58 protein-coding genes, 1 tRNA gene and 1 pseudogene (2 of these 60 only partly in view) are annotated in these 54,697 nt (G+C 71.8%); 32 read left to right on the top strand and 28 right to left on the bottom strand.

Annotated elements, in window-relative coordinates; translation table 11 throughout:
• A protein-coding gene (locus IO30_RS0122030) for a M1 family metallopeptidase (protein ID WP_031145310.1) crosses the window boundary here: on the bottom strand, positions 1–78 show its start. Its footprint begins 1,338 nt before the window's first position; only the first 78 of its 1,416 coding nucleotides appear in the window; the start codon lies at positions 76–78; its stop codon lies off the left edge, out of view.
• Between the two features lie 32 nt (positions 79–110).
• Positions 111–674: a GlcG/HbpS family heme-binding protein gene (locus tag IO30_RS0122025; RefSeq protein WP_031145308.1), complete on the bottom strand. Its 564-nt coding sequence runs from the start codon at positions 672–674 to the stop codon at positions 111–113.
• A 608-nt stretch (positions 675–1,282) separates the two neighbouring features.
• On the opposite strand from IO30_RS0122025, the gene IO30_RS0122020 reads away from it, so the two are divergent.
• From IO30_RS0122020 to IO30_RS0122010, 3 genes are all read left to right on the top strand, one after another.
• Positions 1,283–2,512 carry a sensor histidine kinase gene (locus tag IO30_RS0122020; RefSeq protein ID WP_051859936.1) on the top strand — a complete coding sequence of 410 codons (1,230 nt, stop codon included), beginning with the start codon at positions 1,283–1,285 and terminating at the stop codon, positions 2,510–2,512.
• On the top strand, positions 2,509–3,129 hold the full coding sequence (locus IO30_RS0122015) for a response regulator (protein WP_031145304.1): 621 nt from the start codon (positions 2,509–2,511) through the stop codon (positions 3,127–3,129). Before IO30_RS0122020 ends, IO30_RS0122015 begins: the two co-directional genes overlap by 4 nt.
• Positions 3,130–3,276: 147 nt before the next feature.
• On the top strand, positions 3,277–3,780 hold the full coding sequence (locus IO30_RS0122010) for a hypothetical protein (protein ID WP_031145302.1): 504 nt from the start codon (positions 3,277–3,279) through the stop codon (positions 3,778–3,780).
• Positions 3,781–3,786: 6 nt separating this feature from the next.
• Here IO30_RS0122010 and IO30_RS0122005 read toward each other — a convergent pair whose 3' ends face one another.
• The 5 genes from IO30_RS0122005 to IO30_RS0121985 form a co-directional block, all read right to left on the bottom strand.
• The gene (locus IO30_RS0122005; RefSeq protein WP_078904789.1) at positions 3,787–4,815 is read right to left on the bottom strand and encodes a glycoside hydrolase family 26 protein; all 1,029 of its coding nucleotides are present in this window, start codon (positions 4,813–4,815) and stop codon (positions 3,787–3,789) included.
• Positions 4,816–5,027: 212 nt separating this feature from the next.
• Complete coding sequence (locus tag IO30_RS0122000; protein ID WP_199921144.1) at positions 5,028–5,708, bottom strand: pentapeptide repeat-containing protein; 681 nt, start codon at positions 5,706–5,708, stop codon at positions 5,028–5,030.
• Positions 5,709–5,787: 79 nt separating this feature from the next.
• Positions 5,788–6,267, bottom strand: a complete 480-nt coding sequence (locus IO30_RS0121995) for a GNAT family N-acetyltransferase (protein WP_031145296.1) — start codon at positions 6,265–6,267, stop codon at positions 5,788–5,790.
• 77 nt (positions 6,268–6,344) lie between these two features.
• Positions 6,345–7,235, bottom strand: coding sequence for an aminoglycoside phosphotransferase family protein (locus IO30_RS0121990; RefSeq protein WP_031145294.1), 891 nt, complete (start codon positions 7,233–7,235; stop codon positions 6,345–6,347).
• Positions 7,236–7,267: 32 nt separating this feature from the next.
• Positions 7,268–7,984 carry a DsbA family protein gene (locus tag IO30_RS0121985; protein ID WP_051902498.1) on the bottom strand — a complete coding sequence of 239 codons (717 nt, stop codon included), beginning with the start codon at positions 7,982–7,984 and terminating at the stop codon, positions 7,268–7,270.
• 156 nt (positions 7,985–8,140) lie between these two features.
• On the opposite strand from IO30_RS0121985, the gene IO30_RS0121980 reads away from it, so the two are divergent.
• From IO30_RS0121980 to IO30_RS0121970, 3 genes are all read left to right on the top strand, one after another.
• Positions 8,141–9,526 carry an NAD(P)/FAD-dependent oxidoreductase gene (locus IO30_RS0121980; protein WP_031145290.1) on the top strand — a complete coding sequence of 462 codons (1,386 nt, stop codon included), beginning with the start codon at positions 8,141–8,143 and terminating at the stop codon, positions 9,524–9,526.
• A gap of 532 nt (positions 9,527–10,058) precedes the next feature.
• A complete protein-coding gene (locus tag IO30_RS45530; RefSeq protein ID WP_157853355.1) occupies positions 10,059–11,036 on the top strand; it encodes a hypothetical protein in 978 nt (325 codons plus the stop codon).
• A gap of 210 nt (positions 11,037–11,246) precedes the next feature.
• Positions 11,247–12,023, top strand: a complete 777-nt coding sequence (locus tag IO30_RS0121970) for an NUDIX domain-containing protein (RefSeq protein ID WP_078904793.1) — start codon at positions 11,247–11,249, stop codon at positions 12,021–12,023.
• Here the strand turns inward: IO30_RS0121970 and IO30_RS40750 are convergent.
• Positions 12,007–13,138, bottom strand: a pseudogene (locus IO30_RS40750) (helix-turn-helix domain-containing protein). The gene IO30_RS0121970 and the pseudogene IO30_RS40750 overlap by 17 nt on opposite strands.
• An 892-nt stretch (positions 13,139–14,030) precedes the next feature.
• Here IO30_RS40750 and IO30_RS46050 point away from each other — a divergent pair.
• From IO30_RS46050 to IO30_RS0121895, 14 genes are all read left to right on the top strand, one after another.
• Positions 14,031–14,207, top strand: coding sequence for a hypothetical protein (locus tag IO30_RS46050; RefSeq protein ID WP_167347278.1), 177 nt, complete (start codon positions 14,031–14,033; stop codon positions 14,205–14,207).
• 96 nt (positions 14,208–14,303) lie between these two features.
• The gene (locus IO30_RS0121955) at positions 14,304–14,573 is read left to right on the top strand and encodes a DUF6284 family protein (protein WP_031145286.1); all 270 of its coding nucleotides are present in this window, start codon (positions 14,304–14,306) and stop codon (positions 14,571–14,573) included.
• Complete coding sequence (locus tag IO30_RS0121950; protein ID WP_031145284.1) at positions 14,570–14,896, top strand: DUF6303 family protein; 327 nt, start codon at positions 14,570–14,572, stop codon at positions 14,894–14,896. Before IO30_RS0121955 ends, IO30_RS0121950 begins: the two co-directional genes overlap by 4 nt.
• A complete protein-coding gene (locus IO30_RS0121945) occupies positions 14,893–15,903 on the top strand; it encodes a hypothetical protein (protein ID WP_031145282.1) in 1,011 nt (336 codons plus the stop codon). The genes IO30_RS0121950 and IO30_RS0121945 overlap by 4 nt, the downstream gene beginning before the upstream one ends.
• Positions 15,900–16,124, top strand: a complete 225-nt coding sequence (locus IO30_RS0121940; protein ID WP_031145280.1) for a hypothetical protein — start codon at positions 15,900–15,902, stop codon at positions 16,122–16,124. Before IO30_RS0121945 ends, IO30_RS0121940 begins: the two co-directional genes overlap by 4 nt.
• On the top strand, positions 16,124–16,462 hold the full coding sequence (locus tag IO30_RS0121935; protein ID WP_031145278.1) for an RRQRL motif-containing zinc-binding protein: 339 nt from the start codon (positions 16,124–16,126) through the stop codon (positions 16,460–16,462). Before IO30_RS0121940 ends, IO30_RS0121935 begins: the two co-directional genes overlap by 1 nt.
• A gap of 79 nt (positions 16,463–16,541) precedes the next feature.
• Positions 16,542–18,191, top strand: coding sequence for a hypothetical protein (locus IO30_RS42660; protein ID WP_031145277.1), 1,650 nt, complete (start codon positions 16,542–16,544; stop codon positions 18,189–18,191).
• The gene (locus tag IO30_RS0121925; RefSeq protein WP_031145275.1) at positions 18,191–20,308 is read left to right on the top strand and encodes a hypothetical protein; all 2,118 of its coding nucleotides are present in this window, start codon (positions 18,191–18,193) and stop codon (positions 20,306–20,308) included. The genes IO30_RS42660 and IO30_RS0121925 overlap by 1 nt, the downstream gene beginning before the upstream one ends.
• A gap of 186 nt (positions 20,309–20,494) precedes the next feature.
• Positions 20,495–20,977: a hypothetical protein gene (locus IO30_RS0121920; protein WP_037894803.1), complete on the top strand. Its 483-nt coding sequence runs from the start codon at positions 20,495–20,497 to the stop codon at positions 20,975–20,977.
• An 81-nt stretch (positions 20,978–21,058) separates the two neighbouring features.
• Positions 21,059–21,979: a bifunctional DNA primase/polymerase gene (locus IO30_RS0121915; RefSeq protein WP_031145270.1), complete on the top strand. Its 921-nt coding sequence runs from the start codon at positions 21,059–21,061 to the stop codon at positions 21,977–21,979.
• 203 nt (positions 21,980–22,182) lie between these two features.
• Positions 22,183–22,332 carry a hypothetical protein gene (locus IO30_RS46045; RefSeq protein ID WP_167347276.1) on the top strand — a complete coding sequence of 50 codons (150 nt, stop codon included), beginning with the start codon at positions 22,183–22,185 and terminating at the stop codon, positions 22,330–22,332.
• A complete protein-coding gene (locus IO30_RS0121905; protein WP_031145266.1) occupies positions 22,332–23,585 on the top strand; it encodes a DUF3631 domain-containing protein in 1,254 nt (417 codons plus the stop codon). Before IO30_RS46045 ends, IO30_RS0121905 begins: the two co-directional genes overlap by 1 nt.
• Positions 23,586–23,761: 176 nt before the next feature.
• The gene (locus tag IO30_RS0121900; RefSeq protein ID WP_031145264.1) at positions 23,762–23,962 is read left to right on the top strand and encodes a helix-turn-helix domain-containing protein; all 201 of its coding nucleotides are present in this window, start codon (positions 23,762–23,764) and stop codon (positions 23,960–23,962) included.
• A 71-nt stretch (positions 23,963–24,033) separates the two neighbouring features.
• Positions 24,034–25,443 (top strand): tyrosine-type recombinase/integrase, encoded by a 1,410-nt coding sequence (locus tag IO30_RS0121895; protein WP_031145263.1) that lies wholly within the window; start codon positions 24,034–24,036, stop codon positions 25,441–25,443.
• Between the two features lie 48 nt (positions 25,444–25,491).
• On the opposite strand, the gene IO30_RS0121890 is transcribed toward IO30_RS0121895, so the two are convergent.
• A tRNA-Thr gene (locus tag IO30_RS0121890) sits at positions 25,492–25,566 on the bottom strand.
• Between the two features lie 42 nt (positions 25,567–25,608).
• On the bottom strand, positions 25,609–26,295 hold the full coding sequence (locus IO30_RS0121885) for a hypothetical protein (RefSeq protein ID WP_051902496.1): 687 nt from the start codon (positions 26,293–26,295) through the stop codon (positions 25,609–25,611).
• Positions 26,296–26,469: 174 nt separating this feature from the next.
• Here IO30_RS0121885 and IO30_RS0121880 point away from each other — a divergent pair, with 174 nt between their 5' ends.
• The 3 genes from IO30_RS0121880 (at position 26,470) to IO30_RS0121870 (ending at position 29,068) form a co-directional block, all read left to right on the top strand.
• Positions 26,470–27,564 carry an ABC transporter ATP-binding protein gene (locus tag IO30_RS0121880; protein ID WP_031145259.1) on the top strand — a complete coding sequence of 365 codons (1,095 nt, stop codon included), beginning with the start codon at positions 26,470–26,472 and terminating at the stop codon, positions 27,562–27,564.
• Positions 27,565–27,858: 294 nt separating this feature from the next.
• Complete coding sequence (locus tag IO30_RS0121875; RefSeq protein ID WP_031145257.1) at positions 27,859–28,272, top strand: hypothetical protein; 414 nt, start codon at positions 27,859–27,861, stop codon at positions 28,270–28,272.
• A 28-nt stretch (positions 28,273–28,300) separates the two neighbouring features.
• The gene (locus IO30_RS0121870) at positions 28,301–29,068 is read left to right on the top strand and encodes a nucleotidyltransferase family protein (protein WP_051859929.1); all 768 of its coding nucleotides are present in this window, start codon (positions 28,301–28,303) and stop codon (positions 29,066–29,068) included.
• Positions 29,069–29,204: 136 nt separating this feature from the next.
• On the opposite strand, the gene IO30_RS0121865 is transcribed toward IO30_RS0121870, so the two are convergent.
• The 6 genes from IO30_RS0121865 to IO30_RS0121840 form a co-directional block, all read right to left on the bottom strand.
• Positions 29,205–30,743, bottom strand: coding sequence for a DoxX family protein (locus IO30_RS0121865; protein WP_031145252.1), 1,539 nt, complete (start codon positions 30,741–30,743; stop codon positions 29,205–29,207).
• Between the two features lie 138 nt (positions 30,744–30,881).
• Positions 30,882–31,853 carry a 23S rRNA (guanosine(2251)-2'-O)-methyltransferase RlmB gene (rlmB, locus tag IO30_RS0121860; protein ID WP_031145250.1) on the bottom strand — a complete coding sequence of 324 codons (972 nt, stop codon included), beginning with the start codon at positions 31,851–31,853 and terminating at the stop codon, positions 30,882–30,884.
• 95 nt (positions 31,854–31,948) lie between these two features.
• Positions 31,949–33,346, bottom strand: coding sequence for a cysteine--tRNA ligase (cysS, locus tag IO30_RS0121855; RefSeq protein WP_031145248.1), 1,398 nt, complete (start codon positions 33,344–33,346; stop codon positions 31,949–31,951).
• A 95-nt stretch (positions 33,347–33,441) separates the two neighbouring features.
• Complete coding sequence (ispF, locus tag IO30_RS0121850; protein ID WP_051902494.1) at positions 33,442–33,975, bottom strand: 2-C-methyl-D-erythritol 2,4-cyclodiphosphate synthase; 534 nt, start codon at positions 33,973–33,975, stop codon at positions 33,442–33,444.
• Positions 33,965–34,729: a 2-C-methyl-D-erythritol 4-phosphate cytidylyltransferase gene (ispD, locus tag IO30_RS0121845; RefSeq protein WP_031145244.1), complete on the bottom strand. Its 765-nt coding sequence runs from the start codon at positions 34,727–34,729 to the stop codon at positions 33,965–33,967. Before ispD ends, ispF begins: the two co-directional genes overlap by 11 nt.
• Before the next feature lie 373 nt (positions 34,730–35,102).
• Positions 35,103–35,585 carry a CarD family transcriptional regulator gene (locus IO30_RS0121840; RefSeq protein WP_003953493.1) on the bottom strand — a complete coding sequence of 161 codons (483 nt, stop codon included), beginning with the start codon at positions 35,583–35,585 and terminating at the stop codon, positions 35,103–35,105.
• Positions 35,586–36,266: 681 nt separating this feature from the next.
• Here IO30_RS0121840 and IO30_RS0121835 point away from each other — a divergent pair.
• Positions 36,267–36,956: a copper chaperone PCu(A)C domain-containing protein gene (locus IO30_RS0121835; RefSeq protein ID WP_031145242.1), complete on the top strand. Its 690-nt coding sequence runs from the start codon at positions 36,267–36,269 to the stop codon at positions 36,954–36,956.
• A gap of 109 nt (positions 36,957–37,065) precedes the next feature.
• Here the strand turns inward: IO30_RS0121835 and phoP are convergent, their stop codons facing one another.
• Both phoP and phoR read right to left on the bottom strand, forming a co-directional pair.
• A complete protein-coding gene (gene phoP / locus IO30_RS0121830; RefSeq protein ID WP_465270294.1) occupies positions 37,066–37,737 on the bottom strand; it encodes a two-component system response regulator PhoP in 672 nt (223 codons plus the stop codon).
• Positions 37,738–37,742: 5 nt separating this feature from the next.
• Positions 37,743–38,990, bottom strand: coding sequence for a two-component system sensor histidine kinase PhoR (phoR, locus tag IO30_RS0121825; protein ID WP_031145240.1), 1,248 nt, complete (start codon positions 38,988–38,990; stop codon positions 37,743–37,745).
• Positions 38,991–39,206: 216 nt separating this feature from the next.
• On the opposite strand from phoR, the gene phoU reads away from it, so the two are divergent.
• Positions 39,207–39,884, top strand: coding sequence for a phosphate signaling complex protein PhoU (gene phoU, locus IO30_RS0121820; protein ID WP_031145238.1), 678 nt, complete (start codon positions 39,207–39,209; stop codon positions 39,882–39,884).
• Positions 39,885–40,009: 125 nt separating this feature from the next.
• The gene (locus tag IO30_RS46040; protein WP_167347277.1) at positions 40,010–40,159 is read left to right on the top strand and encodes a hypothetical protein; all 150 of its coding nucleotides are present in this window, start codon (positions 40,010–40,012) and stop codon (positions 40,157–40,159) included.
• 135 nt (positions 40,160–40,294) lie between these two features.
• Here the strand turns inward: IO30_RS46040 and IO30_RS0121810 are convergent, their stop codons facing one another.
• The 3 genes from IO30_RS0121810 to IO30_RS0121800 all read right to left on the bottom strand — a co-directional run bounded on the left by IO30_RS0121810 (position 40,295) and on the right by IO30_RS0121800 (position 42,607).
• Complete coding sequence (locus IO30_RS0121810) at positions 40,295–41,095, bottom strand: MBL fold metallo-hydrolase (RefSeq protein ID WP_031145236.1); 801 nt, start codon at positions 41,093–41,095, stop codon at positions 40,295–40,297.
• Between the two features lie 108 nt (positions 41,096–41,203).
• Positions 41,204–41,752 (bottom strand): hypothetical protein, encoded by a 549-nt coding sequence (locus IO30_RS42110; RefSeq protein ID WP_157853354.1) that lies wholly within the window; start codon positions 41,750–41,752, stop codon positions 41,204–41,206.
• A gap of 93 nt (positions 41,753–41,845) precedes the next feature.
• Positions 41,846–42,607, bottom strand: a complete 762-nt coding sequence (locus IO30_RS0121800) for a phosphoglyceromutase (RefSeq protein WP_031145234.1) — start codon at positions 42,605–42,607, stop codon at positions 41,846–41,848.
• Between the two features lie 164 nt (positions 42,608–42,771).
• Between IO30_RS0121800 and IO30_RS0121795 the strand changes: the two genes are divergently transcribed.
• Positions 42,772–44,172: an MDR family MFS transporter gene (locus IO30_RS0121795; RefSeq protein ID WP_051902490.1), complete on the top strand. Its 1,401-nt coding sequence runs from the start codon at positions 42,772–42,774 to the stop codon at positions 44,170–44,172.
• A gap of 14 nt (positions 44,173–44,186) precedes the next feature.
• Here IO30_RS0121795 and IO30_RS0121790 read toward each other — a convergent pair whose 3' ends face one another.
• Entirely contained in the window at positions 44,187–44,705 is a 519-nt protein-coding gene (locus IO30_RS0121790) for a type III secretion system chaperone family protein (protein WP_031145230.1), read from the bottom strand.
• Positions 44,698–46,080, bottom strand: coding sequence for a D-inositol-3-phosphate glycosyltransferase (mshA, locus tag IO30_RS0121785; RefSeq protein ID WP_031145228.1), 1,383 nt, complete (start codon positions 46,078–46,080; stop codon positions 44,698–44,700). The genes IO30_RS0121790 and mshA overlap by 8 nt, the downstream gene beginning before the upstream one ends.
• Before the next feature lie 162 nt (positions 46,081–46,242).
• Here mshA and IO30_RS0121780 point away from each other — a divergent pair, with 162 nt between their 5' ends.
• The 3 genes from IO30_RS0121780 to IO30_RS0121770 all read left to right on the top strand — a co-directional run bounded on the left by IO30_RS0121780 (position 46,243) and on the right by IO30_RS0121770 (position 50,047).
• Positions 46,243–47,073, top strand: a complete 831-nt coding sequence (locus IO30_RS0121780) for a class I SAM-dependent methyltransferase (RefSeq protein WP_199921143.1) — start codon at positions 46,243–46,245, stop codon at positions 47,071–47,073.
• A 230-nt stretch (positions 47,074–47,303) separates the two neighbouring features.
• Positions 47,304–48,371 (top strand): C40 family peptidase, encoded by a 1,068-nt coding sequence (locus IO30_RS0121775; protein WP_031145224.1) that lies wholly within the window; start codon positions 47,304–47,306, stop codon positions 48,369–48,371.
• Between the two features lie 338 nt (positions 48,372–48,709).
• Positions 48,710–50,047 (top strand): PP2C family protein-serine/threonine phosphatase, encoded by a 1,338-nt coding sequence (locus tag IO30_RS0121770; RefSeq protein ID WP_031145223.1) that lies wholly within the window; start codon positions 48,710–48,712, stop codon positions 50,045–50,047.
• 67 nt (positions 50,048–50,114) lie between these two features.
• On the opposite strand, the gene IO30_RS0121765 is transcribed toward IO30_RS0121770, so the two are convergent.
• The 5 genes from IO30_RS0121765 to IO30_RS0121745 all read right to left on the bottom strand — a co-directional run bounded on the left by IO30_RS0121765 (position 50,115) and on the right by IO30_RS0121745 (position 53,389).
• On the bottom strand, positions 50,115–50,456 hold the full coding sequence (locus IO30_RS0121765) for a DUF2516 family protein (RefSeq protein WP_031145222.1): 342 nt from the start codon (positions 50,454–50,456) through the stop codon (positions 50,115–50,117).
• A 129-nt stretch (positions 50,457–50,585) separates the two neighbouring features.
• The gene (locus IO30_RS0121760) at positions 50,586–51,143 is read right to left on the bottom strand and encodes a hypothetical protein (protein ID WP_031145221.1); all 558 of its coding nucleotides are present in this window, start codon (positions 51,141–51,143) and stop codon (positions 50,586–50,588) included.
• 23 nt (positions 51,144–51,166) lie between these two features.
• Positions 51,167–51,559 carry a helix-turn-helix domain-containing protein gene (locus IO30_RS0121755; RefSeq protein ID WP_031145220.1) on the bottom strand — a complete coding sequence of 131 codons (393 nt, stop codon included), beginning with the start codon at positions 51,557–51,559 and terminating at the stop codon, positions 51,167–51,169.
• Between the two features lie 46 nt (positions 51,560–51,605).
• Complete coding sequence (locus tag IO30_RS0121750; protein WP_031145219.1) at positions 51,606–52,376, bottom strand: hypothetical protein; 771 nt, start codon at positions 52,374–52,376, stop codon at positions 51,606–51,608.
• A 110-nt stretch (positions 52,377–52,486) separates the two neighbouring features.
• A complete protein-coding gene (locus tag IO30_RS0121745; RefSeq protein WP_031145218.1) occupies positions 52,487–53,389 on the bottom strand; it encodes an SMI1/KNR4 family protein in 903 nt (300 codons plus the stop codon).
• A gap of 78 nt (positions 53,390–53,467) precedes the next feature.
• Here IO30_RS0121745 and IO30_RS0121740 point away from each other — a divergent pair, with 78 nt between their 5' ends.
• Together IO30_RS0121740 and IO30_RS0121735 are read left to right on the top strand one after the other, a co-directional pair.
• Positions 53,468–54,451: a GlxA family transcriptional regulator gene (locus IO30_RS0121740; protein WP_031145217.1), complete on the top strand. Its 984-nt coding sequence runs from the start codon at positions 53,468–53,470 to the stop codon at positions 54,449–54,451.
• A 111-nt stretch (positions 54,452–54,562) separates the two neighbouring features.
• On the top strand, positions 54,563–54,697 hold the 5' portion of the coding sequence (locus IO30_RS0121735) for an isochorismatase family protein (RefSeq protein ID WP_031145216.1). 471 nt of this gene lie beyond the right edge of the window; 135 of the gene's 606 nt are visible here — the first part of the coding sequence; it begins with the start codon at positions 54,563–54,565; its stop codon lies beyond the right edge, outside the window.

Below are 54,697 nucleotides of genomic sequence, written 5' to 3'. Positions count from 1 at the left end.
GCCCGTACACGCCGCGGTGAGGGCGAGCAGGGCGGCGGCGGCAGTGACGGCGGAGCGGGATCGGGCGCGTGGTTCCACACGCCCGATCCTAAGCGGGCCGCACCCGGGTGTTACTTGCCGAGCGCGTCGACACCGGCCTTGGCGAACTTCTCGTCCAGGTCGCCGCTCGGGGCGCCCGCCACGCCGATGCCGGCGACCGGGGCACCCTCGACCTGCACCGGGGTGCCGCCGCCGAGGAAGAGCGTGCCGGGGATGTCCTTCAGGTTCGGGGTCTGGGCGAGGCGGCCCACGAGCACCGAAGTCGGGGCGTTCCAGGACACGGCCGTGAAGGCCTTGCGCTCCGCCGACTCGTAGGACTGCGGGCCCGCGCCGTCGCCGCGCAGGGTGACGATGGTGTTGCCGTTGCGGTCCACGACCGCGACCGTCACCTTCTGGTTCTCCTTCTCGGCGGCCTTCAGCGCAGCCTGGGCGGCGCGGGTGGCGGCGTCGACGGTGAGGTGGGTGGTCGTGGTGAAGTTCGTGTCCTTCGCCTCGTCCTTCTTCGCGGTGACGGCGGCCGGGGCGGCGTCGGCCGCGGGGGCGGCGCTGGCGCTGGCGCTGACCGCGCCGAAGGTCCCGGCGCCCAGGGCGACGGCGAGGGCGGTACCGGTGAGGACGCGGGTACGGGTGTTCATCTCTGCTCCTGAGAACGGCGAAACGGCGACGGCCTCGGACCGGGCGGCCCGGCTCGTCCACTGCTCCAAGCCTGGGCCCGAACCCCCCGCCACCCCGTCCCCGTACCGGCTCGCCCCGCCCACCGCACCGGCTGACCCGGATGTCATCCGATCGGCCGATGCGGTGTCCCTGCGGGGCTCGGCAGTGTGATCCCCGGCCCTGGCGTGGCCTGCGCGCGTGGCCGAGCCGGGGCTGGGGTTTCCGCCACGGCTCCGCCAAGGAGACCAGGCTGTGCTTCCAGGGCCCGGGCGTGTGGGGTGGGGGCGCGCAGGAGGGTCCCCGCAGGACGAGCGCGCAACCGGGGCAAGCTTTCGCAGCTGGGGCTCAGTGCGCGAGCCGAGGAGACACTCCGGAGGGACCCCGCCCCACACCCCCGAACCCCGCCAAGCACCGCAACAGCCAGCACATCCAACGCCCAGCCCGGGCAAAATCCAGCCCCGCCCGGGGGTCCCCCCGGACGGAGTCTGGGGGAGATTGAGGCGCGGGGTCCGGGGCGGAGCCCCGTGCAGCGGCGCGGCAGACGCACCAGGACACCGCCAAGCCCCGCAGGGACACGGCAAGCGCAAGGATGGACCTACCCGACCCAAGGAGCCAGGAGCACCCCGTGAGGCACCGCCCGCCGGCCGACCCCGACACCCGCACCCTGGCCACCGTCATGCACGCCGCGTTCTTCCTGCTCCTCGGCGCCTCGGTGGCCCGCTTCCTGCTCCGGCACCCCGGCGAACCCCGCACCCCCTGGGTCATCGCCCTCAGCATCGCCCTGGCCCTGCTCTACGTCCTCGGCCCCGCCGTCGGCGCCTCGGCCCAGACCTCCGCGCGAGCGGAACGGCAGCCGGCCGGCCGCCTCGTCTGGCTCGGCCTGGTCGTCGCCACCTGGGTGGTCCTCGTCGTCCTCGCGCCGAGCTTCGCCTGGTGCGCCGTACCACTGTTCTTCACCGCCCTGCGCACGCTCCCCCCGCGCGCCGCGATCGTCCTCGTCGCCCTGCTGACCGTGTTCGTCGTGATCGCCCAGCTCCAGCTCGCCACCGCCTTCGACCCCAACCTCCTGCTGGCCCCGCCCGCCGTCGCGGCCCTCGCCACCGCCGTCTTCGTGCACATGGAGCGCCAGGCACAGGCCCAGCGCGCGCTGATCGACGACCTGATCCGCACCCGCAGGGAACTGGCCGCCACCGAACGCCGTGAAGGCACCCTCGCCGAACGGCAGCGGCTGTCCATGGAGATCCACGACACCCTCGCGCAGAACCTGTCCAGCCAGCAGATGCTGCTCCAGGCCGCCGACCGCACCTGGGACTCCGACCCCGGCACCGCCCGCGCCCACGTCCGCACCGCCACCGGCATCGCCGCCCGCGGCCTCGCCGAGGCGCGCAGGCTCGTCCACGACCTGGCCCCGGCCGAACTCGCCGGCGGAGCCGGTCTCGCCGAGGCCCTGCGCGCCCTGGACGCGGGCCCGGACATCACGGTCCGCTTCCACCTCGAAGGCACCCCGGCCCCGCTCCCCGACCGGGTGCAGTCGGCCCTGCTGCGCATAGCCCAGGGCGCACTGGCGAACGTACGCGAGCACTCCGGCGCCCGGACGGCCGCGCTCACCCTGAGCTTCCTCGGCGACCAGGTGGTCCTGGACGTCGCCGACGACGGCCACGGCTTCGCCGAACCCCGCGCCGCCGCCGCGCAGCGCGGCCACGGCCTCCCGGCGATGCGCGCCCGCGTCCGCCAGCTGGGCGGCACCCTGACGATCGAATCCACGCCGGGCGAGGGCACCGTCCTCTCCGCGGCCATCCCCCTGGAGCAGGCCCCATGACGACGATCCTCCTGTGCGACGACCACGTGGTGGTCCGGGCGGGCCTGCTGGCCCTGCTCGGCAGCGAGCCCGACATCGAGGTCCTCGGCGAGGCCGGCAGCGGCGAGGAGGCCGTCGCGCTGGCGGCCAAGCTGCGCCCCGACGTGGTCCTGATGGACCTTCAGCTGGGCGAGGGCATCGACGGCGTCGAGGCCACCCGCCGCATCACGGCCCTGGCGGACCCGCCGCACGTCCTGGTCCTCACCACGTACGACACGGACGCGGACATCACCCGGGCGATCGGCGCGGGCGCGACGGGTTACCTCCTGAAGGCGGAGCGCCCGGAGGAGCTGTTCGCCGCCATCCACTCGGCGGCCCAGGGCCGCACGACCCTGTCCGCGCCGGTGGCCAGCCGCGTCATGGCCCACATGCGCGGCACCCGCCCCACCCTCACCGACCGCGAGCTGGACATCCTCGGCCAGCTGGCCCGCGGCCTCGGCAACCGGGACATCGCCCGCGCCCTGTTCATCAGCGAGGCCACGGTCAAGACCCACCTGGGCCGCATCTACGACAAGCTCGGGGTCGACACCCGCGCGGGCGCGGTCTCGGTGGCCAAGGAACAACGCCTCCTGCCGTGAGACGACGGTCACTGCCCTGAAGCCACGGGCCCGCCCCGGAGCCGCGGACCCCGCCGGGAGGCGGGGGGCCCCGCCCCGAAGCCGTCGGCCGGGCCGCCCGCAGGGCACCCGCGCCGGACCCCGCCCGGCCGTGACACCATCGGGTACGTGCTCGACATCGGCTACTCCCTCTCCCGGCGCTTCCCCGACCCCCCGCAGACCGACTACCGCTCCGCGGACGTCCACACCCTGCGGCACGACCTGTTCTGCGGGGACGTGTACCTCGCCGACACCAACGCGGACCGGGAAGTGTCCACAGCCTGGGGATGGGTGCCCGTACTGGACTTCGCCTGGGCGCTGTGCGACATCGTCGAGCAGCTCGACCAGGACCCCCGCGGCAGCCGCTCCTCCAACCGCCAGTACGCCGAGCTCGACTTCACCGAGTCCACGGACCGGATGCTCTTCGAACGCCGCTTCGGCTGGGTCGACGTCGAGGCCGACTGGATGCCGGCCGAGGAGGACCCGCTGACCTTCAGCCACCGCCTGCTGCGCCGCGAGGCCCGCGACTTCCTGCACGACCTCATCGCGGACCTGATCGACATGCATGACGGCCTGGCGGACAACCCGGCCATCTGGACCCTGCAGGCCCGTTTCCCCCGCGTCCCGGCGTAGACCGCCTCAGGCCCGCGGTTCGCCGCCCGGACCGGCGGACAGCAGCTCCCGGAAGGCCTGCGCGGAGCGCGGGTTCTGTCCGCACTGCCACACGCCGTGCGGGCAGTAGTCGGTGATGCTGTGGTAGAGCGGCTCGTGCTCGGCGAACCAGGCCAGCATGCGCCGCACGTACTCGGGATTGTCGCCGTGCCGGAACAGCCCCCATTCGGGGTAGGAGATCCGCTTGCCGTGCGCCTTCGCGAAGTCGACCTGCTGCTGGAGTCCGTAGGGCTGGGTGACCTGCTCGTCGAAGGTGGCGCCGGGCTCCTGGTCGTAGGAGTCCATCCCGACGATGTCGACCACGTCGTCGCCGGGATAGCAGCGGGTCCAGGCGATCGCGTCGCCCCCGCGGTTGGGGGCGTAGTCGAAACGGAACCGCTGCCCCTCCACCGCACGCATGGCGGCCACGATGCGCCGCCAGTACCTCTTCCAGTTCTCGGGGTCGGGGCGACAGCGGTGGGTGTAGTTGAAGCCGTTCATCTCCCAGCCGAGCACGATCACCGTGTCCGGCACCCCGAGGTCGACCAGACGCCTGGCCAGCTGCCGGAAGTGGTGGTCGTTCGCCCCCCGTGCGCCGGAGCGGATCAGCTCTGCGACCCGGCTGTCGGGGACACCTGCCTCGTTGCGCTCCTGCATGGGCACGTTCAGCACGAACAGCCGGTCGGCCCTCTCGTTGCGCCACCGTGCCCAGGTGCGCAGGGAAGCGGGCGCCCCCTCGATGTTCGACCAGGTGTCGCCGGGCAGATAGGTGTGCCCGGCGCGCAGCTCGGTACCGCCGAGCCAGCGCGAGAGCTCCTGCATCCGCTCGACGCCGGGCGAGCCGTAGTGGAGGTAGGCGCCCACGGCGGCCTCACCGGACTCGCCGGCCTCGGTCCCTGCGCTGCCCCCGGACCCTTCCCGCGGCGCCGGTGTGCCGAGGACGCCCCCCAGGAGGAGCAGGCCGACGGCGACCGTACTGGCGCAGGCGCCCGCCAGGCGGCGGCCCCGATCGGACATGACACCTCCACAGGCTCGTGCACCGATGTATCTGCCTGCGACGTTAGGCACCTCGCCCGAGGACTGCCCGTCCAGGCAGCCGAATGCTCAGCCATTCGCCGCAGCCGCCGGCCTCCGCCCGGCCCCGTTCCCCCGGCCCCGTCGGCATGCGAGGCACGGGTCCGGGCAGCGCCCGGCGGGGTCCGGGGCAGCCCCCGGCATCGGCGCTGAGGCTACGGAACCACCCGCACCCCCAGCTGCGCGGCCAGCGCCGGAGCCAGCTCGAACAGCTGGCCCGGGCTGATCACCGCCCCGGCCAGTGCCTCCACCCCTCGCGTGATCTCCAGCACCGAGACCCCCCGCAGATCCACGTCCGCCATCCGGACCCCGCTGAAGTCCACCCCGCGCAGCCCGCAGTCCCGGAACTCCACCCGCTCCAGCACCGCCCCCGCGAAGTCCGGCTCCACCAGCACGCACCCCTCGAAGACCACGTCCTTGAGCCGCGCCTTCCGCAGGTTCAGGTAGTCGATCTTGCCCCCGCGCACCACCACCCGCTCCAGCACGGCCCCGTGCAGCTGTACGCCGCCCAGCCGGGCGTCCAGGACCTCCACGTCCCGCAGCGAGGCCCCGGACAGGTCCGTCCCCACCCCGCGGACCCCCTCCAGCACCGAGTCCATGATCCGCGCCTTCGCCAGCCCCGCCTCGTCCAGCGCGCAGCGCCGCACCGCGCAGTCCATGAACCGGGCCCCGACGCCCTCCTGCCCGGCCCAGTCCAGGTCCGCGAACTCCAGCCCGTCGTAGTCCCCGTCGGGCTCCAGCTCGCCGCCCTCCCACGCCGTGAGCTCCGGAAGCCGTACCTCCGGCCGCCGCGCCGCCTTCACCGTCTGCTGCTGTCCTTTTCGTACCGTCGCCATCGCCCCATCCTGGCGCACACCACCGACAGCGCCACGGACGAACGGCGCCCGTCGCCCGGCACCGGGCGGGCCGCCCCGGCTACTCGGCCCCGCCGCCCAGCCTGCGCAGCGCGTCGTCCGTCAGGCGGTTCACCGTCCACTCGTCCATCGGCACCGCGCCGACCGACCGGTAGAAGTCGACGGCCGGGGTGTTCCAGTCGAGGACCGACCACTCCAGCCGGTCGTACCCGCGCTCCACGCAGGTCCGCGCCAGCTCCGCCAGCAGGGCCTTCCCGTACCCGCCGCCGCGCACGCCCGGGCGTACGTACAGGTCCTCCAGGTAGATGCCGTGCACCCCGCGCCACGTCGAGAAGTTCAGGAACCAGATCGAGAAGCCGACGACCTCGCCGTCCGCCGTCTCCGCGACGTGCGAGAACGCCGCGGGCCGCGCCCCGAACAGCGCCTCGCGCAGCTGCTCCTCGGTGGTGCGGACCTCGTGCAACGACTTCTCGTACTCAGCGAGTTCGCGGATCATGGCGAGCAGGGCGGGGACGTCGGTGACGCGTGCGCTACGGATCATGCCCGCAGCCTAGGCGCTCCCGTCCGGGCCCCTGCCGGGCCGGCCGGCCACCCACGGCAGCGGCCCGCGGCGGCCGCTCACCGCCCGAGCAACAGCTCCGCCACCAGGAGCTGTTCCTCCTGCATCTCGTCCTCCCCGTCCTCCACGTCCCACAGGCAGTTCTGCAGCACCCGCGCCAGCGTCCACGCCCGCGCCCGCCCGCGGTCCAGCCCCGCGACCTCCGTCAGCAGGTCGAACCGCCACCGCACCTCGTCCGCACGGAAGTTGTTGTTGATCGCTGGCAGCAGGTCGAAGCCGGGGTCCCCGGACAGCGGCTTCGGGTCGATCGCCAGCCACGGTTCCCGGCCGCCCGCGAGGACGTTGTCGTAGTGCAGGTCCCAGTGCAGCAGCCGGTCCCCCGGCTCCACCGCCACCTCCGCCACCGCCGCCGCGCAGTCCCGCAGCAGCCGCCGCGCCCGTACGTCGGCCAGCTGCTCCAGCGCCTGCGGGACCTCGTCCAGCATCCCGGCGGCCACGTCCCCGAGCCCGCGCAGCCCGGCCGGGGCCGGTACCGCCGTCAGCCGGGCCAGCAGTTCCGCGAGCACCTGCACCGCCGCCCGGGAGTCCCGCTCCGCCAGCGCCGACAGGTGACGCCGCTCGTCGAGGCGCTCCAGCAGCAGCGTGCCCGTGTCCTGGTCGTGCTCCAGCAGCCGTACGGAGCCGTCCCCGGCCCAGGCGCGCAGCGCGACCGGCTCCCCCGCGCTCTCCTCGTCCAGGAGCTGGAGCTTCAGCGCGGCCGCGGCGCCGTCGGCCCGCTGCACCGGCAGCACCAGGGCCGTCACCCCGTGCATCCCGGGCCCGGTGGTCCGTAGCTCCCACCGCTCCAGGAACTCCTGCGCCCGCCCCGGCAACGCCGCGATGAACTCCCGTCCCGCGTCGCCGTTGTACCTGATCTGCGCCTGGACCAGCCCGTCCGGAATGTCGACCATGCCCCGAGCCTAGGGGGTGCCCCGTCCCCGGCTCAGCCGATCTCCACGCCCTTCAGGGTCTGCGCGAAGGCCCCTGCGTCGAACATCGACCGGTCCTTCGCCCCCACCGGCTTCCCGTCCACCAGCACCACCGGCGTGCCCTGCGCCCCGGTCGCCTCGAAGCCCTTCTCCGCCTCGGCGGCCCACCCCCGGTAGGTCATGTCCGCGACGGCCGCGTCGAAGCGCGCCCCGCGCAGCCCCGGCACCGCGTCCGCGATCCTCAGCAGCAGCTCGTCGGTGAACCTGCCCTCGGGCTGGCTGGCGAAGACCGCCGCGTTGTACTCGGCGAACTTCCCCTCGTCCACCGCCGCCCGCAGCGCGTTGACCGCCTTGACGGAGCCACTGGCCCCGCCCTTGTCCAGGAAGGACGCCAGCAGGTACTCGACCTTCACCTCGCCGCGCGCCGCCAGCTTCAGCAGCGTCTCTCCCCCGGCCGCCTCGAACTTCGCGCAGTAGCCGCACCGGGGGTCCACCAGCACCTGCGCGGTGCGCGGCGCGGCCGGGTCGCCCACGACCACCTTCGCCCCGTCCACCCGGGCGGGCAGCGCCGCCAGCACGTCCGCGACCGGGCTGGTGCGCACCGCGGCGGAGGCGGCCGCATCCTGCCCGCCCGCGCTCCCGCAGCCGGCGGCGGCCCCGCCCAGCAGCGCCGCGGCCAGGGCCGCCGCGACGACGCGCCCCGCACGCCCTGATCCCCATATACCCGCCACAAAAACAGCCCTCTCACCCGAAAAGCAGACAAAACTCTCGCCAGCCTACGGCCTTCACCACCCCAGCGGCATCGGCCATACGGCCGCCCCGAGCGCCCCGATCCACGACATCCCGTCCCTGGACACCCCTCCCGCGGGCCGTGTACCAACTCCCCCATGACGATCAACGGCGGCATCTCCTTCTGGTACGCGACCGACCGCACCGCCCCCGCCACCCCACCCCGCGCCCCCCTGACCGGCGACGCCACGGCGGACGTGGTCATCGTCGGCGGCGGCTACACCGGCCTGTGGACGGCGTACTACCTCAAGTCGTCCGCCCCCTCCCTGCGCGTCACCGTCCTGGAGCAGAAGTTCTGCGGCTACGGGGCCTCCGGCCGCAACGGCGGCTGGCTCTACAACGGCATCGCCGGCCGCGACCGCTACGCCGCCCTCCACGGCCGCGAGGCCGCACAGCGCCTCCAGCGCGCCATGAACGACACCGTCACCGAGGTCGTCGACATCGCCGCCAAGGAGGGCATCGACGCCGACATCCACCGCGGCGGCGTCCTGGAGATCGCCCGCAACCCCGCCCAGCTCACCCGTCTCAAGGCCTTCCACGCCGCCGAGACCGCCTTCGGCGAGACCGACCGCGAGCTCTACGACGCCACCGCCGCCCGGGCCCGCATCGGCGTGGCCGACGCCGTCGGCGCGAGCTGGAGCCCGCACGGCGCCCGCATCCACCCGCTGAAGCTCCTCAAGGGCCTGGCCGCCGCCGCCGAACGCCTCGGCGTCGTCATCCACGAGTCCACGCCCGTCACCGAGATCGCCCCGCGCCGGGCCGTCACCCCGTACGGCACCGTCCGGGCCCCGTACGTGCTGCGCTGCACCGAGGGCTTCACGGCCTCCCTCAAGGGCCAGAAGCGCTCCTGGCTGCCGATGAACTCCTCGATGATCGTGACGGCCCCGCTCCCGCCGGAGACCTGGGAGCGGCTCGGCTGGTCGGGCCGCGAGGTCCTCGGCGACATGGCCCACGCCTACATGTACGCCCAGCGCACTGCCGACGACCGCATCGCGATCGGCGGCCGCGGGGTCCCGTACCGCTTCGGCTCGCGCACCGACAACGACGGGCGCACCCAGCCCGCCACGATCGAGGCCCTGACCGCGCTGCTGACCTCGTTCTTCCCGGCCCTCACCGGTACGGAGATCACCCACGCCTGGTCGGGGGTCCTCGGCGTCCCCCGCGACTGGTGCGCGAGCGTCACCCTCGACCCCGCCACGGGCCTCGGCTGGGCGGGCGGCTACGTCGGCTCGGGCGTGGCCACCGCCAACCTGGCCGCCCGCACCCTGCGCGACCTGGTCCAGGGCGACTCCACCGACCTGACCGGCCTCCCCTGGGTCGGCCACCGCGTCCGCCGCTGGGAACCGGAGCCCTTCCGCTGGCTCGGCGTCCAGGCCCTCTACACGGCGTACCGCGCGGCGGACCGTCACGAGGCCGCCACCCACAGCCCGGCCACGACCCCCCTGGCCCGCCTGGCGGACCGCATCTCGGGCCGCGCCCACTGACCACCCACGGCACACGGAAAAGCCCAGCTCAGACACAGTCTGAGCTGGGCTTTTCCAGCAGAGCCCCCTGTCGGATTCGAACCGACGACCTACGCATTACAAGATGTCTGATCTTGCTCCGCGCGCTTCCACAGGCATCCAGGAACCTGAATGTCCACAGGTCACGGCTGGAATCGCACAGGCACGACCCTCCGTGGACGGCCACGGAAGCTGCCGCAACTGAGACCGCATCTGAGACCAGCGGCGTTCGGTCACTACGCCGCACGGGAGCCCTGTTGCCAGTTCGCACCACTACGGCTCCTCTCACACCTGTCGAGCAGGGGAGAACCCCGCGGTCGAAGCACGGCAAGCTCTGGCGCCCCTCCCGCGCGATCCGTGCTGGCAGACGGATCATCAGGACCGAGCCTTGATCTTGTGGCGCCGACTCGCCCACAGTTGTCGGTGGGTGGCCCTACAGTCGAATCGGGGGCGGTTGCGGGCCTCGGGACTGGGATCGTACGCGCAGATGTTGGGGTGGGTAGTGCGTAAGTACATGACAGAATTCAGCGTTCAAATTGCTGTACATGTCGCCTGGGTTGGAAAGCAGAAACATCTGGAACTTGAGGGAATTCCAGATGATCCCGCATGTCACATCTATGTAATCGGAAAGCGGCAAAAACTCTCCATACACCCAAACTCGGTGCAGTTCGAGAGCGGAAGCTTCCGAGTGGTGATCCGTCGCCAAACTGGCGAAGATTACGAAGAGATCGCAATTCGTGGCGCCATTCAAGACAAACGTACCGAAGGGGTCGATCAACAATACGCTTGGCATTCTGAATATCCGTACGAGGAATTTCGAGTTGTAGACGCAGCGAGTGGCGCCCTGATTTTCGGCGGGGAGGTGGCCGCCTTCTTTCAAGACGCCAATTTCCTCCCCGCAGAGTGGAGGGCTATCAACATCGTCTACGTTGGCCAGTCACTGGGTCGCAAGGTGGAGCGGCAGGCGTTGGACCGGCTGGTATCACACTCCACTCTTCAGCGGGTCTACTCGGAATCCAGCCCTGACGAGGATGTCTGGTTGGGTCTGTGCACCATCATCGACACTGCACTGCACTTCACGATCGACCCGAAGGCGGAAGTTTCCACCTCGGACGAAGAAGACGATCTACACATCCAACGGGTCCATGAGGCCATGGGGAGTTCCAGCACTTTCCAGAAGAAGGCAGCAACAGCCCTAGCCGAGGGCGCCTTGATTTCATATTTTGACCCGAAATACAATGTGCTGCTTCGCGGAACGTTCCCCGACGCCAAGCACTCAATTCTGGCTGAGTGCTATGAATTGGAATTCCAGTCCCTGATGCTTGAATTCAATGCCCTGGAGCAGGGGATTCCGTTCGCTTCTGCAGCAAGGCGGGCTGCGACATGTCATTACATGCAATTGCCAATGCATCCGCAGGATGGGGGGGTTGTCTACGTGGAGGAGCTTGGTGCTGATTTCTTTGAGCAGATGACCCGCCACTATGAGCTCTGATCCCTAACCCCGACCCCTGGTCTTACGGATTTGCTGCGTGCTGGATCGCGAGCACCGGCGAGTGTCGGCCCGGGCAGCCTTCTCAGGCTCGGGGCGGGCGCACCGCCCCAACATCAGACGGGAAGAGAGACAGGTATGGGCGAGTCCCCCGAGCTAGCCCCCGACTACGCTGGCGTGTACCGGCCGACGAACGGGGAGAGTGCTCTGAGGATGGGACCGAAGTCGACGAGGGTCTACCAGACGATCCGGTCTTGGATCGAGTCGGGCAAGTTCGGACCCGGCGAAAAGCTTCCCTCCGAGCGGACCATGAGCGCGGAGCTGGAGATCGGCCGTACCGCCCTACGTCAGGTGCTCGCACGACTGGCGAGCGAGCACCTCATCAAGGCGTACGACCGCAGCTCGTACCGAGTCGTGGGTGGCGAGACCGTCCCCACGCCGGCAGAGCTGGAGCCTTGGACGATCCACGGCAGCAGGACGGTCTACGAGAACCGGTGGGTGAACCTCGACCTCGTCGACGTCGAGCCGCCGGGGGTCGAGCGGTTCGAGCACCACGTGGTGCGCCTGCACCACGTGGCGATCACGGCTGTGATCGATGAGCAGCAGCGCGTCCTGATGATGTGGCGCTACCGCTTTGTCCCGCAGCAGTGGGGATGGGAACTCCCCGGCGGGATCGTCGATGAAGGCGAGGACGCGGCGACCACAGCGGCCCGGGAGACCGAGGAAGAGACCGGGTGGCGCCCGACGAACGTCGAGCACGTCGTGACGTATCAGCCCATGATTGGCATGGTCGATTCGCCTCACGAAATCTTCATGGCACGGGGCGCGGTGAAGGTGGGCGAGCCCACGGACATCGAGGAAGCGGGGCAGATCGCCTGGGTGCCCCTGGCGGACATCCCCCGGCTCATGGCCGAAGGGAAGCTCATGGGGTCAGGAACCCTGGTCGCCCTGCTGCACGTCCTCGCGTCGCGGGCTACAGCCGCCCCGTAAGCAGCTCTACACGCCGGCGGTGCCGCACGGACCCCGTGCGGTTCGCCAGCAGGCGCGCTTGCTGGAGGTTCGAGCGGGCCTCATCGAATTCGCCGCGGGCAAGGTGGGCTTGCGTCAGGTCGCTGTGCAGACCCGCCTTAGCGCGAACGAACGTGGGGTCCGTCGTCTGGAGCGATGCGTAGAGGTCGTCCATGGCCGAACTGTCTCCCAAGAGAGCCAGTACGTTTCCCCGCCAGCGTGCCAAGTGGTCCCCGTTCAGGAAGATGCTCAGCATGTCGGAGTCGCGGGCGTGCGCGCCTTCTGGCAGCGAGGCCTCCGCCCAGTCGAGCGCGTGCCTGGAATCGTCGTGCATGCCAGCGGCGGCGCACAGCTCGGCTTCAGCCGCGCTCAGCCAAGCGCGAAGTCGGGGTGACTGCCGCTCCTTGTGGGTGCGCTGCGCGTCTCGGATGAGCTCCACCGCCATCGCGGGTCGGGCCCGCGTCACCCAGGACGTACGCCTGCTCCCCCATGGCGTGGGCCAAATACTGGGGCGCGTCAGCGTCCTGAGCTGCTCGTTTCGCCAGCTCGTAGTGCCGCCAGGCGCGCTCCACGGAACCGGCGTCCAGCGCTTGCCAGGCTGCCAGGGTCGCTGCCCCGGCCAGTGCTGTCGCGATGGGGCGACGCGTTCCCGGCAGGACCGCGAAGGTGAGCGCGTCCTCCATTGCCGCCAGGTGGCCGTTCATCTGGTCCACCAGGCCAGATGCGCCCATCTGCCGGTCCATGGTTCGTAGCAGCTCGGTCTGGTCCATAAAAGTGCTCACCATGGAATCGCTGACGCTCCGCGCCGAGTCGATCCGGCTCAACAGGTCCTCGTAGCCGTCGGCTTGCTGGGGGATTGCGTGTGCAGGCTCCCCGCCCAGCTCGGCGTCCGTCACCCCGAGCAGCGGCCTGAGGATCACGGCGTACCGCTCCGTAATGACCCGCCGGCCGTTCTCCCACTCCGACACGTAGGTCTTCAGGCTCGCGCTCGACGCGACGTTCAGCATGTGCTGTCGCGCGTAGCGCTCAATCTCAAAGATCAGCCGCTCCTGCGACCATCCCCGCGCGGTACGGACAGCTCGTAATCCTTTGCCCACGTGCATCGCCTCCGATGGCCGTGCCACCTGCGGGGGCTTGACTGAATCGCCGCAGGTGGGAGCGGGTTAACACCCTTGAGGTTAACCCCTGTTGGCTACCGAGACCCCATGTCTGGGTCGTTTCCTGAAGTCACACCGGGCAACACCGGCAAGCCCCGAACGTACCAAGGGCTTGCATCTGGTGCGCACCAGATGCCATGCTTCTGGTGCGCACCAGATGGCCCTCCAGGGCTCGGTCTCGGTGCGCCCAAGAACCTCGCTTTGCAGCCCGGAGGAAAGCCCGAGGGGGTGAGTACGAAGGCAGCGTTCGTTCCTTGAGAACTCCACAGCGTGCCGACCTAGCCACCTGCTCATGGGTGGTCGATGGGTTCGAGCGATACGAGACGGGGCGTGATCCCCGTCCCCAGGCGGCGGGCAGTCGTCGGCGGCAACACCTTCTCTCGCGTTCTGGCTCTGGAGAACACCCCGCTCCGTAGGGGGTGCCACCCGGTATGCGCCGCCCTGCTGGCGTCAGAGCAGTGACGATGACGCGCCCGATCCCGGGCTCGGGACCGGCACGCCGTGGCAACGGCATGTCGGTGAAGCTCACCCACACCCTGCTTGACCTGGCAATCAGGAGTCCTTGTGATCCGGTTAAGACCTTTGGCCGTCGCCCTGCGGGACCGGCAGGCCGATGTCGCCCTTCGCGTCACCGCTCAACCGCCGTGCGGGCGACCCGGGACAGCACCCGCCTCGCCCGCACGGCCCTCGCCACCTTCCGGAGCCATGACGGTTCGGCCGGTTGCCTCCTCCGCCTGTCCGGCGCCTTCGGCGTTGGACGGGCGGGGTTGAGGGGAGCCGGGGCCGGTACGCCGGCCGCTCCACCATCTGTTTCTGCTTCGAGGGAGTTCGCATGTTCGGCAAGAAGTCCTCCTCCTCGCAGTCCTCCTCGTCCTCCGAGCTGACGTCGCCGTCGGCGGTGGCGAAGAGCCAGAAGGTCTACGACCGGATCACCTCCGGCAAGTGCACGAACGCCGCCGCGGAGCTGGACGCCGCGCACGGCCGCAGCTCCGGCCAGAAGGCCAGCTAGCCCCTGCTCTTCCCCTGAACAAGGTGCAGCCCCCGGCGCTGGAACGCCGGGGGCTGCTGTTCGAGTCCCGTTCCTCTCTAGAAGGAGCAAGACCCAATGAAGTCCATCGTTGCACTTCAGAGCATCGTTACCCCGTGGTCGGACGGTTTGGAGCCGTCGGACGCGGAGCTGAACGCGATCGAGGTCGAAATGCCGCTGATCCTGGCGGAGCGCGACCTGCTCGACGCGTTGATTTCTCAGCTGGACCGGCCGGCCTCCGAGTTCGACGCCCGCCGGATCCGCCGGGCCCGCAATCGGGTCCTGGCGGCCCGCCGGGACCTGGCCAACCGCACCTCCGACATCTCGGTGCCGGGGGACGCAGCATGAACAAGCGGATCTTCCGCGCGCAGCTGTCGCTGCGCTGCTGCGGCACCACCGCCCCGGAGCGGACGGACGGCCCGTGCTGGCAGCTGTACGTGGCCAAGACGGGTCTGGTCTGCGAGTGGCCCACCTTCACCTGGCCCACCTCCACGGACGTCCCGAGCCTCGAAGCGCGCACGGCAGCCCTTGCGCTGCTCGGGTTCACGCTGGCCGAGGACGCCGAGTGGGAGTGGCAGGAGGGCACCGGCCCGGAGTACCACCCCCACCCGGTACGGGTCAGCTTCCTGGGCGCGGTCAAGGTCCGGGCGCTGGAAAGTGGGTCGGCATGAACGGCGTTCACGTCCGTTCAGCGGAACGCGCGCTGGCCGTGGGGACGTGGCTGATTGTGGGCGGGGCGATGCTGTACTCCGTCCTCACCGTCACTCCGCTCATGGCCGCCCACACCCACGAGGATTGGTTGTGGACGGCCCCGATCCTGCCCCTCGTCGTGGACGCGGCGGTGGTGATCGTGGTCCGTCTCGACTCCGTCCTGGCCCGCCTGGGCGGGCACGGCGGGGCCTGGCCGGTGGCGCTGCGGTGGATGACCGGCACTATGACCCTCGCTCTGAACATCGGCGTATCGGCCCTGGCCGGAGACCTGGTCGGGGTCGCCGTGCATGCGGTCGCACCGCTCCTCCTGATCGTCACCGCCGAGGCGGGCCTGGCCTACCGGCGGGCCCTGACCGCCGCGGTCCTGGCCGTCGAAGCCCGCAAGGAGGCCGAGCAGGACGCCCGGGACCGGAAGGCGGCGGAGCGGGAGGAGAACCGGCTCCGTGCGGCTCGTGAACAGCGCGAGCACGAAGCGGCCATCGCCCGTGAACAGCGTGAACACGAGGAGCGTCTGGCACGGGAGGAAGCCGACCGGCAGGACCGGATCCGGCGCGAGGACCAGGAGCGGGCCGAAGCGGCGGAGCGGGCTGAGCGGGCCGCCCGTGAACGCCGTGAACGCGAGCGTGAACAGGCTGAGGCCGAGCGTGAACGCCTTGAACAGCAGGCCGCGCAGAAGCGCGAGCTAGAGGCTCAGCAGCAGGCCGAGCGTGAACGCCGTGAACAGCTCCGTGAACAGGAGCGGATCGAGCGTGAACGCGCCGCCCTCCTCTCCGCCGGCCCGCCGCCGGAGAAGCTCGGCGAGCCACGCGCCCGCACCGTCGTGAGGGCCGCGTTCGATGCGGAGCTGCCGGTGCGGGTGGCCGCAGAGCTGACCGGCTGGTCCGTCGGCTGGGCTTCCACCCGCTACCAGGAACTCCGCGACGCCCGCACCGCCCCGACCGTAGCCCTGGAAGGAGCCAACTCGTGAAGCTCTCCCCTCGGACCGCCCCCACCGAGCCGGACAACCTGCTAATCCGCTTCCACAACCAGGTCGGCGCCGCCATCGACGTCACCGGCACCATCAGCCGGGCCACCTGGTCCTGCCACGGCTGCGGCGAGACCCACAGTGACTACAGCCTCCGGGTGACCCGCGAAGACGTCAGCGAGCACGCCGCCCTGTGCCGGGCCGCCTACCACCGCCTCCGCTGATGGGCACCCTGCCCGTCTACCAGTGGCGCCTCGCCCCCGAAGGCCTGGCCACCCTCCGCCAGCTCCGCGCACTCGGGCTCCGGCCCGGTGGCCAGGACGTGGCCGCGCAGCTGGAGAGGCCCCGGCGCCGGCGGGGCCCGCTGGTCGCCTACCTGTACCGGGTCGACCTGGCGAAGCCGGTCCGGCCGATGACCCCCGGCCGCTGGGCTGCCCTCGCCAAGGCGGACGCCGCCCGGCGCCAGTGCCCGGTCTGCCGAGACCACCTCCCCTACGTGATCCCGACCTCCCGCGGCATGTGCAACGCCTGCCACGACTTCCCCGAACAGCGCGTCGCCTGAACCACTCAGCAGGGGCCCGGCCGCAAGCCTCCTACAGCGACGGCCGGGCCCCCTTCTCCCCTGAAGGAGCACGTTCAGCATGACCGAGACCATCACCGAACCGCAGGCACCTCCCGAAGAATCCACCCCCGCCCCGGCACCTCCCCGGGCAGAGACCACCAGCAGCGCGCCGGGTAAGGCTGTTGAGCACACCGCCGGTGGCATCCCCGTGGTGCCGCTGTCCCTGTCCGGGACGAACACGACCGCCGGACTCCTGGCCACCGCCGCCCTGGTGGGCGGTCCGGTCGCCGCGGTCGTCGCGATGACCGGGGCCGCTGTCCTGGCAACGGCCGCCGTGCACCAGCGGACCAAGAACAGCAAAGCGAAGAAGCCCTCCACGAGGACGACCCCGGCCACCGGCCGCACCACCGGCGCCAGCACGGGGCGGGGCCGTGGTCTCTTGGGCCGGATCCCCAGCCAGCCCCGCACCGCTTCCCGCACCGGCGGGGGCAGTACCGGGTCTCGCAAGGGCGCGGGTGGCGGGCGGGCCCGGCGCCGTCTCGGGGGATCGTCTGCCTCTCGCAGCTCCGGTTCTGCGCCGGGCAGGGCGTCCGGGGTGTCGTCGCCGCGTCAGCGGGCCGCCCGCGCGGTCGCCGGTCTGGCCGGTGGCCGGGCGGGGCAGGTCCGTGAACTGCGGTCGCAGGCCCGCACGCAGTCCCCGACCCGTGCCGCGGCCCGGACGGCCGGAGTACAGGCCAGGCGGCAGGTCGCAGACACCCGCCGGGCCAAGAAGGCCGCCGACCGGGCGGCCGGGGCTTCCGGGTCGAAGCCCCGTGGTGCTGCGGCCCGCACGCTGGCCAAGAGCATGGGCAAGGCCGCGGCGGTCAGGGACCGGGCTACCGGTGCGGCGCGTCAAGGCCGGGACCGGAGTGCCGGCCGAACGGTCGCCGCAGGCAGGACCGGTGTCCAGCAGGCCGCGCACCGTCAGCGGGTCAAGCAGCTCGCCGCTCCCGCACGCAAGGCCGCCCGTAAGGCTCTGCGCAGGTCCGCGGCCCGCTTCCACGCCCGCCGTGCCGTGGCCGCGGTTCTTGGCGGGCTGCTGGGAGCCGTCGGCCTGCTGACCACGCCCTTGGGGCGGAAGCTCGGCTGGGCCTGGCTCCAGAACCCCGGCCGCCGCTTCTACCGGCGTCTGCTGGCCTCTGCCAAGGAGGAACGCCAGCAGCGTGACCTGCGGATTGCCGAGAAGCACGACGCAGACATGGAAGAGGTCCTGGCGCAGGCCGACGCCGAGCGCGACCAGGACACCACCGGCCGGATCAGGGACCGCGTCGAGCGGCCCGCCCGGCATATCCCTGCACCTCCCTCCCGTGAAGGAGCACCCAGCATGAGCAGCAGCATTGGCAGCGGTTCGGGGTTCCGGTTCGAGGACCTCGCCTCCGAGATGGAGCAGGCCGCGCAGGCCTACGAGCCGGACGGCTGCATGGAGATCCTCTCCATGGTCGAGGGCCTGCCCGAGGCCCTCGCGTCGGTCGCGAACATCATGCAGATCCTCGCGGAGCGCTCCGACACGGAGTTCCCGCTGGAGAAGGAAGTCGCGGACGGCTTCAACGACATCTACGGCGCCCTGAACTCCGCCACCGCCGTGGCGGAGGACCTGGCGCCGCTGTTCCGCAAAGTCCACGAGCAGGACATCGCCCGTCACGAGGACCCCCGCAACGGGCCCGAGGCCGAGAAGGGCTGGAACGTCTGATGGCCGCCCACACCAAGACCATCGAGCACCGCGGCCTCGCCCTGGACTGGGCCGCCGGCCACGGCCCCATCACCGGCGCCCTGTCCGCCACCACCGGCGCCTACGCCGTCGCCACCATCGGCACCCTCGCCCACATGCCCCCCACCTGGGCCCTAGCGGTCGGCACGGTCGGCGCGATCGGCCACACCGCCACCGGGCTGCGGCAGAAGCTGGCCGCCCGGACCATCGGCGCCCGCGCGGCATCCTGGCTTCTGGGCTCCGGGTGGACGACGTGGGCGCTGGCCACCGGCCCGCTCACCTGGACCGCCCTCGGCTCGTTGGCCGTGATCGGCGTCGGCATGGGCGCCGCCGCCCGCTCCGTCGGCCTCTACGAGGAAGCCCGCGAACTCGAAGCCATCGCCGCAGCCGAACGCCAGGTCGCCCGCGAACTCTCCGCAGAGCGACGGGCAATCGCCGCGGAGTGGGTGGACCGGGTACAGCGGGTCTGCGGGATCACCCTGCGGGTCGTGGGGGTGGAGATGTGGCCCACGAACACCGGCTTCACCATCGACGCCGAACTCCCTGCAGGCGGCATCACCTACGACCGGATCGCCCGCGAAAACGCCCGGCTGAGCGCGGACGCGAGGCTGCCGCACGGCTGCACCGCCGCCGCCTCCGCCGGGATCGACCAGGGCCGCGTCCTCATCGACGTCACCACCGTCAACGTCCTGGCCACAGAGGTCCCCTACCCGTCCGACTACAGCGCCCTGTCGATCCACACCGGCATCCCGTGGGGCTACCGCACCAACGCGGACCAGATCCTCACCTACCTGCGTGAGCAGTGCGCCCTCGTCGTCGGCCCCACCGGATCGGGCAAGACGAACATGGTCCACGTCATCCTGGCCGGGTTCGCCCGCGCCGATGACGTGCTGACCTGGGTCATCGACCTGAACGCCGGATCGGCCGGCCTGCCCTGGGTCCGACCCGCCATGCAGGGCGGACAGGGCCAGGCCATAAGGCCGGGGATCGACTGGCTCGCCTCCACCCACGAGGAAGCGCTGCTGATGCTCGATGCCGCGCTGCGGATCGGGCTGCACCGCAAGCGGGCCTACCAGGACCTCATGGCCAAGGCCAACACCGATCTCCTGCCCGTCAGCCACGAGATTCCGCAGATCATGCTCGTCATCGACGAGGGCGCCGAGATCCTCACCAGCACCGACCCCACCGTGAAGCAGCTGGCGAAGAAGATCCTGGAAGTGATCCGGATGCTCCGCGCGATGGGCATCCGCACCGTCCTAACCGCCCTCGGTGCGACCAGCTCGGTACTGGGCAACATGATGATCCGCCGCGAAGCCAAGACCCGCGTCGCTCTGACCGGCGGATCCACCGAGGGCATGGACCTGTCCAAGCTGTTCTCCGGCGCCAACGGCCTGCGGATCGAGCAGGCCCCCGACAAGGGCACCGGCTTCATGGGCACCCCCGAGTCACCGGCCGCACTGTTCGGGACCTGGCGGATCCTGCCCGACCAGATCCGCGACATCGTCCACGCCACCAGCGACCGGCACCCCTACCTCGACACCGTCTCCGCCAAAGCCGCAGGCCCCGACTACGCCCGCCGCTGGGACCAGGCCCGCACCGCCTGGATGACCGACCACGAACACGGCCAGCCCCACCCCAGCGGCGGCAGCACCGCTCCGGCCGGCCGGACGGGCAGGGGCCTGAACCTCTCCGCCCACCGCACCACCCAGCCCGCACCCGCCACCCCGGCCGGGGACGAGGACGCCCTCGCCGCGCAGTTCATGCGGGAGATCGACGCCACGTTCGCCACCGCCCCCGACCCCGACCAGACGCCCAAGCCTGCCCGGCCAGGGCTGAACCTCTGCGCGAACCGCGAGGAGGAGAACGCCGCCCGCCAGGCAGCCCTCACCCTCCTCATCGCCGCCGGGCCCGAGGGCACCGGAGCATCTGCGATCGCCCGCCAGCTCGACCGGTACGGCACCACCCGCCAGACCGTCGCGGGATGGCTCAAGACCTGGAGCGACGAGGGCGAAGCCGTACGCATCGGGGCCGGAACCAAGACCCGCTACGTCCACCGCAGCCACGCCCCCGACGCCCCGGAAGCCCCCGCCGCGGACTGACCTTGTCGCTTGTCGCCACCCCCGCCAGAACACCCCCTCCCTGGGCCTCTGAGGGCTTGGAAACGGTGTCTGACCTGGGAGGCGACAAGCGACAAGACAAGCGACAAGACAAGGGCACGCGACAAGCCGCGGGGCACATACCGATTTCGGTATGTGCCCCGCCAGACCCCTTGAAGGGACCGCGTTGTGTTCACCGAACCCCATCTGTCGGCCACGCCCGCCTCCCGGTACGGCGACCCGGTCTACCACCCGACCGCCGTTCAGCAGCCGGTGATGCTGCCCGCCGAACTCCCCCCGGGAGTCGAGATGGTCACCCTCCCCGGCGGCTACCGCACCCTCGCCTACACCCAGCCCCAGCCCCTCACCACCGCCCCGGCCGCGCAGCCGGTCCCGGCCTGGGCCAAGACGACCGCACTCCTCGCCCCGACCGTCGGCGGCGGGATCGCCGCCGCCGGGTTCGGGATCTCCTACGCCGCCCCGGGACTGATCGCCATGACCGAAGCCCTCTGGGCCGCCATCGCCCTCATCGCCGCCGGAGTCATCGCACCACTCCTCCTCCGCGCAACCCGAGGAGCAGGCCGCGGGGCTGCACCGGTCCAGCACGTCACCCAGCACATCAGCGCGTCCGGGATGTTCGGCCGCGCCACCGGAACCATCAACCACCGCTGAAAACGACGAGAGCGGCCCCGTCTCGCCAAAGTCCGGGCCGCCCTCGTCTCCCAGCCTGATCAGAGAACTGGAGACACCAGCATGACCCAACTTCCCCGGTCCGCGCTGCTTTCCGCAGCCTTAGACCTTGCCGCCCGCGGCTGGCCGGTGTTCCCGCTCCGCCCCGGATCCAAGGTCAACGCCCTGCACGGCGAGGAGAAGTGCCCCCGCACCGGAGACTGCACGGACGGCCACGCCAAGCCTGAGCAGCGCGCGACCACCGATCCCGACCGGATCCGCGCTGCCTGGGCCGCCAGGGCGTTCAACGTGGGTCTGGCGACTGGTCCGGCAGGGCTGGTCGTCATCGACCTCGACCCGCCCAAGCCCTCCGACCCGCCTGGCACCCTCAGCGGCACGCAGATCCTCGACGCCCTGTGCCGGGCAACCGGCGAGCAGGTACCGCCCACGTTCACGGTGACGACGCCGTCCGGGGGCCGCCACCTGTACTTCACCGCCCCGGCTGGGGCGGTGATCCGTTCCAACCAGGACATCCTCGGCCGGCACATCGACCACCGCGCTTGGGGCGGGTACGTCGTCGCCCCCGGCAGCACCACCTCCGCGGGCACGTACACCGTCACCGACAACCGGACCCTCGCGCCGCTTCCGAGCTGGCTCCAGGTGAAGCTCACCGAGCCGCCCAGGATCATTGCCCGGCCCCTCGTCACCGCCGCACCGCGGCCCGGTGAGGGTCGTCGGGCCGCTTACGTGGACGCGGCCCTGCGCAACGAGAAGAAGGCCGTCGCCGCCGCCCCTGTAGGGCATCGGAACCAGGCACTTGTGCGGGCCGCCCGCGCTCTGGGGCGGCTGATCGCGTCCGGCGACCTCGACCGCACGGAAGTCGAGGAGGCTCTTAGCTGGGGGGCGGAATCGGCCGGACTCAAGCCGTACGAGTACCGCTCCGCGATCACCAGCGCCCTCAACTGGTCCATCCGAAACAACCCCGCCGGCCGGGGAGCGGCATGAGCCACCGCGAACACCCCCCAGCTAACAGCCCTGCCTTCACCTCTGCCGGGATCAGTCCCGCCGAACCGACCCCCGCCCCGGACGGCAGTGGCGCGCTGAAGGTCGTCGCCGAAGGCGTCCCTTCATCTGTTCGCTCTGACCCGCACGCCGACGACGGGCGCCGCCCCGTCGCCTGGCTCCACATCGTCGCCCCGGGGCGCGGTGTGACCCCGTCCGTCCGGTCCTGGTGCGTCTGCGGACGGGACCTGTTCGCCGCGGGCCAGGCCCGCGCGCTCGCCCTGATCGCCGACCACCAGTGGCACCGAGACGTGTGCCCCCAGCTCACCCACGCTCAGGAAAGGAAGGCCGCCTGATGAGCGACCCCAAGCCCCAGACCGCACCCATCGACGAGGCCGCCCTGCTCGACGAGGTGGAAGCCTTCCACCGCCGGTTCAACATCTTCCCCCGCGAGGCCGCCTACGTCGCCGTCGTTCTCTGGGACGCGCACGCGCACCTCCTCGACGCCTTCGACGCCACCCCCCGCATCGCGTTCCTCTCGCCCGAGCCCGGATCCGGCAAGAGCCGTGCTCTGGACGTGGTCGAGACCCTCGTGCCCAACTCCATGGCCGCGGTGGACGCCTCGCAGTCCGCACTGTTCCGGTCCGTCGCCGGAATCGAAGGGGAACGGCCCACGATCCTCTTCGACGAGATCGACACCATCTTCGGCCCCAAGGCCGCCGGGGACGAGAACCTGCGCAAGTTCCTCAATGCCGGTCACACCCGGGGCCGCAAGATGTACCGGTGCGTCGGAGAGGGCACCAACCAGACCGTGGAGGGCTTCCCCGCCTACTGCGCCGTCGCCCTCGCGGGACTCGGCTCCCTGCCCGACACCGTCTTCACCCGTTCCGTCATCATCCGCATGCGCAAGAAGGCCCCCAACGAGAAGTGCGAGCCCTGGCGGGAACGCCTCCACCAGAAGCAGGGGCACGCCCTGCGGGACCGGCTCGCGGCCTGGACCGAATCCATCCGTGAGCAGGTCACCGGGTCCTGGCCCACCATGCCCGACGGAGTCACCGACCGGCCGGCCGACGTGTGGGAACCCCTCCTCTCTGTCGCCGAGGCCGCGGGAGGCGACTGGCCCGAGCGGGCCCGCGCCGCCTGCCTGGAACTGGTCGCCGCCGCCAAGGAGAACGATGCCTCCTCGCTCGGTATCCGCCTGCTGACCGACCTGCGCGACCACGTCTTCCGCGGCCAGGAGCGGATGCCGACCGCGGCCATCCTCGAATGCCTCCTGCGCATGGACGACGCCCCCTGGGCCGATATGGACGGCAAGCCCCTCACCTCCCGCGCCCTGTCCCAGATGCTCGGCCAGTACGTCACCTCAGCCAACAAGACCATCAAGCCCCGCGGGATCCGAGTCGGCTCATCCACCCCCAAGGGCTACTACGCCGAAGACCTCGCCGACGCCTGGGCTCGCTACTGCCCCCCGCACCTCCAGAAGTCCGCAACAGCCGCCACAGCCGCCACACCGCAGGTCAGAGGGGGTGAATCTGTGGCGGATACCGCCACAGCCATCCGCCACACGCACGCGGAAACCGCCACACAGCTCTTCCCCGTCGCCGGATAGCCCCCGCGACCACCCGGTGCCGCCACACCCCGCGTGTGGCGGCACCTATCCGCCACAGAATCCCGATCCGCCACAAATCCAAGCCTCTGACCAGCGGTGTTGCGGTGTGGCGGATGTTGCGGATCCCAGGGAAGGCCAAGGCGGCCCCCTGATCGATTGCCTAGGAGGCAGCAGTAGTGACCACCGCCACCAAGTCCGCCGCCCCCGTCCTCTGCACGGTGAAGGACGCCGTCGTGCTGCTCAGGCTCGGGCGCTCCACCGTCTACGAACTGATGGCCTCCGGCGAACTCCCCTTCGTCAAGCTCGGCCGGTGCCGCCGGATCAAGCGGTCCGACATCGACGCGTTCGTGGACCAGCTCCCGCCGCAGTCCGTCTGATCTCAGCGCAGCCACAGGCGGCCCCCGGGAGTCCCGGGGGCCGCCTTCCGCATGGAGGAGCACAGGAACACATGAGCACCCGCAAGCCGAACCTGGAGTCGTCGATCTACTACGGCAGTGACGGGTGGTGGCACGGCCGCGTCACGATGGGTCTGAAGTCGGACGGAGGGCCCGACCGACGCCACCGCCGGGCCAAGACCGAAGCCGCGGTCGCCAAGAAGGTCCGCGAGCTGGAGAAGCTGCGGGACGAGGGGCGTGCCACGAAGGCCGGGCGTAAGCCGACCGTCGCGGAGTGGATGGAGACGTACCTGACCACGATCGCGAGCCTGAAGCTCAAGCCGCGGTCCCTGGACGACTACTGGTCGAAGACCCGTAACGACATCGTGCCCGGGGTCGGCAGGCACCGCCTCGACAAGCTCGCTCCGGAGCACCTGGAGGTGATGTACGCGGCCATGCTGGAGGAGGGCCGCGCGGCATCGCACGTGGTGAAAGTGCACCGGATCCTCTCCCGGGCCCTAAAGATCGCCCACCGGCGCCGGATCATCAACGAGAACGTGGCCACGCTCGTGGACCCTCCGTCCGTGGACCAGCCCGAGGCGAACCCGTTCTCGCGGGAGGAGTCCCGAGCGTTCCTGGCGGCGGCCGCGAAGCGCCCGACGTTCATGCGGTGGGCGATCGGCGTCGGCATGGGTTTCCGGCAGGGCGAGGCCCTCGGGCTGCGCTGGCCGTACGTCGACCTGGAGCAGGGCGTGTTCCACCCGGCCTGGCAGCTTCAGCGCCTCACCTGGAAGCACGGCTGCAAGGACCCGCGGGCCTGCGGCGGGCGGCTCCACCGGTTCGAGCCGTGCCAGCCCGACTGCTCGGCGCACAAGGGCTACGTCCGCGGCTGCCCGCCGCCGTGCCCGAAGACCTGCCGCCGGCACGCCAGCGCCTGCCCCGAGCGGAAGGGCGGGGGCCTGGCCTTCACCCGGCCCAAGACGAAGAAGAGCCAGAACCCCGTCCCGATCCCTCCGCCCTTCCTGCCGTACCTCCTGGAGCACAAGGCGAAGCAGGACGAGCAGCGCCAGGCCGCCGGGGTGCTGTGGGAGGAGCACGATGCGGTGTTCACCCGCCCCGACGGCCGGCCGCTGGACCCACGGGCCGACTGGCAGGAGTTCAAGGACCTGCTGGGCGAGGCGGGCATCAGCGACCGCCGTCAGCACGACGGGAGCCGTCACACGGCCGGGACGATCCTCAACGAGCTGGGGGTCGACATGCCCACGATCATGGAGATCCTCCGGCACACCCAGATCAGCCAGACGCGCCGCTATGTGAAGGGCCGCTCCGAGCTCTCGCGCGAGGCCATGCGGCGGATGGGCGAGGCCTTCATGCCCGGCCCGGCACCCGCTCCCGCACCGGCTCCGGGGCCCTCCTTTGAGACCAGAACTGAGACAGAGAGCACCCGCGCGGCCCGCGCCCGGCGCCGACGCAAGATCCGGTGAAACGGAAAAGCCCAGCTCAGACAGCGTCTGAGCTGGGCTTTCCAGCAGAGCCCCCTGTCGGATTCGAACCGACGACCTACGCATTACAAGTGCGTTGCTCTGGCCGGACTGAGCTAAGGAGGCGGGGCCGCACTCACTCTACACAGCAGCCGATTCCCCTAGCCATCACGTTATCGGCGCCACCGGATACCCCGTGACCAGCAGGCCGGGAGCCGCCAGGGCGAGGGTCATGGCCGGGTTCACCGCCACGACCTGCGCCTGCGTCAGGGGGCGCAGGTCCCACACCCGCCGGACCGCATCGAGGTCGGGCTCCCGGCCGTGGCGGCGCCCGGCGAAGGCGGCGTAGGCCTCCGGCGTTCCGGCCGCCAGGACGTGGAAGAGGTGGGCCGTGCCGTCGTCGCCCGGCTCCGGGAGTTCCACCGGTCCCGCCCGCCAGGCCGTGTCGGCGCTCTCGCGCCAGAACACCACGGTGGCCACCTGCACCTCGTCGTCGCAGAAGGCCGGGTCCCGGAGCAGCGGCCGGAACACCTCCGGCAGGGTGTCCACGAGGCCGGGCCACAGGCCCATGCCCTCGTTCGTGTAGGGGCTCATCGAGGACTCGTGGTCGAAGCCGCGGCCCAAGACCCCGTCGGGCGTGAAGAGGATCGCGTACTCGGCGCCCGCGACGTCGTTCATCAGCGCGGCCCCGGTCCCCGGGCCCCACGCGGGGTCGTAGTCGAAGTACCGGCCGTACCGCCCGTCCATCAGCACCTCCAGGGCGGCCAGCGCCCGGCAGCGGTCCCGCAGGACTTCTGGGTCGGGCAGGACGCGGATCAGTTCGTGGACGTCGCGGGGACGCGGGGGCACGGTCACGGGCGTCATCCAAGCAGCCGGGTCCGACAGATCGCACAGAGTCCGAAGTCACCCCTGCCGGGGTGCTGACAGGAGCCGGATCGCCGGGTAGCGTCGAGCGGAGTCCGATCACTGGACTAGACCTTCCACTCGGATCGTCCGGCACGTTCCTGCCGGTAGAAGGGATTCATCACCATGGCTTCTGTCACTTTCGACAAGGCGACCCGGCTGTACCCCGGCGGCGACAAGCCCGCCGTCGACGCGCTGGAGCTGCAGATCGAGGACGGCGAGTTCCTCGTCCTCGTCGGCCCGTCCGGCTGCGGCAAGTCCACCTCGCTGCGCATGCTCGCCGGCCTGGAGGACGTCAACGGCGGCTCCATCCGCATCGGCGACCGCGACGTCACGCACCTGCCGCCCAAGGACCGGGACATCGCGATGGTGTTCCAGAACTACGCGCTCTACCCGCACATGTCCGTCGCCGACAACATGGGCTTCGCGCTCAAGATCGCCGGTGAGGACAAGGCCACCATCCGCCGCAAGGTGGAGGACGCCGCGAAGATGCTGGACCTGACCCAGTACCTCGACCGCAAGCCCAAGGCGCTCTCCGGCGGCCAGCGCCAGCGCGTCGCCATGGGCCGGGCCATCGTGCGCAAGCCGCAGGTCTTCCTCATGGACGAGCCGCTGTCGAACCTCGACGCCAAGCTCCGCGTCTCCACCCGTACGCAGATCGCCGCGCTCCAGCGCGACCTCGGCATCACCACCGTCTACGTCACCCACGACCAGGTCGAGGCCATGACCATGGGCGACCGCGTGGCCGTGCTGAAGGACGGCCTGCTCCAGCAGGTCGACACCCCGCGCAACATGTACGACCGCCCGGCGAACCTCTTCGTCGCGGGCTTCATCGGCTCCCCGGCCATGAACCTGGTCGAGGTCCCGATCGCCGACGGCGGCGTGAAGTTCGGCGACAGCGTCGTCCCCGTGTCCCGCGAGGCCCTGTCCGCCGCGGCCGACGCGGGCGACCGCACCGTCACGGTCGGCGTCCGCCCTGAGCACTTCGACGTCGCCGAGACGGGCGGCCTGACCATCACCGTGAACGTCGTCGAGGAGCTCGGCGCCGACGGGTACGTCTACGGGTCCACCGCGGCCACCGCCGCCGAGGACGGCCAGGACATCGTGGTCCGCGTCGGCGGCCGCCAGGTGCCCGAGAAGGGCTCGTCGCTGCACGTCGTCCCGCGGGCCGACGAGATCCACGTGTTCTCGACCTCCTCCGGCGAGCGGCTCTCCAAGTAGCAGCGCCGCAGCACGGGTTCGAAGGGGCGTCCCGCCAAGGGGCGCCCCTTTCCCGTCGGTTGGCGCAGGGAGCGGCTTCCTCAGGGATCCGTACGGCTCCGGCAGCCGCCGGAAGGCCTCCGGAGCACCCCCGGAACGGGCCCCGGAACGGGCCCCGCGGACCCGGAAGGAACCCTGGCAGACCGGGCATTCGGCCCTGTCCGTCAACCCCCTATTCGAAAAACCACGTCGAACCATCCCCCGACCGAGTGACTAAATGTCGCCAAATCTTCACCGAGCGCTACTCTCGCCCTCGTGACCCACACTGCCCGCCGTATCGGCCGTTCCCTCGCCCTGGTCCTGCCCGTCGTCCTGGTCCTGTCCGGGACCCTCGCGGTCACCATGGTCCCCTGGGCGGACACCTCGTCCTCCCAGATCCTGACCGCGTCCGCCGAGGACGTCTCCGTCCCCGCGAAGCCGCGCGCCGCGCAGGAAGTGCTGCGCGACAAGCTCGTCGACGAGCTGCGCGCGGGCCAGGAGCCGGGCGACGTCCTCACCCACCTCCAGCAGGAGGTCAACCGGCGGCCGTCGCTCGCCGAGCACTGCGTGGGGATCGCCCGGGCGCTCGGGCGGGCCGCCGTCGAGGTCTACGGCCCGACGAAGGCCCAGGCCGTCGCACGGCCCGTGTGCGACACCTCGTACGCCTCCGGCGTCGCCTCCATGGGCTGACGCACACCGCGTCCCTACCCTGGCCGCCATGAGCGACGCGCCCCCCGCCCCCCGGCCCACCCATTCCGCAGCCGCGTTCCCCGCCGCACCCACCCAGGCAGTCGTCCTGGCGGGCGGCCAGGGGTCGCGGCTGCGGCCGTACACGGACGACCGCCCGAAGCCGATGGTGGAGATCCCGGGAACCGGACTGCCCATCATCGGGCACCAGTTGGCCTGGCTGGCCGCCGAGGGCGTCACCGACGCCGTGGTCTCCTGCGGCCACCTCGCCGAGGTGCTCCAGGAATGGCTCGCGCAGGCGCGGCTGCCGCTGCGCGTGACGACCGTGGTCGAGGCGGAGCCGCTGGGGCGGGGCGGCGGCCTCAAGTACGCCGCGCGCCACCTCCCGCACCCCGAGCAGCCCTGGTACGCGACGAACGGCGACATCTGGACCCGCTTCTCGCTGCGGGAGATGGCCGCCTTCCACGCCGAACGCGACGCGACGGCGACCCTCGCCCTGGCCCGGCCGCGCATCCCCTGGGGGGCGGTGGAGACCAACGAGTTCGGGCAGGTGCTGGACTTCATCGAGTCCCCGCCGTCGCCTTATCTGATCAACGCCGGCGTGTACGTCTTCGGGACCGACTTCGCCGCGCTGCTCCCCGACTTGGGGGACCACGAGCGCACCACCTTCCCCCGCCTGGCACGCGAACGGCGCCTGGCGGGCTTCCCGCTGCCCCAGGGGGCCTACTGGCGGGCGATCGACACCGCCAAGGACCTGACCGAGGCCGCACGGGAGTTGGCCGCGCAGACGGCGTCCTGAGCCTTTTCACACGGCAGTTCGGCAGCCCGGACATCCGTACCTCTCGTCCGTGCGCGCCCGCGCAACGCCCGCCACGCACGACGGGGCCCGGCACGCTCGTGCGTGCCGGGCCCCGTCCCGCAGGCGGCCGGAAGGGTCAGCCGAGGAGGCCTCCGACCAGGCCGGGCTTCGGCTTGGCCGGGGTGCTGCTGCCGCCCGTGCTGCCGCCGCTGCCCGAACCCGCGGAGGAGGACGGCGGCTTCTGCGGGGCGGACTGGCGCGGCGTGCTGCGCGGGGTCTGCGCACCGGTCGTGCCGCGGGTCGCCGTCGGGGAACCGGAGCCGGTCCCGGCGGTCTCCCGGGCCGGGCCGCTCGAAGACCCGCGTCCCGACTTGGCGGCGGGCTCGCTCGGGGTCGCCGAGGGCTGCGCCGCCTTCGACGGCTGCTGCGAGGGCTGCTGCTGCGGCTGCCGGGCCGGGCTCTGCGGCAGCGGCGTACCCGGCAGGTAGTTGGTCGGGGGCTGCCCGGGCCCGGGCACGGTGACCACGGTGGTGGAGCGGACGGCCCCGCCGAGCAGCGAACCGACGAGCAGGGTCAGCCCGCACACCACGGTGGCCATGACGGCACCGCGCCGCAGGACGCGCCGCCGCAGCCGCCAGATCTCGGAGCGCGGCCCGAGCGTGCGCCAGGCCTCGCCCGCGAGCCGCCCGTCGAGGGAGTACACCGGGGCGCCCGCGATGATCAGCGGGGACCAGGCGGCGAGGTAGATGATGTCGGGCGCGTCGTAGGCGGGGACGGTCTTCCAGCTCACCGTCATCAGCAGCGCGGCCGACAGCAGCGCACCGAAGCAGGCCGCGAACCGCTGCCACAGGCCGAACACCGTCAGCACGCCGACGATGACCTGGAGGAAGGCCACGGTGAGCCCGGCGCCCACCGGGTGCGCGAGCGCGAAGTCCCGCAGCGGCTCGGCCAGCGCCCAGGGGTTCAGGGTGTGCAGCCAGGTGACCATGGAGCCGCGTTCGCCGCCGTCGAAGTAGACGGGGTCGCACAGCTTGCCCATGCCGGCGTAGATGGAGATGAAGCCGAGGAAGACGCGCAGCGGGAGCAGCACGACGCCGAGGTTCATCCGGCGGCCCGGGTAGTACGAGGCCTGGCCGCGGGCGTCGGAGCCGCCCCGCCGGGCGTCGGACCCGGCGTCGGGCGGCCCGTCCGGGTAGCCCCCGCCGTACGGCAGGTCCCGTACGGCGGCCAGCGGACGCGTCTCGTCCGGGTCCCCGTACGTGCGCTGGCCGATGACGGTCGGAGAGGCGAGGGTGTCCTCGGCGAGGTCGTGCGCCAGGTCGATGCGCGGGATGACCTGGGTGGCGCCGCCGTCGTACGAGTCGGCGCCTCTCCCGGCCTCCCGTACCGCCTGGAGCAGTCCGCCCATGGCCGCGGCGTCGCCGGCGTCCGACTTGCCGCTCCAGACGACGGGGGCCCGGCGGCGGGTGGCCCCGGCCGCGGCGACCACGGCGCCGCCGAGCACAGGGGCTCTCCCGGGGGCGTTCGCGGGCTTGGAACGCGCGCTCGGGCTCGGTGCGAGCCGCACGCGGAAGCTGGCGTGGTTGACGATGACCTGTGCGGGGTCGCACGGCACCTTGACCATGCTCAGCGCGGGCTGGTCGTCGAACCCTGACGTTCTGGTGTCCACACTCATCTAACCGAGTGATCAGTGTTTAGGACACTGCCTTGACATCAGGGATCTGTCCGAGACCCGTCAAGATCAAGTCGCCCCGCCCGAAACGGGCGGGGAGACACGCTCACGGGTCACGGACCGTAGGCCGTTCGGCAGAGCTCAGGCGCGCGGACGGTTGGCGCGGCTGCGCGCCGCCTCGTACAGCACGACGCCCGCGGCGACACCGGCGTTGAGCGACTCGGCGCCACCCGGCATCGGGATGCGGACGAGGTAGTCGCAGTTCTCGCCGACGAGCCGGCCCAGGCCCTTGCCCTCGGAGCCGACGACGATGACGACCGGGCCCGCGAGCTCGGCGAGGTCGTTGACGGTGTGCGTGCCCTCGGCGGCGAGGCCGACGATGGTGATGCCGGCCTTCTTGTAGTCCTGGAGCGCGCGGGTCAGGTTGGTGACGCGCGAGACCGGGGTGCGGGCGGCGGTGCCGGCCGAGCTCTTCCACGCACCGGCGGTCATGCCGGCGGCGCGGCGCTCGGGGATGACCACGCCGTGGCCGCCGAAGGCGGAGACGGAGCGGACGATCGCACCGAGGTTGCGCGGGTCGGTGACCCCGTCGAGGGCGACGATCAGCGGGTCCTCGCCGTTGTCGTACGCGGCGGCGGTGAGGTCCTCCGGGTGCGCGTACTCGTACGGCGGGACCTGGAGGACCAGGCCCTGGTGGTTGAGCCCGTTCGTCATCCGGTCGAGCTCGGGGCGCGGGGCTTCCATCAGGTTGATGTTGCCGCGCTCGGCCGCGAGCTGGAGGGCCTCGCGGACCCGCTCGTCGTTGTCGATGAACTGCTGGACGTACAGCGTGGTGGCGGGAACGCCGTCGCGCAGCGCCTCGAAGACCGGGTTGCGCCCGACGACCATCTCGCTGGTGCCCTTGGGGCCGCCGCGGCGCGGGGCCGGGCGGCGCTTGGCGGCCTGGCGCGCGATGGCGTTGCTGATGCGGTTCGCCTTGTGCTTCTTGCGGTCCTCGGCCTTGGGCGTGGGGCCCTTGCCTTCCAGGCCCTTGCGCCGCTGGCCACCGCTGCCGACCGTCGCGCCCTTCTTGTTGGACGTGCGTCGGTTCCTGCGCTGGCTGTTCCCGGCCATGACTTCTACCTGTTTTCGTTGATGCTGCGGTATGTACGTATGAAGAGTGTGCCGCCCGGAACGCCGGGCAGCACACCAGGCTCAGCTGCCCGGGCTCAGCGGGGACCGAGCGTCCAGCGCGGACCGGTCGGGCTGTCCTCGATCACCAGGCCGGACTGCTGGAGCTGGTCGCGGATGGCGTCGGCCGTCGCCCAGTCCTTGCGGGCCCGCGCCGACTCGCGCTGCTCCAGGACCAGGCGTACGAGCGTGTCGACGGCCCCGTGCAGGTCCTCGCCCCGGTCCGCCTCGCCCGCCCAGTGCGGGTCGAGCGGGTCCAGGCCGAGGACGCCGAGCATGGCCCGCACCTCGGACAGCCGCGCGATCGCCGCGTCCTTGTCGTCGGCGGCCAGCGCGCTGTTGCCCTGCCGGACCGTGGTGTGGACGATGGCCAGCGCCTGCGGGACGCCCAGGTCGTCGTCCATGGCCTCGGCGAACGCCGGCGGCACCTCGGCGGCGGGCTCGACGACCCCGGCCTTCTCGATGACGCGCTGGTAGAAGCCCTCGATCCGCGCGAACGCGGACTCGGCCTCGCGCAGGGCCTCCTCGCTGTACTCGATCATCGACCGGTAGTGCGGGGTGCCGAGGTAGTAGCGCAGCACGATCGGGCGCCACTGCTTGACCATCTCGGAGACGAGCACCGAGTTCCCGAGGGACTTGGACATCTTCTCGCCGGACATGGTGACCCAGGCGTTGTGGACCCAGTACTTCGCGAACTCGTCGCCGAAGGCCTTCGCCTGGGCGATCTCGTTCTCGTGGTGCGGGAAGATCAGGTCGAGCCCGCCGCCGTGGATGTCGAAGGCCTCGCCGAGGTACTTGTGCGCCATGGCGGAGCACTCCAGGTGCCAGCCCGGACGGCCGCGGCCCCACGGGGTCTCCCAGGAGGGCTCGCCGGGCTTGACGGACTTCCACATGGCGAAGTCGCGGGCGTCGCGCTTGCCGGTCTCGCCCGTGCTCTCCGGCTGGCGGATGTTGTCCAGCTCCTGGCGGGAGAGCGAGAGGTAGTCGGCGTACGACTTCACGTCGAAGTAGACGTTGCCCTCGGACTCGTACGCGTGGCCGCGCTCGATGAGCCCGCGCATCATCTCGACCATCTCGGTGACGTGCCCGGTGGCGCGGGGCTCGTAGGTGGGCGGGAGGCAGCCGAGGGCGGCGTAGCCGTCGTTGAAGGCCCGCTCGTTCTCGTAGCCGATGGACCACCAGGGACGGCGCTGCTCGGCCGACTTCGCGATGATCTTGTCGTCGATGTCCGTGACGTTGCGGACGAAGGTGACCTCGTAGCCCCGGTACTCGAACCAGCGGCGCATCATGTCGAAGTTGAGGCCCGAGCGGATGTGCCCGATGTGCGGGGCGGCCTGCACCGTGGCGCCACAGAGGTAGATCGAGACACAGCCCGCCGTGAGCGGAGTGAAGTCGCGGATCTGCCGGGCGCTGGTGTCGTACAGGCGAATAGTCACGGCATCAAGGGTAGTGGGCCTGTAGCAGTGCCCCGCGACCCTTTCGGGACGCGGGGTGCGTTTGTTGCCGAAGCGGTGCTCCGGCCCACCGGTGCTCAGGTCGTGCTCGTCCGGTAGACCAGCGCGGTGGCGATGGCGGCGAGCCCCTCGGCGCGGCCGGTGAGGCCCAGGCCGTCGGTGGTGGTGCCCGACACGGACACGGGGGCGCCCGCCGCGGCCGCGAGCGCCTTCTGCGCCTCTTCGCGCCGCTTGCCGATCTTCGGCCGTACGCCGATCACCTGGATCGCGATGTTGCCGATCTCGAAGCCCTCGGCGCGGACGATGCGCGCGGCCTCCGCCAGGAGGGTGACGCCGGCGGCGCCGGACCACTCGGGGCGGGAGGTGCCGAAGTGCGCGCCGAGGTCCCCGACGCCCGCTGCGGAGAAGAGGGCGTCACAGGCGGCGTGCGCGGCGACGTCGCCGTCGGAGTGCCCGGCGAGGCCGTCCTCGCCCTCCCACAGCAGACCGGCGCACCACAGCTCGCGCCCGGTCTCGAAGGCGTGCACGTCGGTGCCGATGCCGACGAGCGGGATCAGGGGCGGGGCGGGGCGGCCGGCGCCGTCCGGGGAAGCGGTGGGGTCAGTAGGCATCGGTGGCCCTCCTACGGGCGAGTACGGCCTCGGCGAGGACCAGGTCGAGCGGGCGGGTGACCTTGAAGGCCTCTTCGTGGCCGGGGACCACCATGACGGTGATGCCGAGCCGCTCCACCATCCCGGCGTCGTCGGTGGCGCCCTCGCCGCCGAGGTCGACCTCCCGGTGCGCGCGCATCAGGGTGGCGAGGTCGAAGCCCTGCGGGGTCTGCACGGCGCGCAGCCGGGCCCGCTCGGGGGTGGCCACGACCGGCTCGGCCGCGCCGGGCCCGCCGGGCTCGACCTCCTTGACGGTGTCGGCCAGCGGCATCCCGGGCACCACGGCCGGGGCGCCCTCGCGGACGGCCTCCACGACGGCGTCCACCGTGTCCACGGGGACCAGCGGCCGGGCCGCGTCGTGGACGAGCACCGAGGTGATGTGCCCGGGGAGGGCGTCGAGGCCCGCGCGCACGGACTCCTGGCGGGTCTCGCCGCCGCCGACGACCAGGACCTCGGTGCGCTCCGGCAGGGCGTGCTCGCCGAGCAGCAGGCGCACCTCGGCGACCTCGGCGGGCGGGGCGACGACGACCACGAGGGAGACCGCGCGCGAGCGGGCCATCGCGCGGACGGCGTGGATGAGCATGGGGGTGCCGCCGAGGGACCTGAGGGCCTTGGGGGCACCGGGGCCGAGGCGTACCCCGCGGCCGGCGGCCGGGATGACCGCGGCGGTGTGGTGGGGGTGCGGGGCGCCCTCGGGGCGCGGTTCGTCATGCATCGATGGCTCCGATGGCTCCGGGTTGCGCGGCCAGGTTTGTGGCTTCGGCGGACATGGGTATGGCCCTGGGGGTGACCCCCGGCCGACAGCTGGGGGGCGTGCCGGGTGCGATGCCCTCGCCCCTTCCGTGACGACCGGCCGAGCAGGCTGATCCGGACCCGGTACGCCAGTGAGGTAGGTGGGTTCACACGGTATGGGTACAGACATGCCGCAGCGCCCGGCGACAGGCCTCTCGTGGAGGAGAGGCCTTGTCAGCGGGCACCGCGGCACAACTGTGTGAACACTGTTTTGATGAACCCGTGTGATCCGTGTGGTCAGCCGCGTCGAGAGCGACATGACCGAACGGAACGTGAACGGTGGACGGGCCCTCGCGTCAGGACGCGAGCACCTCGTCGAGGAGGGCCTCGGCCTTGTCCTCGTTCGTGTTCTCGGCGAGCGCGAGCTCGCTCACCAGGATCTGACGCGCCTTCGCGAGCATGCGCTTCTCACCCGCGGACAGTCCGCGCTCGCGCTCACGACGCCACAGGTCACGCACTACTTCCGCGACCTTGATGACATCGCCAGAAGCGAGCTTTTCCAGATTTGCCTTGTAGCGCCGGGACCAGTTCGTCGGCTCTTCTGCGTACGGTGCGCGAAGCACCTCGAAGACCCGGTCCAGCCCGTCCTGGCCGACTACGTCGCGAACACCGACGAACTCCGCATTGTCCGCAGGCACACGAACCGTCAGGTCGCCCTGGGCGACCTTGAGCACCAAGTAGGTCTTGTCCACGCCTTTGATCTGACGAGTCTCAATGGCCTCGATCAGCGCGGCCCCGTGATGGGGATAGACCACGGTGTCGCCAACCTTGAACGTCATGTGACAGGTACCCCTTCCGTGGCTATCCAGGGTAACACGAGAACTGACTGTTATGAATGGCGTTTTCGCAGGTCAGGGCACATCTCGGGGCTTGACAACAGCAACAGAAACGTGCTGCGGAGGGCTCCGGGAAGGGGGTATTCGCAGGTCGGGGGCGCTGCGCGGACCGGGCGAAAGGGCCACGCTACACCTGTCCGGCACACCCGCCAGCGTGACGTACGTCCCGTTTTGCCGGGTTCCAAGGCCGGAAACCGAACTACTCCGTTCGACTGGCGGGCGCCCGTACGGAGGGGTTCCGGCCCAATCCGGAATTGATCACGCAGGTACGTTCGAGGGAATCCCGGAATTGATCACGGGGCCGGCCCCGGGGCGATCACCGGACGATCACGGAGGCGGTCACGGAAGGGATCACGGAAGGGATCACGGAGGCGATCACCGGAGGCCGGGCGGACGTTTTGCGAAGGACCCATGATCGGCGACGGAAGCTCGGGCCGGGCCTGATCCGGAATACAAGATCGAAGGGCGGGGCGAGGGCGGCCCGTGTGCTGCGGAGGGTCGGGTGCGGGGGCGGGGCGGCGGCTCGGTAACCTAAGCGCGCTGACACACCCTTAGAGCGGCTTTACCTCGGCCGTTCCGAGCGTCCACCCTCCCGTTCTGTACGTCCAAGGAGTTGCCGCCGCCGTGAGCCGCAGCCTTCGACGCGGCGCCCTCGCCGCCTCTGCCGTCGTGTTCTCGATCGCCTCGCTGGCCGCTTGCGCCGCGGGACAGCACGCAGAGACTCTCCAGATCAAGCCGGACAACGCCGCCACCACCAAGGGCGACATCAAGATCCAGAACGCTGTGGTGATCACCCAGGGCGAGAAGGACAAGAAGGGCCCCGGGCCCGCTGCCGTCTCCGCGACCCTGTTCAACGCGGGCTCCGAGGCCCAGACCCTTGACTCCGTCACCCTCCCGGGTGGCAAGGCCAAGGTCGCGCTGAAGGCCGCCGAGGGCACCGGCAAGGTCACCGTGCCGGCCGGCGGCTCCCTGGTGCTGGGCGGCAAGGGCAACGCCTCCGCCGTGGTCGAGGGCGCCGAGGCCCTTGAGGACGGCAACGTGCAGAAGGTCGTCTTCCAGCTGAGCAGCACGGGCAGCGTCGAGCTGGACGCCTTCGTGGTCCCCGGCACGGGCATCTACGAGGGATTCGGCCCGACCGCGGCCCCCGCCGCCGCCAGCCCGTCGGGCAGCCCCTCGGGCACCCCGTCCGGTTCCCCCTCGGGCTCGCCCTCCGGCGCGGCGTCGGGTTCGCCCTCCGGTTCCGCCTCGGGCAGCCCGTCCGGCAACGCCGGTGGCTCGCCGTCCGGCTCCCCCTCGCGCGCCGCGGGCCACTGAGGCACCGCCGCACCGGCACGACGTACGGGAAGGGCCCCGGCCGCTACTGCGGCCGGGGCCCTTCCCGCTTGCCCGGGACGGCCTGGTCGGACCTGTCGGCCTCGTCGGCCTACGGCTCGAACTTGTAGCCCAGGCCGCGCACCGTGACCAGGTAGCGCGGGGCGCCCGGGTCGGGCTCGATCTTGGCTCGCAGGCGCTTGACGTGGACGTCGAGGGTCTTGGTGTCGCCGACGTAGTCCGCGCCCCAGACCCGGTCGATCAGCTGCATGCGGGTCAGGACCCGGCCCGCGTTGCGCAGCAGCATCTCCAGCAGGTCGAACTCCTTCAGCGGAAGGTCGACCTTCCCGCCGGCGACGGTGACCACGTGGCGGTCGACGTCCATCCGTACGGGCCCGGCCTCCAGGGCCGCCGGGGTGACCTCCTCCGGCTCGCCGCGGCGGCGCAGGACCGCGCGGATGCGGGCGACCAGCTCCCGCGAGGAGAAGGGCTTGGTGACGTAGTCGTCGGCTCCTATCTCCAGCCCGACGACCTTGTCGATCTCGCTGTCCTTGGCGGTCACCATGATCACGGGGACGTTGGAGCGGCCGCGCAGCTGCCGGCAGACCTCTGTGCCGGGCAGGCCGGGGAGCATCAGGTCGAGGAGGACGAGGTCGGCGCCGTTGCGCTCGAACTCGTCGAGCCCGTCGGGCCCGGTCGCCGCGATCGCGACCTCGAAGCCTTCCTTGCGGAGCATGTAGGACAGGGCGTCGCTGAAGGATTCCTCATCCTCGACGACGAGCACTCGGGTCACGGAAGGACCTCCGGGGCAGGGATGGCTGGTGCTGTTTCTGGTTCAAGCAGGGGCTGAGTGGATTCGGTGGCCTTCGCCGCGGTGGCCGGCGCCGCCGCCTCGGGCAGGCGCAGGGTGAACGTGGAGCCCTGGCCCTCCGAGCTCCAGACCGCCACCTCCCCGCCGTGCGAGGCCGCCACGTGCTTCACGATCGCAAGGCCGAGGCCGGTTCCTCCCGTGGCACGGGAGCGGGCCGGGTCCACGCGGTAGAAGCGCTCGAAGATGCGCTCGCGGTCCTTTTCCGGGATGCCGATGCCCTGGTCGGTCACGGCTATCTCGATCAAGTCTCCCCCAGGAGCCGCGACCCTGCGTGCGGCGATGCCGACGCGGGTGCGGGCGGGGCTGTAGTTGACGGCGTTCTCCACGAGATTGCCGAGGGCGGCCGCGAGCTGTCCGCGGTTGCCCCAGACGCGCAGGTCAGCGGTGCCGCCCGAGGCCATGGTGATCTGTTTGGAGGAGGCCGTGTGGCGGCAGCGGTCGATGGCCTCGGCGACCAGCGTGTCCACGCGGACCGGCTCGGCGTCCTCCAGCGGGTCGTCGTTCTGCACCCGGGAGAGGTCGATGAGCTCCTGCACGAGATTGATCAGGCGGGTGGACTCGATCTGCATGCGGCCCGCGAAGCGGCTGACCGCCTCGGGGTCGTCGGCGGCGTCCATGACCGCCTCGGAGAGCAGGGAGATCGCTCCGACCGGGGTCTTCAGCTCGTGGGACACGTTGGCCACGAAGTCACGGCGCACGGCCTCGATCCGGCGGGCCTCGGTGAGGTCCTCGACCAGCAGGAGCACCAGGCGGGAGCCGAGCGGGGCCACGCGCGCCGAGACCGCGAGGGCCTCGCCGCGGCCGGTGCCGCGCCGCGGCAGGTCGAGCTCGACCTGGCGTATCTCCCCGTCCCGCCGGGTGTCGCGGGCCATGTGGAGCATGGGCTCCACCGCCAGCTTGCCGCCGCGGACCAGCCCGAGGGCGTACGCCGCCGAGCTGGCCTTGACCACCGCGTCGCCCTCGTCCAGGACGACGGCGGAGGAGCGGAGCACGGAGAGGACGGTGTCCACGCCGGGCGGGAGCACCGCATTGATGTCGGGGCGCATGGAGCTCCGGGTGGGGCGGGCTTGGTCGCGCTCGCTCCAGCGGAACGCCAGCATCGCGATCACACCGGTGCAAAGACCGGCGATCGCTGCAGCTGCGGCGACCGCCGCGTTCACGTCCATGCATCCAGGTTAAGCAGGCAGAACGACACTTCCACAGCCGTTCGGGTGCCACCTCGAACACTCGTCGCCCAGAGTTCACCCTGGGGACGGGGTTGATTCACTTGGGGTGCCGGAGTCGGACGCGTTTGCGGCTCACCGTGTCAACGTGGGAAGAAACCGGCCGCCCCGGCCCGCGCCCCGGCAGTAGTGCAGTAGGTCTAGAGAGGGACACCAGACATGCGTGACGCGTACCACGAGGAACTGGACTCGATCGGAGAGAGCCTGGTCGAGATGGCCCGGCTGGTCGGTTCCGCGATCGGGCGGGCCACGACGTCCATGCTCGACGCCGACCTGAAGCTCGCCGAGAGCGTCATCGCCGCCGACCAGAAGGTCGACGACCTCCAGCACGACCTGGAGGCCCGCGCCATCGCCCTGCTGGCCCGGCAGCAGCCGGTCGCCACCGACCTGCGCATCGTCGTGACCTCGCTGCGGATGAGCGCCGACCTGGAGCGCAGCGGCGACCTGGCCCAGCACGTGGCGAAGCTCGCCCGGCTGCGCTTCCCGGACACCGCCGTGCCGCGCGACCTGCACGCCACCATCCTGGAGATGGGGCAGCTGGCGCAGCGCCTGATGGCGAAGGCCGCTGAGGTGATCATCACCAAGGACGTCGACCTGGCGCTCCAGCTGGAGCAGGACGACGACGAGATGGACCACCTGCACCGCACGCTGTTCCAGCACCTGATGGACGACCGCTGGAAGCACGGCATCGAGACGGCGGTGGACGTGACGCTGCTCGGCCGCTACTACGAGCGCTTCGCGGACCACGCGGTGTCCGTGGCCAAGCGCGTGGTCTACCTGGTGACGGGCGAGCACGCGGACGAGCTCCAGGCGCCGACCCAGGTCGAGGGCGTCTGATCGCAGCGTCCGACGGATGGCGCGAGCCCCAATGCGCCGTTGACGCGCCGGTGCGGCTGGGCATGAATGAGGCGAAGGCGGGCCGTCGTACGGCGGCCCGTACGCCGCCCGCACGAGGAGGAACCATGCCCGATTCCCCCGTACCCATCACCCCGGAGCAGGACCAGCCGCCCCGGCCCGAGCCGCTGCGGCTGCCGCTGCTCGCGGCATGCGGCTGCGGCTCGGGCTGCGGCTGCGGCTGCCAGTCCGGTGCCCCCTGCCAGTGCGGCGGCTGACCCCGCCCACCCGGTGCGCACACCCGCGGGCCCCGAAGCCGGGCCCGGAGCACGAACGGCCCCCTGCCTGCGGAACCCGCCGGCAGGGGGCCGCTTCGCGGGGTGCGGCCGGCCCGGCGGGCGCAGGATGGCCGGTCAGCCGGGTTCGAAGCCGGCGAGCATCGCCTGGAGCGCGTCCTGGTCCGGTCCCACGAAGGGGCTGATGCCCGGGACCGTGGCCAGGGTGTCGATGAACCGGTCGGCCTGTCCGGGGGCCGGGGGCAGGTGGGTGGACAGGATCGTGTCGGGGTCCATGGCCCGCAGCGGCTCCACGGTGGCGAGGAACCGGTCCGAATCGACCAGCTGCACCCACGGGCTGTCCACGCTCGCCCACATCCGCTGGGCGCCCCGCACCTCGCCCGCGTGCACCACTCCGACGTCGGGGCACATGGCCAGTTCGGCGCTGGGCATGGGACCGCCGAAGCAGTCGGAGCTGAAGCAGGTGCGGGAGCGGTCGTCGTAGAACCCTACGGTGGCCGGGTTGTCGTACAGCGGCGGCCGGAAGGCGTGGAGCGTGCGGTCGCCCACGTCCAGGGTCTGGCCGGGGTTGAGGAAGTACACGCGGTCCATGGGCAGCGGGTGCTCCGTGGACAGCTCCCCGGCCCCCAGGAACGTGGTGACCACACGTGCCTCGGGCGCTGCGTCGAGCAGCGCGAAGAGGCCGCCCGTATGGTCGCGGTCGGGGTGCGTCAGCCAGATCCACCGCACGTCCTCGGGATCGACGACGGAGCCCAGCCTGTTGAGGAAGTCCCGGTCGGGCAGGCCCAGGCCGGTGTCGACGACCACCGGCTGTTCGGCGTGCAGGACGAAGGCGTTGACCGGTATGAAGCCGATGCCCGGTACCTCCAGGCAGTCGGCGAGGACGGTGGCGTCGGTGCCTACCTTGTGCGTGCTCATGGCGATCTCCACGGCCCGGCGGCGAGCGAGCTCTTCCTCCATCTTGGCGCCGCCCGGTTGCGCACGCGCGCCGGAGCGGCTGGTGCTGTGACCCCTCCGTCGGCCGCGTCAGCGACAGCGGTCCTCCGGGTCTCCGGGGGCGCGGCCGGTGGCCGTCCAGGACGTGACGAGCGGGTCGGCGGGCGAGCCGAAGGCGCCGGCCAGCAGGACGTGCAGCAGCAGCTCGGCCGCCGTCCCGAACAGGTCCGGGGAGGACTGCGGGCCGTACCCCGCTCGGTCGATCACCAGGTGGCCGGCCGGCAAGGCCCCGCGGTCGGCCACCGGACGCAGGACGCCGAGCACGGCATCGTCCAGCCCCTCGGGCAGGCCCGGGAGCAGCGCTCCCGGCAGCAGGCCCTGCCGCGGCGCGGGCCGGACCGACTCCCAGCACCTGACCCGCCAGGCCAGCCGGTCGCCCTCTCCCGGCACGAACTCGCCCCCCAACAGGGCTCTGGACCGCGCACCTGCGTCGTCCTGCTCCAGGTCCAGGACCGCTCGGGACCGGCCCCCCGCGGCGGCCGGGCGGGCGAGGGCCAGGCCGCCGGCCTGCCTCTTGCCCAGCAGGCCGAACTCACGGCGGTCGGCGTCGACCGCCGCACTCCGGGCGGGCGTCCTCACGACGAACACAGAACTCCTCGGTCTCACCGGGCCCGGACGGAAAAAGCCCCTGATCCGCGCCGTAGGCGCGGATCAGGGGCGTGATCGCTCTCGTTACTTCTTCTTGCCCTGGTTCTTGACCGCCTCGATCGCGGCCGCGGCCGCGTCCGGGTCGAGGTAGGTGCCGCCCGGCTTGAGGGGCTTGAACTCGGCGTCCAGCTCGTAGGCGAGCGGGATGCCGGTCGGGATGTTCAGGCCCGCGATGTCGGCGTCGGAGATGCCGTCCAGGTGCTTGACCAGGGCGCGCAGGGAGTTGCCGTGCGCGGCGACCAGGACCGTGCGGCCGGCCAGCAGGTCCGGGACGATGCCGTCGTACCAGTACGGGAGCATGCGGACGACGACGTCCTTGAGGCACTCCGTCTTCGGGCGCAGCTCCGGCGGGATGGTCGCGTAGCGCGGGTCCTCGGACTGGGAGAACTCCGTGCCGTCCTCAAGGGCCGGCGGCGGGGTGTCGTACGAGCGGCGCCACAGCATGAACTGCTCCTCGCCGAACTCGGCGAGGGTCTGGGCCTTGTCCTTGCCCTGGAGGGCGCCGTAGTGGCGCTCGTTCAGGCGCCAGGAACGGTGGACCGGGATCCAGTGGCGGTCGGCTGCCTCGAGCGCCATCTGCGCGGTGCGGATCGCGCGCTTCTGGAGCGAGGTGTGCACGACGTCGGGGAGCAGACCGGCGTCCTTGAGCAGCTCACCGCCGCGGACCGCCTCCTTCTCGCCCTTCTCGTTGAGATTGACGTCCACCCAGCCGGTGAACAGGTTCTTAGCGTTCCACTCGCTCTCGCCGTGACGGAGCAGGATCAGCTTGTACGGTGCGTCGGCCATGCGTACGAGCCTAATGGACGGGCCGGGCCGCTCGCGCGCGGTAGCAGGGGGCTTCCGAGGGGGGCGCCGATTGACTGCGGGCGTCAATTGAGTGGCGCCCCGATGCCTCCACTCGTAACGTGCGAGCAGCTGTTGGGACACTTACATCCTCGGGGGGATCCCTTATGTCCGTTGCCAGTGTCAAACGGGCCGCCCGGGAGAGCGTGTCGGGTCTGCCGCGTGCGTTCTGGTGGCTGTGGGCGAGCACGCTCGTCAACCGGCTCGGGGCCTTCGTCGCCACATTCATGACCATGTACCTGACCCTGGACCGGGGCTATTCGGCCTCCTTCGCGGGACTTGTGGTCGCCCTGCACGGGCTCGGCGGTGTGGTGTCCTCGCTCGGCGCGGGGGTGATGACCGACCGGCTGGGCCGACGGCCGACGCTGCTGGCGGCGAACGTATCGACGGCGTTCTCGGTGGCCCTGCTCGGCTTCATGGAGCACCCGGCGGCGATCGCGGCGGTGGCGCTGCTGGTCGGCATGACCTCGAACGCCTCCCGGCCCGCGGTCGCGGCGATGATGGCGGACATCGTCCGTCCCGAGGACCGCGTACGGGCCTTCGCGCTCAACTACTGGGCCATCAACCTCGGCTTCGCCATCAGCGCCACCGCGGCGGGCCTGATCGCGGAGTACAGCTACCTGGCGGGGTTCCTGGGCGAGGCGGCGCTGACGCTGGCGTGCGCGGTGCTGGTGTACGTCAAGCTGCCCGAGTCCCGGCCCGAGGCGGGCGTGGCCGCGGGAGCCGGGGACCGCGGTGCGGGTCCGGGCGGCGGCAAGGGGCTCGCCGAGGAGGAGATCGGACTGGGCACCGTCCTGCGGGACGGGCGCTTCATGGGCGTGGTCGGGCTGTCGTTCCTGATCTCGCTGATCTTCACCCAGGGCTCGGTCGGCCTGCCCGTCGCGATGGGCGCGGCCGGGTTCTCGCCCGGGGACTACGGGATGGTCGTCGCCGTGAACGGCCTGCTGATCGTGCTGCTCCAGATCCCGGTCACGCGGTTCATCGAGCACCGCGACCCGCAGCGGCTGCTGGTGGTCTCGGCGCTGCTGGCGGGGTACGGGTTCGCCCTGACGGCCTTCGCCGGGCCGCTGTGGGCGTACGCGCTGACGGTGTGCGTGTGGACGCTGGCCGAGATCGTGAACTCCCCGACCCAGATGGGCCTCGTCGTGCGGCTCTCGCCGCTGCACGGACGCGGGCGCTACCAGGGGATGTACAACATGTCCTGGGCCGTGGCCTCGCTCGTCGCGCCGCTGATGGCCGGTTTCATGATCGACCGGTACGGGGCGGACTGGCTGTGGGCCGCCACGGGCGTGCTGGGCACGGTGGCGGGCGCGGGCTACTGGCTGCTGATGCGGCGGCTGCCCGCGGAGGACCCGGCGCCGGTGGCCGGTGCCGGGGCGCAGGACGCTCCCGGAACCGAGGCCTCCGCGGATGTGGTCGCCGGTGCCGTCGCCGGTCCGGGCGGGGCCGCGAGCGTGGACGCCGCCTCGCCGGCCGCGCCCGCACCGCCGCTGGCGGCCGCTCCTTAGTACCGGGAGACGGGCTAGTCCTTCTCGGGCTTGTCCGGCCGCGTGAGGTGCTTGAAGGCGTCCAGGTTGTAGGTGGGTTCGCCGCGGGAGACGCGCCAGTCGTACTCGCGGCGGATCGCACCCGCGAAGCCCAGCTCCAGGAGCGTGTTGAAGGCGCCGTCCGCCGCCTCCAGGACGGTGCCCAGCAAGCGGTCCAGCTCCTGCGCGTTCACCACCGACAGGGGCAGGCGGGCCGTCAGATAGATGTCGCCGAGGCGGTCCACGGCGTAGCTCAGCCCGTACAGCTTGAGGTTGCGCTCCAGGAGCCAGCGGTGGACGCCCGCCTCGTTCTCGTCGGGGTGGCGGATCACGAAGGCGTTGACCGACAGCGAATGCCGGCCGACCCGGAGCGAGCAGGTGGTGGACAGCTTGCGGGTGCCGGGGAGCTGGACGACGTACGAGCCCGGCTCGGGGCACTCCCAGCTCAGCTCCGCGCCCGAGAGCGTGGCCTCGATGATCTCGGCGGCGGTGGCGGTGTCGGCGGTGTCAGCCATGGTGGGAGCGTACGCGACGGCGATGATCATGCATGGCCGCGGTGTACACGTCGGCCGTGCCGCTCGCGGCGGTGTCCCAGCCGAAGAACTGCGCGTGCCGCGCGGCCTCGGCGCCCATCCGGTCCGCGAGCCCGGGCTCGTCCACGAACCGCCGCAGCTCCCGCGCGTAGTCCACCGGGTCGTGACCGGGTACGAGTATCCCCGTGACCCCGTCGTCGACGGCGACCGGCAGCCCGCCGACCGCGGCGGCGAGCACCGGCGTACCGGCGGCCTGGGCCTCTATCGCGACGAGCCCGAAGGACTCGCTGTACGAGGGCATGACCAGGACGGAGGCCGCCCGGAACCAGTCGGCGAGCCGGTCCTGGCCCACCGGCGGGTGGAAGTGCACGAGGTCGGCGATGCCCAGCTTCGCGGAGAGCTTCTGCAGCCCCTCCGGCTTGGCGAGGCCGCTGCCGCTGGGCCCGCCGACGACGGGCACGAACAGCCGTGAGCGCAGCGAGGGGTCCCGGTCGACGAGCTCCGCGACGGCGCGCAGCAGGATGTCGGGGGCCTTGAGCGGCTGGATCCGGCCCGCGAAGAGCGGGATCACGGCGTCCTGCGGCAGCCCGAGGCGGGCGCGGGCGGCGGCCCGGCCGTCGGCGACGGTGAAGCGGTCGAGGTTCACGCCGGGGTGGACGACGGCGACCTTGGCCGGGTCGGCCTCGTAGTGGCGGACGAGTTCGTCGGCTTCCTCTGCGGTGTTCGCGATGAGCCGGTCCGCGGCGGACACGATCTGGGTCTCGCCTATGACGCGGGCGGCTGGCTCGGGGGTGTCCCCTTCGGCCAGCGCCGCGTTCTTGACCTTGGCCATGGTGTGCATGGCGTGCACCAGGGGGACGCCCCAGCGCTCGGCGGCGAGCCAGCCGACGTGGCCGGACAGCCAGTAGTGGGAGTGGACGAGGTCGTAGTAGCCGGGGCGGTGCCCCGCCCAGGCCTGCATCACGCCGTGGGTGAAGGCGCACAGCTGGGCGGGCAGCTCCTCCTTGGCGAGGCCTTCGTACGGGCCCGCGTCCACGTGCCGTACGAGGACCCCCGGAGCCAGTTCGACCACGGGCGGGAGGCCGCCCTGGGTCGCCCGGGTGAAGACCTCGACCTCGATGTTGATCGCGGCGAGGCGCTTGGCGAGCTCGACGATGTAGACGTTCATGCCGCCGGCGTCGCCGGTCCCGGGCTGGTGCAGCGGTGAGGTGTGCACGCTGAGCATGGCGATGCGGCGCGGCTTGCGGTGGTGGCCGACGGCCGGGAGGCGCAGCCGCGGCGGGTCGTGCCGGGTGCTGCGCGCGGCGGCGATCCGGCCGCTGATGCTGCCGCCGAGGCGGGACACGTACTGACTCAAGGGAGCAGTCCTCTCGCTCGGGCGGCATGACAGGAAGAGCGCGCTCGGCGCCCTTCAAGGAAGTGCAACCCGGATGGCCGTGCCCCGCATTCCGCGGCGCGCTCTTTTTCCTCGGGTTGCCGGGTTTTCTTCCAGCATGCGCGCTCCGCTTAGTCTCGGCTCATGTCCTCGCGCAGTACCCCGCCGCCCCCGAGCCGTCCCGGCCGCCCCGGCCGTCCCGTGGGAACGGTGACCCGCGGGACGACGAACCCGAACCGGTTGCGCCGGATGGACCGCTGGATCGCCGCCACCCACGGGGCCGCGCTGCGCCGTGCGGACGCGCCGGTCGCGGTGGACCTCGGGTACGGGGCCGCGCCCTGGACGGCGGTGGAGCTGCTGGCGCGGCTGCGGGAGGCCGCTCCGCGGGTGCGGGTGGTCGGCATCGAGATCGAGCCGGCGCGGGTCGCGGGGGCGAAGCCCTACGAGCGGGAGGGGCTGAGCTTCCGGCACGGCGGCTTCGAGGTGCCGCTGGACGGCGGGGCCCGTCCGGCGCTGATCCGCGCGGCGAACGTGCTGCGCCAGTACGACGAGGAGCAGGTCGCCGAGGTGTGGGCGCGGCTGTGCTCGCGGCTGGCTCCGGGCGGGCTGCTGGTGGAGGGGACCTGCGACGAGATCGGGCGGCGTCACGTGTGGGTGGCGCTGGGGCCGGAGGGGGCGCGCACGGTGACGTTCGCGACGCGGCTGGGTTCGCTGGAGCGGCCCTCGGACCTGGCGGAGCGGCTGCCGAAGGCACTGATCCACCGGAACGTGCCCGGGGAGCCGGTGCACGCCTTCCTGCGCGACTTCGACCGGGCGTGGGCGGCGGCGGCCCCGTACGCCTCGTACGGGGCGCGGCAGCGCTGGATCCGCACGGCGCGGGCCCTGGCCGGTGACTGGCCGCTGGCGGACGGGCCGGCGCGCTGGCGGCAGGGGGAACTGACGGTGCGCTGGGAGGCGTTGCGCCCGGCCGGGTGACATGGGCGGGCCGGGGAACCGGAGTCGGGGGCGGCCCGTTGAGCCGTCAGGGGTGGGCGTGACGGGGGAGCCGGAGCAGCGGGGACTCCGATGGGGCGTACAAGATCGGCACGTTGTCCACAAGGGTGTCGGATTTCATCGACTCATGGCACCATCCCGAAGGCGGTGACAAGTTACTGATGAATAGTCAGATTCAATGAGGGTCTGACTCCTGGTGCCTGGGGGGAACCATGCGGACCGTAGGGCGACGGCGGGGCGCGAGCGCCTTCACGCTGGTGTGCGCGCTGGCTGTACTGACGGCCCCGGGTCTCGGCGTGGGCACGTCGTACGCGGCGCCGGAGCCGCAGCCCGCGCCGGGCGCCGAATCGCTGGAGCGGGTCCGCAAGGAGATAGACGGCCTCTACCGCCAGGCGGGCACGGCCACCGACGCCTACAACCTGGCCGAGAGCGAGGCCAAGGCGCAGTCAGACAAGATCGTCGAGATCGCCAAGCTGGTCGTCGCCGGCCAGGAGAAGATCGCCACGCTGAAGAGCCGCGCGGGAGCCGCGGCCCGCGCCCAGTACCGCTCGGGCGGGCTGCCGCCGGGTGCGAAGCTGGCGCTGAGCGAGAGCCCCAGCAAGTACCTCGACGGGACGGACCTGCTGCGCCAGGGCGAGAAGGCCACCTCGGACATGCTCTCCGAACTGGGCCGCACCCAGACCGACTTGGAGCAGTACGCGAAGGACGCCAGCGCCCAGTGGGAGAAGCTGGAAGCCAACCGGATCAAGCAGGAGGCCTCCAAGAAGGAGGTCGAGGCCAAGATCAAGGCCGCGGAGGAGCTGGAGAACAAGCTCGAGGCCGAGGAGAAGGCCCGTCTCATCCAGCTGGAGCACGACGCCCAGTACAAGGCACAGAAGGCCTGGCTGTCCTCGGGCGCGATGAAGGACGTCAACGGCCTGGCGACGGACGCAGGGAAGGCCGCCGTCCAGTACGCCACCGCGCAGATCGGCAAGCCGTACGTCTGGGGCGCCGAGGGCCCCGGCTCGTTCGACTGCTCCGGACTGACCTCCCAGGCCTGGCGGGCGGCGGGCAAGGGCATCCCGCGCACCTCGCAGGAGCAGCTGCGGCTGCTGCCGAAGGTCGCGCTGAAGGACATGCGGCCGGGCGACCTGATCATCTACTTCGACGACGCGACCCACGTCGGGATGTACGTCGGCGACGGCGCGATGGTCCACGCCCCGCGCCCCGGGCGGAACGTCACGATGGCGGGCGCGGGCTCGATGCCGATCAAGGCCGTCGTCCGCCCGGACGCCTCCTAGCGGGCGGGGCGGACGGCCGGGACGGCCGGGACGGCCGGCCGGGCGGCCGGGCGGGACGGCCGGCCGGGCGGGACGGCCGGCCGGGCGGGACGGCCGGCCGGGAGGGCCCCGGAGAGATCGTGCGACGGAGGCAACCAAGCGGGCGGCCGTGACGTCTCGCTAGACGGGACGGACCACGGCCCCTCCGTGACGTTGGTCATCCAGTGAGCCGATTTTCCCCCGCGATAACGGCATATGACGGAAGCCCTCGCCCGGAGCGGCATTCCGCTCGCCGGGCCGGGACCGCTAGGGTCGGCCGGACGAGCGCACCCTCGGGGGGAGGGAAGGAACCGGAGACGATGCCCGTACCCGTACCGCGGCAGAGGGACACCCCCGCCACGGAGAGCGCTCAGGGCGTTCTGCGCACCGCCGCGGAACAGCTCGCCGCCGCGCCGGCGCCGCCTGCAGCGACCCCTGCGGCGACCGCCCACACCACCCCGCTGACCCTGCTGGTCATCGAGGACGACCCCGCGGGCGGCCTCACCGTCCCCGAGATCCTCGACGCCGACGGCCACCGCATCCGGCTGCGCACCGCCCGCAACCTCACCGAGGCCGCACGCCTGCTCACGCCCGACGTGCACTGCATCCTGCTCGACCTGTCGCTCCCGGACGCGGGCCCCCGTACGACGGGCACCGCGACTCCCCCGGCCGGCACCTCCGTGGACCAGCTGGCCACCCTGCGCCAGGTCCTGCGCCTCGCCCCGCGCCACGCCGTCCTCGTCCTCGCCTGCGAGGCCGACGCCGAGCGCGCCGCCGAGGCCGTCCGGGTCGGCGCACAGGACTTCCTCTTCCGGGACGAGCTGGACGGCCGGCTGCTGAGCCGCACCATCCGCTACGCGGTGGAGAGAAAACGGGCCGACATCGCCCAGTACAAGCTTGCAGAATCGAAACTGCGCGCCCAGGAGAACGCCCGTCTGGAACGCGGTCTGCTCCCCACCCCGCTGCTGGAGGGCTCCGACCTCCGCTTCGCCGCCCGCTACCGCCCCGGCCGCAGCCGGGCCCTGCTCGGCGGCGACTTCTACGACACCGTCCGCACCCCCGACGGCACCGTCCACGCCATGATCGGCGACGTCTGCGGCCACGGCCCCGACGAGGCGGCCCTGGGCGTCGAGCTGCGCATCGCCTGGCGCGCCCTGACGCTGGCCGGGCTGTGCGGCGACGACCTGCTGGCCACCCTCCAGGAGGTCCTGGAGGTGGAGCGGCCCTGCGAGGAGATCTTCGCGACGCTGTGCACGGTGGACATCTCCCCGGACGGCCGCCGCGCGGGCCTGTGCCTGGCCGGCCATCCCGCCCCGCTGATCTCCCGGCCCGGCCGCCCCGCGCGGCTGCTCCCGTACGAGAACAGCGGCCCGGCCCTGGGGCTGCTGCCGCGCGCCCGCTGGCCCCGCCGCCAGGTGGAGCTCGGCGGCACCTGGAGCCTGATGCTCTACACCGACGGCCTGATCGAGGGCCGCATCGGCGAGGGCAAGGAACGCCTGGGCCAGGACGGCATGGTCGAGATGATCAACCGGCACCTGGACCGCGGCCTGAGCGGCGAGGGCCTGCTGGAGGCCTCGGTGACCGAGGCCCGCCGGCTCAACGGCGGCGAGCTCACCGACGACGTCGCGGTGGTCCTGCTCTCCCGCGCCGAGGGCTGAGGACTCGGCGCCGCGGAAGCGGAGACGGAGGCGACACGGCGAGACTGCGGGTGCTGCGGCCGGCTGACTACCGTCCGCCGTTGTAGGGCCCGTACGGCCCGTCACTGCTGCTGCCGCCACGGCGCTTGCCGCCGCCCGAGACCTGCTTGAGGGCCGGGCGCACGTCGACGAAGAAGACGATCGTGGCGACCAGGCCGGCGATCATCAGGAACAGCATCTGCGGCAGGAAGAAGTCCACGAGGACGGTGATGCCGAGGAGGACCAGCCAGAAGGTCTTGGTCTTCTTGTCGGCAGCCCGGTACGCGTCCTCACGCGCCACCAGGGCGAGGACGAAGGCCACGACCGCGAGCGCCAGCATGGCGAGCCCGAGCAACGGGATCACCCCTTGATCGAACCTGTCCATCAACATCGCTTCGACCGCCTTCTCGTCCTCGCGGGCCAGATGCCGTGCGACTCCACGCTACCGGCCCGTTCTCCTTCACGAACTACAACGGGCCGGACACCTCGCAGGTGCCCGGCCCGCCGTACTGCATGCGGCTCAGCTCTCGTCGCCCGCCGTGACGGCGGCCTTCTTCGCCGTGCTCTTGCGCGCGGTGGTCTTCCGGGCGGCGGGCTTCTCCTCGGCGGCGGCCTCGGCCACCGGGGCCGGCTGCGCCTCGGGCTCCGGCTCGACGGCCACGGCGATGTCGACGATCTCCTCGGAGACCTCGCCCCGCCAGCCGCGCACGGCCTGCTCGCCGTGCTCGGCGACCTTGTCGTAGGTCTCCTTGGCCCGTACGGCGTACTCCGCGGCCACGCCGACCCCGCGCAGCGCCAGGTCCTGCGCGGCCTCCCCGAGCTTCTTCGGGTCGATCGCGCCGAACACCTCGGCGACCTTGGCGGAGACCGCCTCCTGCGCCTCCTTGGCCTTCTCCTGCACGACCTTCGGGTCGGTGTTCTTCACGGCCTCGATGCGCGCGGGGGCCTCGGCGCGCAGCTGCTCGATGAGCCCCGGCACCTTCTTGGCCTGCTGCACGGCGAGGTCGGCGGTGCCGGCCGCGAAGTAGAGGGGCGTCGGGTCGGTGAGGGTCTTCTTCAGGTCATCGGCGATGGCCATGCGGTGGTCCTCCCGGATCAAGTTCAGTTCGTCTTCGACGGCATCTCGCCGGCGGGCTCCGCCGGGGCGTCGAGTGCGTTCTCCTTGCGGAACGACTCGTAGACCTGGAGCAGCACCTGCTTCTGCTGCTCGTTGATGGACGGGTCGGCGAGGATGACGGCGCGCGTCTCCACCTCGTCCCGGTCCCGCTCATCCAGGATCCCGGCCTGCACGTACAGCGTCTCCGCGGAGATCCGCAGCGCCTTGGCCAGCTGCTGGAGGATGTCCGCGCTCGGCTTGCGCAGCCCGCGCTCGATCTGGCTCAGGTACGGATTCGACACTCCCGCCGCCTCGGCCAGCTGCCGCAGCGAGAGCTGGGCCTGCCGCCGCTGCTCGCGGAGGTATTCGCCGAGATTTCCGACGTTGAGCGATGCCATGCCCCGATCCTGCCGCACCTTGCTAACTTTTGCAAGCAGATGCTTGCTACAGCTCCCACTCGCGCGAGCCGTCGCGGTCCCAGCGCAGGGCGGCGACCGTGGCCGGGAGCGCCACCAGGGCCGAGATGAGCACCGTCATCGCGACCGCCGCCCAGCCGTCCCAGATCCGGCCCGCCGCGAACCCGGCCACCAACGGTACGGCCACCACACCCACGGCCTTCGCCGGGCCGAAGGAGACCCGGGGTGCGAAGGGCCGCCCGGCCGCGGCACGACGGGCCCGCCGCGCACTGCCGAAGCCGGCGACGAAGGCCAGGGCCGCCAGCCAGACACCGACCAGCGTGAACCCGGTGGTCATGGCGGCGTCCTCGTCCGGCAGCCCGGGCAGGGTCTCGCTGACCGCGCCTCGGCTGACGGAGACCTGGATGTCGCGCCAGGTCCTGACCTCCACCTCGTCCCCCGGCTCGATGAGCTCCGCCAGCTCCCCCTGCCGGTCCAGGTTCAGCGACCGGTTCGCGGGGGCCGGAACGGGCGGCCGGAGCATCACCCGGAACACCTTCGCCCGTCCGCTCTTCGCCACCTCGGCGGACTCGACGGTCCCCAGGACCGTCCGCAGGCAGTCCGCGGTGTCCGGGGCGTCACGGCTGTCCCCCGCCACCCCGCCGGCGCCGCACGGCGGCGCCGTCAGGAAGGCCCGTTCGTCGGCCACCTGCCCGGAGACCCACAGGCCGGGGCCCAGGGAGCCCGTCAGCAGCGCCACCCCGATCAGCGCCCAGCCCGCCGCTCCCAGCCACGTCCGTCCCGTCCGTACCGTCGTCATCCCCGCCCCCTCGTCGTCCTGCCCCCATGGAGCCACGCGTGGCGGACCGCCCGTCAGACCTGCCGACGGCAGCGTTGCGCCCCCGTCCGGCTGCCGGGTCCCGGCAACGCTCAGCCGACGGGGCGCTCGTCGTCCTCGTCCTCGTCCGTGGGGGTGTCCCAGGTGGCCAGGCCGGTGCCCGCCGCGGTCGTGACCTCCAGGACCCGGCAGCCCATCCGCTCCACGGCGGCGAACAGGCGCTGCCGGACCGCCCCGCTGTCCTCGGGCGGGAAGTCGATCCGGATCTGGTGGGGCCGGTCGGTGTCGTAGGTCAGCTGCCAGTCGGCGCCGACGGTCGCGAAGTGGTCCTGGCCCGACCCGTCGCGCTCCGAGCGCCAGGAGCCCCGGTCCGCGGTCGGGGCCAGCGCCCCGCGCAGGACGCGCAGGCGCTCGTCGTGGACGAGGGGCCCATCGGAGAGCACCAGGCACCGGTGGGTACGGGGACGGAACGTGTTGAACCACGGCGCCAGCCCCGGCGGCATCCCGCCGAGCAGGCGCAGTGCGACCTCCCCGGCGGCCCAGCTCGTCAGGAACTCCGCCGCGCCCATCGGCCGGGTCTCGTACCAGCCCTCGCTGCTCCACACCACGACGGGCCACTCGCCCGCGGGTCCCCCGGTGCGCCAGCACAGCCGGTCTGCGTCCATGGTCGTGCCCCAGACCAGCAGCCCGCCCGGTTCCGGGTGCAGGGGGTACGGGTACCGGTCCGGGTCCACGTCCACGGGGTCCGGCCCGTATGCCGTCTGCCACTCGATGCCGTTGTGCGCGTTCGTGCCGAAGGGCGTCCGGAGGTAGAGCAGGTCGCAGAACTCCCCCCAGCCGTACGTCTCCACCAGCCACTTGTAGTCGTCGGGCAGCCGGACACCGAGTCCGGCCTCGACGGCCCGCCAGTCCCCGCGGGCGTCGACGGGCACGGCCGGCGGGGGTATCAGCCGCACCGTGCGCTCCCGTCCGGCCGCGGTGCTCGTGTGCGTCATGCGGGCAGGCTAAGCGGTGTCCGGATGTGACAGAAGGCCGTCATTGCCGTCATGGCCCGCTGCCGTGACCATGGACGCATGCCCACTCCCCACCGCGTCGTCATCGCGGTCTTCCCCGACGTCGACCTGCTCGACGTCACCGGCCCGGCCGAGGTCTTCGCCCTGGCCAACCGGGAGACCGGGGGCGCGGCAGGGTACGAGGTGCGGCTCGCCGCGCCCGACGCCGGGCCGGTCGTCACCTCGGCCGGGGTGCGCCTGGTGGCGGACCTGACCTTCGCCGGGGTGGGGGCCTCGGTGGACACGCTGCTGGTGCCCGGCGCCGTGGACATGGGACCGTGCGGTCCGGTGGCCCGGGTCGACGACGCGGTGGTGGAGTGGGTGCGGGCCACGGCTCCGCACGCCCGGCGGATCGCGTCGGTGTGCGTGGGGGCGCACCTGCTCGCGGCCGCCGGGCTCCTGGACGGGCGGCGGGCGACCACCCACTGGTCGACCGCGGCCCAGCTCGCCGCCGAGCACCCGCGGGTACGGGTGGACGCCGACCCGATCTTCGTCCGCTCCGGCCGGGTGTGGACCGGGGCCGGCATCAGCACCTGCATGGACCTGGCGCTCGCCCTGGTGGCCGAGGACCACGGCGAGGAACTGGCCCTGGCCGTGGCCCGGCAGCTGGTGATGTACCTGCGCCGGCAGGGCGGCCAGAGCCAGTTCAGCGTGCCGCTCAGCCGTCCGGCGGCGGCCCGCCGCGACATCGACGAGCTGCGGGTGTTCATCACCGAGCACCTCGACGGGGACCTGTCGGCGGCCGCGCTCGCGGGGCGCATGTGCCTGAGCGAGCGGCACTTCGCCCGGGTGTTCCGCCAGGAGACCGGTACCAGCCCGGCCTCCTACGTGGAAGCCGCCCGGGTGGAGGCGGCCCGGCGCCTGCTGGAGACCACCGACGAGCCGTTGGAACAGGTCGCCTCGGCCAGCGGACTGGGCTCGGTGGAAACGCTGCACCGGGCCTTCCGCAAGCAGATCAACACCACCCCGGCGTCCTACCGGCGCCGCTTCCGCACCCTTTCCTGACCTTCCGTACGCGAACCCGCACGCGAACCCGCACGAGCCCCGGCCGTCGGCCCGACCCGCGAGGGCGGTTCCGCCGCGCCCGTTCACCACCCGAAATGGAGTGTTTCACCCATGAATGCGTCCCGTACCCTGCGCGACATCAGCGGCCTCGACGACACCCTGCCCCGCCTCGCCGACACCACCCTGATCATGATCGATTTCCAGAACACCTACCGCACCGGCGTCATGACCCTCGACGGCGCCGAG

It is taken from the genome of Streptomyces xanthophaeus, assembly GCF_000725805.1.
Classification (GTDB): Bacteria; Actinomycetota; Actinomycetes; order Streptomycetales; family Streptomycetaceae; genus Streptomyces; species Streptomyces xanthophaeus.
This window is presented reverse-complemented; position numbering and strand designations above follow the sequence as displayed.

Excerpts from the sequence above, each read along its gene's own strand:
- IO30_RS0121915 (WP_031145270.1), top strand. The coding sequence starts at position 21,059 with ATGACCCAACTTCCCCGGTCCGCGCTGCTTTCCGCAGCCTTAGACCTT.
- IO30_RS0121870 (WP_051859929.1), top strand. The coding sequence starts at position 28,301 with ATGAGCGACGCGCCCCCCGCCCCCCGGCCCACCCATTCCGCAGCCGCG.
- IO30_RS46050 (WP_167347278.1), top strand. The coding sequence starts at position 14,031 with ATGTTCGGCAAGAAGTCCTCCTCCTCGCAGTCCTCCTCGTCCTCCGAG.
- IO30_RS0121865 (WP_031145252.1), bottom strand. The coding sequence starts at position 30,743 with ATGAGTGTGGACACCAGAACGTCAGGGTTCGACGACCAGCCCGCGCTG.
- IO30_RS0121895 (WP_031145263.1), top strand. The coding sequence starts at position 24,034 with ATGAGCACCCGCAAGCCGAACCTGGAGTCGTCGATCTACTACGGCAGT.
- IO30_RS0121755 (WP_031145220.1), bottom strand. The coding sequence starts at position 51,559 with ATGGCATCGCTCAACGTCGGAAATCTCGGCGAATACCTCCGCGAGCAG.
- IO30_RS0121990 (WP_031145294.1), bottom strand. The coding sequence starts at position 7,235 with ATGGTCGACATTCCGGACGGGCTGGTCCAGGCGCAGATCAGGTACAAC.
- IO30_RS0121745 (WP_031145218.1), bottom strand. The coding sequence starts at position 53,389 with ATGACGCACACGAGCACCGCGGCCGGACGGGAGCGCACGGTGCGGCTG.
- IO30_RS0122005 (WP_078904789.1), bottom strand. The coding sequence starts at position 4,815 with ATGTCCGATCGGGGCCGCCGCCTGGCGGGCGCCTGCGCCAGTACGGTC.
- IO30_RS0121980 (WP_031145290.1), top strand. The coding sequence starts at position 8,141 with ATGACGATCAACGGCGGCATCTCCTTCTGGTACGCGACCGACCGCACC.
- IO30_RS0121810 (WP_031145236.1), bottom strand. The coding sequence starts at position 41,095 with ATGAGCACGCACAAGGTAGGCACCGACGCCACCGTCCTCGCCGACTGC.
- IO30_RS0121925 (WP_031145275.1), top strand. The coding sequence starts at position 18,191 with ATGGCCGCCCACACCAAGACCATCGAGCACCGCGGCCTCGCCCTGGAC.
- phoU (WP_031145238.1), top strand. The coding sequence starts at position 39,207 with ATGCGTGACGCGTACCACGAGGAACTGGACTCGATCGGAGAGAGCCTG.
- IO30_RS46040 (WP_167347277.1), top strand. The coding sequence starts at position 40,010 with ATGCCCGATTCCCCCGTACCCATCACCCCGGAGCAGGACCAGCCGCCC.
- IO30_RS42660 (WP_031145277.1), top strand. The coding sequence starts at position 16,542 with ATGACCGAGACCATCACCGAACCGCAGGCACCTCCCGAAGAATCCACC.
- ispF (WP_051902494.1), bottom strand. The coding sequence starts at position 33,975 with ATGCCTACTGACCCCACCGCTTCCCCGGACGGCGCCGGCCGCCCCGCC.
- IO30_RS0121765 (WP_031145222.1), bottom strand. The coding sequence starts at position 50,456 with ATGTTGATGGACAGGTTCGATCAAGGGGTGATCCCGTTGCTCGGGCTC.
- rlmB (WP_031145250.1), bottom strand. The coding sequence starts at position 31,853 with ATGGCCGGGAACAGCCAGCGCAGGAACCGACGCACGTCCAACAAGAAG.
- IO30_RS0121800 (WP_031145234.1), bottom strand. The coding sequence starts at position 42,607 with ATGGCCGACGCACCGTACAAGCTGATCCTGCTCCGTCACGGCGAGAGC.
- IO30_RS0121770 (WP_031145223.1), top strand. The coding sequence starts at position 48,710 with ATGCCCGTACCCGTACCGCGGCAGAGGGACACCCCCGCCACGGAGAGC.
- IO30_RS0121740 (WP_031145217.1), top strand. The coding sequence starts at position 53,468 with ATGCCCACTCCCCACCGCGTCGTCATCGCGGTCTTCCCCGACGTCGAC.
- IO30_RS0121905 (WP_031145266.1), top strand. The coding sequence starts at position 22,332 with ATGAGCGACCCCAAGCCCCAGACCGCACCCATCGACGAGGCCGCCCTG.
- ispD (WP_031145244.1), bottom strand. The coding sequence starts at position 34,729 with ATGCATGACGAACCGCGCCCCGAGGGCGCCCCGCACCCCCACCACACC.
- IO30_RS0122000 (WP_199921144.1), bottom strand. The coding sequence starts at position 5,708 with ATGGCGACGGTACGAAAAGGACAGCAGCAGACGGTGAAGGCGGCGCGG.
- IO30_RS0121880 (WP_031145259.1), top strand. The coding sequence starts at position 26,470 with ATGGCTTCTGTCACTTTCGACAAGGCGACCCGGCTGTACCCCGGCGGC.
- IO30_RS0121950 (WP_031145284.1), top strand. The coding sequence starts at position 14,570 with ATGAACAAGCGGATCTTCCGCGCGCAGCTGTCGCTGCGCTGCTGCGGC.
- IO30_RS0122025 (WP_031145308.1), bottom strand. The coding sequence starts at position 674 with ATGAACACCCGTACCCGCGTCCTCACCGGTACCGCCCTCGCCGTCGCC.
- IO30_RS0121795 (WP_051902490.1), top strand. The coding sequence starts at position 42,772 with ATGTCCGTTGCCAGTGTCAAACGGGCCGCCCGGGAGAGCGTGTCGGGT.
- IO30_RS0121945 (WP_031145282.1), top strand. The coding sequence starts at position 14,893 with ATGAACGGCGTTCACGTCCGTTCAGCGGAACGCGCGCTGGCCGTGGGG.
- IO30_RS0121970 (WP_078904793.1), top strand. The coding sequence starts at position 11,247 with ATGGGACCGAAGTCGACGAGGGTCTACCAGACGATCCGGTCTTGGATC.
- IO30_RS0121995 (WP_031145296.1), bottom strand. The coding sequence starts at position 6,267 with ATGATCCGTAGCGCACGCGTCACCGACGTCCCCGCCCTGCTCGCCATG.
- IO30_RS0121775 (WP_031145224.1), top strand. The coding sequence starts at position 47,304 with ATGCGGACCGTAGGGCGACGGCGGGGCGCGAGCGCCTTCACGCTGGTG.
- IO30_RS0121935 (WP_031145278.1), top strand. The coding sequence starts at position 16,124 with ATGGGCACCCTGCCCGTCTACCAGTGGCGCCTCGCCCCCGAAGGCCTG.
- IO30_RS0122015 (WP_031145304.1), top strand. The coding sequence starts at position 2,509 with ATGACGACGATCCTCCTGTGCGACGACCACGTGGTGGTCCGGGCGGGC.
- IO30_RS0121790 (WP_031145230.1), bottom strand. The coding sequence starts at position 44,705 with ATGGCTGACACCGCCGACACCGCCACCGCCGCCGAGATCATCGAGGCC.
- IO30_RS0121955 (WP_031145286.1), top strand. The coding sequence starts at position 14,304 with ATGAAGTCCATCGTTGCACTTCAGAGCATCGTTACCCCGTGGTCGGAC.
- IO30_RS0121750 (WP_031145219.1), bottom strand. The coding sequence starts at position 52,376 with ATGACGACGGTACGGACGGGACGGACGTGGCTGGGAGCGGCGGGCTGG.
- IO30_RS0121840 (WP_003953493.1), bottom strand. The coding sequence starts at position 35,585 with ATGACGTTCAAGGTTGGCGACACCGTGGTCTATCCCCATCACGGGGCC.
- IO30_RS0121760 (WP_031145221.1), bottom strand. The coding sequence starts at position 51,143 with ATGGCCATCGCCGATGACCTGAAGAAGACCCTCACCGACCCGACGCCC.
- IO30_RS0121780 (WP_199921143.1), top strand. The coding sequence starts at position 46,243 with ATGTCCTCGCGCAGTACCCCGCCGCCCCCGAGCCGTCCCGGCCGCCCC.
- IO30_RS45530 (WP_157853355.1), top strand. The coding sequence starts at position 10,059 with ATGACAGAATTCAGCGTTCAAATTGCTGTACATGTCGCCTGGGTTGGA.
- phoR (WP_031145240.1), bottom strand. The coding sequence starts at position 38,990 with ATGGACGTGAACGCGGCGGTCGCCGCAGCTGCAGCGATCGCCGGTCTT.
- IO30_RS0122020 (WP_051859936.1), top strand. The coding sequence starts at position 1,283 with ATGGACCTACCCGACCCAAGGAGCCAGGAGCACCCCGTGAGGCACCGC.